Consider the following 57671-nt stretch of genomic DNA (forward strand, 5'->3'; position numbering starts at 1 on the left):
ACGCTGCGCAAAGAGTGACAGCGGCCCGGTGCGGCGACACGGCGCCGTCTGGGACTCTCGCGGACAGAATCCCATTCCTATTTCGGCCGCACCCGTGACGTAGTGGAGTCGTCCGAGGTACCTCCGTGCGTTGGTGCCGACCTGCGCGATACCGAATGTGTCTGCGGGCTTGACCACATCGAGAGACGTAACGTGGACCGATTCGCTCGCCTTGACGACGGCAGGCGCCGTCACCCCCCGGGTCGAAGTGTCGCGGGAATCGGCGTCGGCTAGCCGCTCCCACTGTATTCGCTCGGTGTTCTGTGTACTGTCGGTGCGTTCTGGGGTCGGCTGTCGGTCACTCGTGGTGGATTTCGAGGTACGTCGTGTACTCCTTTCGGAGGAGACCGCTCCGGTTCGTCTCGATTGCCAGAAGTTCGTGACCGGTCTGTGACGCCAGTTGAGGGTACTCCTGTTTCGCCCGCTTGTCCGTACTTTGAATTCGTAGTATCGCACCGTCTTCGAGGTCCTCCAGCGCGCGCTGGACGCGAGCAATTCCGCTCGCACAGCCGCGTCCCCGATTGTCGACAGTCGTGTCAGGTTCGACGTCCGGACCCGTCTCGGAGACTTCGGAGTCAGTCATCGGCTTCGCCCTCCGCTGAACCGCCCGACGGTCGTCCGTTCCCGAGGTCTTCGAGTTCGCAGACGCCGTCGATAGGCGAGCAGGCCCGCCACATCGGGCAGAGCTTGAAGATGACGACCAGTAGACCGATGCACCCGATCTTGGCGAGGACGGCAAGCCCCACCGGATTGCCGAGGTAGTTTCCCACGGAGACACCGAACGCGTCGACGGCCTGATACAGGCCCGTCAGGAACAGCGTCGGGATGATGAACCGAACCGCCCACCGGAAACGTTCGAGTTGCTCGCCCGCGGCCTGAACGACGTCCGTCGTCGGATGGCGCTGTCCCGTCGGGACGGCGACGAAGATGTTCCAGACCGCGCCACCGATCCACGCGGCGAACGCGAGGAGGTGCAACACCCGAACGGCCGCCGCCATCGGGTCGAATCCCCGAAGACTCACCTCCGCGAGCGCCGTCACGACGACGACTGCCAAAGCCAGAGCCATCGTGAGGAGGCCGCTCTGACTCCGAAACTGTTCGTCGACAGACGTCGAACGGCGAACCGTCACGACCGTCGTTCCGACCCAGAGCGAAGACAGCACGCCGAGAGTGACTACGAGTAGGCTGGTTCCGAGAGACGAGGCGTACTTGGCGAGGACGAACGGTCCGCTCGACGCGAGTACGACGACGGCGACGGTAGCCACGCTGTCGAATCGCGAGTACATCTCCGCACAGTACTCGCTCGCGTCCGTCCCGAGGTCCTGCGGGCGAACGAAGAGGTGCTTCCAGACGAGTCCGCCGGTGAGAACGCCGAGGGAAACCAAGTACGACCACTTAGCCAGCGTGACGACGACCGCCGTCTGGTCGGCGAGACGACCGGTCACCCACGTCCCGACGAGTGAGGCGGTCAGGATAACCGCGAGCGCAACTTTCGGAAGGACGTACTTGTCGAAGAGGTCGTTCGCGACGGTCGCACCAACCTCCGTCGGTGGGTCGGTCATTACGGAATCACCGTATGCGTGAATTAGGCTCACCGAAACTAAGTCTCCTCACGGATATGTTCGCGTCAATCTACGTCCTTCGTTCGAGTAGCTGGAGGTAACTCGTGTCAATCCGTGTCGGGGGCGGCGTGGCGCGATGGAATGAATCGATTAGCCAGTGAAATTCAACTCCGGGTAGCGGTCGATAGCTCCTGCTCGGCTCTGGAGAACAATATGTTATTCTCTCGATGGACGTGCATGTGGGTGTCTCGTTCGAGTTCTTCGAGACGGGCGAGCATGTTGCGGTAACTCGGACAGGCGTCGTCCGGGACCGCGTATCCGTCGGTCAACGCCTTGATTTGCTCGAGACGTGCCGCGGTCTCCTCGTGGTCGTCCTCGAAGTTATCTATCTCCTCCCGGAGCGTCGCCACTTCCGACTCTGTGAGTGGCTCGCCGCGGTCGAGTTTCTCGACGAGCAAAAACGCCTCGTCTTCTTCCTCGGAGATGTGCGTCTGCATCGCCTCGGCGAGGTCGGAGAACTCCTCGCCGACTCGCTGCAGTTCCGGGTGATTCTCCCCGTGGACGCTCACGACCTTCTGAACGAGGTCCTCCAGTGCTGGAAGCTCCTCACGGAGATACTCGTGGTGTTCGGAGACGATGTGGTCGACGAGGTCCGACATCGTTTCCCAGTCCTGTGTGCCGTCGCTGTCCGTCACTGCCGCCAGTTCGTCACGAACCGTGGATAGTTTGAGTCCCGCTTCTGCACACGCGGTTTCGAGGGAGGCGTCTCCCCCACAACAGAAATCGATGCCGTAGGACTCGAAAACGCGGGCGAATTCCGGGTTCTCTTCGACGAGGTCGGCGAGACTCCGTTCCGCATCAATTGTTGTCGTAGTCATTCGAATCACCTCTCGTGTACTCGTACTGTTCTCTCGGGGTGACATAGGAATTCACCCGAACAACTCCGAGACCGTCACGTCTCGCTCCGAATCCGTGGCTGGGGCATCCGGACCCGAACGTTCAAAACGGCGCTTTCGTGGTCTCGGATGCCGAGGAGTCGTTCTCGATACCGTCAGCCTTCCCGATCAGGACTCTGAATTCGTCGGGTTCTCGCTGCCGGTACTCCCATCGGAACTCGCTCCCGGTTTCCGCTTCGAACTGGTGATAGAGCGGTTTCGGGTCGTGGTCGTTCACTAGGACGAACGCCTCACCCGACTGAAGTTGCTCGTACGCCTCGAAAATCTGTTGGTGGCGCTGGGCGGGCGGCAGGTCCCGAACGTCCAGTTCCTCCGTCACGTCCATCGACTCGTCGGTTGACTGCGACGGAACTTCGTCGTCGGTACTCGACTGGCCGCCTTTCGTGATACGGACGCGACAGCGGCCCGGTTCTTTGTCTCGGACCTCCCACGAGAACGACTGTCCGTATCGCTGTCGGAACTCCCTGTGGAGCGGACGGGGTTCGTGCGGGGCGGTTATCTCCATCGCGTTGCCGTCTTCGAGGTTCCCGTACCGGTGATGAATCGTCGGATGTCGCTCCTGTTTCGGGATTTCACGAACGTCGAATTTCGCCTGTACCTCGTCGTCGTCTTCCGCCTCACCTTCGTCGGTCTTGCGTATCTCGACCTTCCACTCTTGGGAGTCGCGGTTCGTGTACTGCCACTCGAAGATGTCGCCACGGGTAGAGTGAAGTTCGTGGTAGAGCGGCTTCGGGTCGTGGTCGTTCACCAGGACGAACCCTTCTTCCGGGTCGAGTAGCTCGAAGGTTTCGAGGAGTACCGAGTGGCGCTTTCGCGGCGGCATCTCCCGCACGTCGAACTCGGTCAGGGCAGTTCCTCCCCCAGCGCGCTCCGATTTACTCACGCGAATCTCCCAGACCTCCGGTCCTGCATTCTCGTACTGCCAATCTAGCGTCTCGCCACGTTTGATTTGGTACTGGTACAGTGCCGCCTCGACATCGTGGTTGGCCACGATAGTCACCGTCTCACCGGTGGGGATGTCACGCAGGTCCTCCCGGATTTGCTCACGGCACTCGTCGGCCGTCCGCTCGCGAACGTCGATTTCGGATACCATCGTCTCTACTGAGGAGGTCGAACCGTCCGCCAATAGGTTCTCTCCCGAATGAATTCGGCCGATAGTCCAAGTATTCGCACCAATCACTCCGAAACGCATCCGGACCCTCGCTCGAACATATATGCGGATAGGGTTTCGTATCCGTAGTCCCATCTCCGACTTAATGGACGACACGGGGACAGAGGACGGTACGACCGAAATCAGCTGGGTACAATCGCCACGTGCCGATTTGTCGACTCCGATGGTCGAGTCGCTGCCGTACGTCGAACTCAAACTCGAACATCCGAATCTCGCTCCGACCAGTTACGGCGAGTCGTTTTTTCCGGACGCGGTTCCCTACGAGTTCGACGGTGACTATCGGGTCTTCTACTGGCGTCCGACTCTCGATACGGGGACGAGCGAGCAACCGGATTGGCAGGGCGTCTGTGCGACGACGGACACGCTATCGGTCGTCGAGAAAGGTCGTCCGTACACGCCCGAGTTCGTCTCCCGTCGTGCGGAGACGGAGGTCGTCGTGGAAGGGACCATCGGCGGAGACTCGACGACGGCGGTCGTCCGGTCGTACTCCGCTCCCGACGTTCGAATCCGGGAGGTGACGGCATCACGGCTCGAACTGCTGGCCGACGGGACCGAGTACACCGTTTCCAGCGGAACCCGACGGCGTATTTCGCTCTCGGAGCAGACGGTGGAACGCGCGGACGGCGACGGAACGATGGCTGTCACTCCCGAACTGGTCGTTCGATTCCCCGGAGAGCGAGAACTCCACCATCCCGCCCCCGGCGCGGAGTACCGGTTGTTCCCCTCGTTCGGTCTCGAACTCGACACCGTCTCGAATCCCGCTCCGGTTCCGACGACGAACGGCGAACTCGACCACGCCGCATTTGCAACGTCTCTGGGGGTCGACCTGTCCGACCGGCCCTATCCCGAGCGCGTCCTCTGGCAGGCGTTCGCCTATACAGCGTTCGACCCCCACACTGAGACTGTTCCCCGTCTTACGCAGTTCCGGACGGGTCACCTCGCACTCCTGAATAGTCCGCCAGAGTCGTGATGGCGTTCGACCGACGTGGCGGAATCGACACGAAAAATCACGGCACAGATTGAATAAAGAAACCGCATTTGCAACAACTGCTACGTCGACGTACCGCTGTTCTCACTTCCGCCAGCGGTTCGAAGGTCGAACTGTGTCCGCGGCCCACGTACCGAGTTGCTCCCGTTCTGCTGCTGTGAGATATAGGTAATCGGAGCGAGGGCCGTCCCGAAGTACCAGGGGGTCACCTCGCTCGTCACGACAACGGACGTAGTGTATGCCGTCTCCCCACGCGGCTTGCAACGCCTGGAGTATGTCCTGTGAGGCAGTGACCTCTCCGGAGACAACGATATCGTCTCGCGTCGCTCCTGCTAACTGTATCGCTTCCAGTGCATCGGGAGCCGTCTGTCGGAGTACCGCAGTAAGTCCACACAGTGAGACCGAGGACGGCGATCGATCCAGTCGCAAGAGATCGCCCCACAGCGAGGCGTCCGCCGAGACTTGGTCTGATTCCTTCCCATAGACAGCGTATTCCGTCAGCCCCGTCTCAGCTGCCGGGTTCGTCCCGTTCTCCGCACGAATCGTATCGCACTCACTACTGGCCGGGAACAGTCGGGCGAGCTGGTCGGGCGACACAGCGTCAGCGAGGTGTTGATACTCCGGGACGTCAAGGTAAACCGAGTCGGCGTCGCTGTCCGCTCGTGCAAACACTGGGTTCCCTTTTTTGTCTCGGAACTCCGCGACCAGCAACGAGTCAGACAATAGTGCCACAACGGCATCCTGCACCGCTGGCGTCGCAGTGAGTTCACCTTGGAGCGTGTCATCGTCAACCGTTGCGCCCGCTTCGACGAGGACGTCTACCGCCTCAGCGTCGACGTACTCAGAGAGCAGCGAGTAGATCCCCATAACCTCTACCGTTTCTACCTCGCGCTGTGTCGTCCTCAGTACATTCTGCACGACTATTCTAACGTCGCAATGGGGTTCGGTGCCGTAGTGGCGGATCGTGAACTGTCGCATGTTATGTTGAAAAAGTTAAAGGAACAGTCTCTTTAGACGGTTTTGTGATTGTGGGTCTATATTTTAAGCTATTGATGTATATAATCTGGGTCACGTGTTCCAGATACACCCGAGTCGGGTGGAAGTGAGAAAGGCCACGAGAAGGGCATGACGGCCGACGGAGAAACCTACTACCGGACAAAAAGGGATTGGTGGGTGAATCCTTGGCCGAGTCCGAGACGTACTCTCGGCAATCTTCTAACTCCTGCCAGAACCCCTGTTCGGGGAACGTGGAGAAGCTGGATCCCCAATAGACGCCGCTACTTTGGTCGATATACCACCACCCGGAGTCGGTGTTTACGCCCGGAGGATCGGCGAGACTTTCGATTACCTTGTCATTGAGGTTGTGCGGGAAGAAGTACATCACTGAGATCCTGGTTAGGACCTTCGCAGTTAGGCCATCCCGTGTAAACGGTTCCGGAGCAGAACCCCGCTGTTCCAGTGCTTTCGATGGATGCAGAAAGGAGGGTGCTTGGAAGGAGGGCGCAGGTCCGTACCAGCTAGCGGGAGGCTGACAGAGAGGATTAGCCTTCGGACAGGTCCGTTACTGCCATTCCGATTCCGTATGTCAGTGAGACTAACGCGACACCGAACATGAGAAGCCACAAGATAAGGATGAGGTTAAACGGAACGGTCCTCACTCCCTCGGGGAGGACGCGCTTTACTGCGATCTTATCTGTGACGATCGGGTGGTAGACCAACTGTGCGACCATCATAACGAGTCCGGTGGTGGCACCGAAGGCAATGGTCCACCAACTCCCGCCATCGTAGGGGGTCTGTCGGAGGATACTGACGTAGTCGATCATGAGCGTAACCCCGATGAAGTACAGGAGACAGATGGTGATAGAGACTACAGAATAATCCAGTATCAGAAAATGCGAACAGAGACCGAGACATATCCCGACAACCCCACCAACGAGTGCTGCTCGCTTCGTTGGCGGATTTCGAGTTGCCTTCTTGGATGCTGAAGACGGAGTGGAGTGGTTTGATTGATCGGGGGTCATCTGATACTCACCAGCTATTGTCGCGGAAATCGGTTCGGGAGACACCGTTCAATATGTAGAAAAATAAATGTGATTGTGATAAAAGAACCGATCTTCTATAGCGTCACGAGAGACTACATCTCTCGAACGACTACATCTTGGGAGGATTAACTATTAAGCCCCCGGTCGGCCTTCCTGTCTACTAGATATCTTGACCCAGTACCAACCCACTCACACTCTCGTCGTGAGCTATCCAATAGAGGGTACACCACGTCATGAGGAGGTACTGTTCGAGGTCATCCAAGCAGCGTCGTCCTTCGCGGACCGAATCGTCCTATCGATCGAGACGGGAACAGTAGCCGACGACTACCCTTCGATTATCCAGGAGTTGGACGACACCTTCACACAAACCGGTGGCAGTGATGCTGTACGGTACGACGCTCACGTGTCTGAGAGGTCACTAGAAATGATCAAATCACTTCTGGAGATGACTGGGGGTGCCCGCATCTTTGGCATACGGAAAATTGAACTCGTACGCGACTCCGAACCGTGTCTTCGGTATGTTCCTGATCACGAAGCTTTCACGATGAATGGCGATTCGTCCGATGAAATCATTGATGCAGTCCAAAATGCGATTGACGTCGAACCGGCAGTGGTTCTCCCAAACCACCTACTGGTGGAATGGGAAGTCACCGGTACGGAATATAGTATTTCTCCACCATCTCTCTGTGTTGGGAACGTCTGCTATGGCCTCTCTCGACTCGCATCGGTCGAAGCGCGTCCAGAGCAGTTGGAAATCGAACTCCGATGGTACGAGCCAGAACAAGGCCAACTCGGGCAGGCAATCAGTTGGGCCGCTTCAAAGATCGGTTTGACACGACCAGACACGCTCCGCTTTGAATCGACAGCGGAACTCTCTGACGCTGTAGAGATACTGCAAACAGTGACAGCAGCAACCGGGAAAGACGTACTCTAACTGGAATCCCTTCTCGGATACGATGCACATGGTCTGCTTGGACGAAGCGATTTCCTCGCGGCGCGGAAAACCGTGTACAATCATGAGTGCGGACCGCGACGAAGATTCGCCTCGACAAGTACCAGTACGGCGAACTCGTGGACATCATTCGCGGCCACGTCGAGGCGGGACTGCGGCATGGCGCGGCCGACGACACGACGATAGCGCGCATCGCGGACCTCGCGGCCGGGGACGCGCGGTTCGCCATCGCGTTGCTTCACCGGGCCGCCGAGCGCGGAGATTGAGGTTCGTGACCCATTGAGTCCGAAGTTGGTCGAGGATATAGCCGACGACACCGAGACAGAGGTCCACGAGCGCAACGTCTATCGGTTGTCCACCAATCAGCGGATTCTGCTCGAAATCGTCCGGGAGTCGGGGGAGATTGCGGCGGGCGAGTTGTACGACGAGTACGAGCAGCGTGTGGGGAATCCGAAGTCGAAGCCCACGCGACGGCGGTATCTCCAGTCGTTAGAGCGGTACGAGTTGGTCGAGCAGTTCGGGCGGACGCGAGGGACGTGCTATCGGTACCCATCGCTTCAAGGACGAGATATTAGTATTGCTGGTACCACGCCTAAGTTATGATAAAAAACAGACGATGGACTTTGCTTATCGTCGGCTCTATCGTGATTATCGGACTTTCTCTCGCAATATATCTTTCTTACGAGCAATTCGGGAGAGCAGGTTTGGAGGCGAGTTCTATTTTGACGTCTTCACTCCTCACAATTGCTTTAGTTGTATTATACCGAGAGCAGCATCTTGCTTTACGGTATCAACAAGAACCGCACCTTGAGATTAGTGACATAGAAATCAAGGAAGATCTCCAGGTAATTAGATTGAGAGTTTCCAACTTCGGCGGAGGTCCCGCAACTTCGATGAAGCTAAGGATTGGATTGTACGAATTAAGTGGAGAAGGTCCAATAGAGACAGTACAAGGTTCTTTACGGAGAATCGAGTCTATCGGAGATGCAGAGGAGGAAAAGACCCGAGCATCGTCAATAAGACCATCTGAATTAAATATCTGTTTTGAGGCTACGTCTCGGTCAGTGATATCGCTGGGAGGGACAGGACCAAATCAGGACTCTCTTGCTCGGATACTGGATTCCGAGTTTGAAGGGAATCGAGACGTAATTTATGGAAAGGTCTCAGTCTACTACAGTACAAAATTCTCAAAGGACAACAGACATATCTCCGACTTTTCGCTTCAGTTCAACAATCATGATGATATCGACTACATACCTATGGATTTCCTACCGTGGGAAGATGAGAATATGAGAAGAGAACTTGGAAGTTAGAAATCGCAGGACGTTACTGGAATTCGTTCACTTTCGCTCATCGCTTCTACCGACCACTCACAGACCATTCTGTGACTCTACCGCCAGAATCAGGATTTATTCGTTCACGCTCGCCAGACACTCTTTTAGTCGGTATATCTCGCACCGAGTATGCCACCGAATCGTGGCCCGAACGCGGGCAGATCGAGCCAGAACCGAACCACGCGACGACCGACGAGATTACGCTACACCAGTGAGGTCATCCAGATCACGAAGCCGTCGCTCGCGGCGATGAAACCGACGAGGGACATGAGCAAAAGTCGCGTTCAGTGATGGACTGACGGACCAACTATCAAGCTACTCTTCGTTGTTTTCCAGTTCTTCTGCGTCGAGATCGCCCGCGAGATACGCGCGACCCTTGTCGGTGATTTGGTAGTATCCTTGTTGGCCGAGTATTCGCTCGACGTAGCCGTGGTCTTCAAGTAATTTGAGTCGGCGTTTTACGGTTCGCTGTGAGAAGGTTGCTCCCTCAAGCCGCAGATTTTCATAGAGTGGCGTTGGAGGGAGTGCAATCTCTTTCTCCGCGAGAAATTTGAGAATAGCCTCATCACGGAGATTCGGTTCCATCAGGCGATTTTTTCACACCAATGCACATAACCACACCGAAAAATCCAGTATTTCACCAATTGATTCCGTAGGTCCCTAAATAGTGCCGTCTGTCGCTATATAGCGACAATATTTATTACCAGTGGGTAATACGTTCAAGCTAAGGACAACCGGAGGTGCTAGCTCAGGAAAACTGGGCCGGTGTCGCCGCACCGGCCTTCGGTGGTCCTCCACAGGAGAACCATGCACGCATTCGCCCAGACGGGACTTGAATGTCCCGCACGACCAGCGGATAGTCTATCAATCGCCCAGACGACGGGAGGTGCCCAGCGATGAGCGCGGATTCCTCTCGGTCGGTCGAGAACCTCCGAGCGTTCGAGCGCGACCTGTTATACGCAGTCCGCGCGCTCGAACGCGACAGCGACAACCCGCCGAAGGGTCTTGTGGTCAAGGCGTATCTCGATGAACGGTACGGCGATGACATCAATCATTCTCGGCTATACCAGAATCTGGACCGGTTAGCCGAGCGCGGCCTGCTAGAGAAGGCCGAGAGGGATGGCAGGACCAACGAGTACGCCACCACCGACACTGCCGAGCAACTGCTCGTCCAGCACGCCAAGCGCCGCGCCGACGCAGTCGGCCTGAACGGAGGTGACTCGAAGTGACCCAAGCCATCGAGGAGTTCGGACCGGACCTCACTGAGGCAATCCCCGAAACCTTCGATGTGTGCGACGACTGCGGAACACCGACGATTCAACTCTCGTCACATACGTGTCCGGACCCAGACACTGTAGACGACCCGACGCGCGCCGACCTTGATGCCCGGATCAACAATGACCCGTACCCGGCACAGGAGACGGTCCTCGTCATCCAGACCACCGGCCAACGGTCGTACGCCTACCACGAGACCGACCACGACGAGAACCCGCTCTGCCCGGTTGACCACGACGGACTTACGCAACTCGCCCGTACGGAAGCACAATCACAGCGGTACGCGCCCTGCCAGTTCTGTCACCGTATCCGCCGCGCGAACGAGGAGGTGACCGGCCAATGAGTGCGTGTTGGGCGCTGGAGGATGGCGAGTGTCCGGCGTGCAAGACACCGATTCATGCCATCGCCGCCAACAGTCCCACCGAGTGTACGGTCCAGCCGTGTGGCTGTACCATCCCCAAGGGTATCACTTCTAGTTACGGAGGTGGGGGTCGATGAAGCAGTCTCGCTCGGTCAATCAGACGGCGGCCGACCTCACCAGCTATAAGCGCGATCTCTTGCTGGCGGTGTACCGCGCAAACCAAGCCACCGAGACACCTGTCGGCGCGGATGTCAAGCGAGAACTGGAAGCGCTCGGCCAGACCAACACCGCGGGCGGCCAGTTCTACCCCCGCCTCAATGAACTAGTCGAGCGAGGATTCCTCACCAAGAGCGACCACCCTGACGACGCACGCGGATTCACCTGCGACCTCACCGGCGAAGGCAAAACCGTACTCACGCAGTTGTTCGTGCGGAACGCCATCTCGCTCGACATCGACGTTCCCGAGTCCGATCTGCCTGCGGACCCGCCGCGGCCCGGCCGCCGACTCTGCGGGCGACCTCGCGGATAGCCCGGACACCTTTCGTTCGTCCGTTTCGCGCCCACGAACGCCTAGCAGACGGTATCGCTCACCAGCCACTCCTGCCGACAACCCAGAGAACTGATGACCACCGACACCCCCACCGACGACGAACTCCTTCCCGAACCGCTCGCCGAACTCGTCGAACAGCGAATCCAACAAGCAACCGCCGACCTCCGAGACCAAATCGGCGACCTCGAAGCCGAGGTAGACACGCTCCGCGACGAACTCGTCGAGGAACGCGACGCCCGCCGCGAGGCTGAAGCCCGACTTGCAGAGTTAGAGGAGACGGTCGAAGGCGAACACGATGCCAGACTCAGCGCCCTCGAAGCAAAAGCGAACGGCACCCGATCAATGATCGCCGAACTGCAATCACGAGAACTCGAAAAAGGCGCGCATTTCGCCTACGAGAACGTCGAGGCGAACATCATGGATGAACTGCTGGACGTGGATGGTGACCGCGTCGAACGCATCACCAAAGACGACGGCAACCAGTACGCCCGGCTTCCCGGCGAAGAAGACGCCCTCGAACGCGGCGGCACCGTCGCTCACTCAACTGCGGATCTCCTACCTATCCAGCGACTCGCTCGCTACGACGACGAAATGCTCGCAAGTGTCACCAACCGCAAGCCGGACGAACTCGCGGCGAAGGCGTGGCGGGAACGCGACAACCCCGGCCGCTACCAGTTGTGGACCAGCGGGAGCAGTAGATGGCGCGTCTACCTGAAGTCGTCAGACCTCGCCGATTGGATTCGCGCTCACGAAGAAGGCGTCTCGAAAAACTACGCCCAAGAACTCGCCCGGCGGACGCTCGACGCGATGCGTGAACTCAGCAAGCATCGACTCATCACCACCCAGAAAGAACGCACCGCGGACGGTCTCTCCTACAAGGAGAACGTCGTGGTCCTGAAAGACGACGTGGATTTACCGGGTGACCCGTCTCTCAGTAACTCGGACGGTCCGGCAACAAACGAGGTGGCCGGATAGCAAGGTTGCCGGACCAGATTAGGCTCCGAGAGGACTACGTCTCTCCCACGAACAACCGTAATCGACCGCGGTCGTGAAAACGCCACGACGTGTAGACCGCCATGATGGCGGCTCCTCGTGGTGTGGATGCCGGACGACTACCTGTCGGTTTGTCTCGTTCATCGGCTATCATCGGCGTCACCGAGACCCCTCTCCCGGAGAGTTCACGGACAACAGCATCTGTGGTCGGACTGCGTTTCGACCGTCGGCGTTCTCTTCGGGTTCGTGAGGAGCCGGATGGTGGGTTCGGTTACTCTGAGGGTGGTTGAAACTGATATTCTTGCTGGTTGGCAGGTGCGTCTTCTGGGACCTCGTGGTGGTTGAGGAGCTGGGTAGGGTAGGTTTCGTAGGCTAACCCAATCAACAGTCCCTCCACTTCGGCTAGATACGCTGGGTAGCCGTACGGACCTGTATATTTTTCTGGGTCCCAGGCTCGTATCCAGAGGTATGTTTGTTCTTTGAGTTGGTGGGTTCCTTGTTTGAATAGCTCGCTGGCCCAGCTGCGTTTCTTTGAATCTTCACCGAACACGGTGTCGGATAGCTCTCCGACGTGCCAGTAGCTTCCATCACCCCAGCGAGCGAAGCTCCGCGTTCCAGTTCGATTCTTTGCGATTTCCTTGAAGTTCGCACTCAATTCGTTCTTTTTCCCGTATGCTTCTGCTTTGCCGATATATCGTGGGATGATCTCGGCAGGTGATGGATTATCGGACGTAAGCTGGTACATGACGTATAACAGCCCGTTCGGGCCGTCTTTCACCCCGTTGCTGTGAACACAGCGTTTTCCTTCTTCGCGGATCCGAGTATCAATTGCGTCACTCCGTTTCAGTACCGTTGACGAGCCGACATCCGTGAGTTCTACGACGAGGTTTTCGTCTGTCTCGAAGAGCGGAATCGGATCCGCCTCTTCGGGGTCATGAATCTCTTTATGGATTGTCTGTTCCACCCAGTTGTGCCAGAGATTTGCTTTGTGTTTGCCGTTTAGGTCGTGGCCTGTATTGCCAGCGGCCGTCCTTGCTTCTTCATTCGGGGTCTCGTTCTCTAGGTCAACCCATTCGGGACCCACCTTCCCCATCTCGTGTGGAACCCTGTTTGGAACGAAATCTCGGTTTGCGAAAACCCGATTAAATTGCCGATTAGAGTGGACGAGACCGACAGTCTTTGCTTCGAGTTCTTGTCGATACGTGGGATACCCATATGGGCCAGTCTCAACCTCGCTCACATCAACTAGCCATGCGTAAAGCGGTGAATCTGCACGCTCGTAGACCGTTGCAATGTGATCATATTTCCCGTAACTACCCCACGACCCATCGTCTTCCCATTCCGAGATTGGGAGGGCATCGCGCACCTTCCTGAAATGGTTCATAAGTCGGCTTGCAATATTGCTGGTCTCGCCAATGTAGACAGGGATGATATCAGACGGCCCCTGAACAGGGTCGTCAAGGAGATACAACAGATACAGATAATCGCCAGACCCCCGTCCTAGACGGTACGAGTCGTATGCAGCAGTCATCTCCAACGCTGTCCCGGAATCGTCAATCATTGGGACAGGGTCCGGCGTATCAGCTGTATTGATATCTTTGAGTACGGTCTGTGACACCCACTGGTCCCACAACTCGCTTTTTGTCTGATTTTTCACCATCGGTCAGTTAACAGAGTGTGAAAAGAACGGCTACCTCAAAGCATCGGTTTCACCGACTGCTACGGATACTCGCTGTCTCTAATACGTGGTTTGGAGGCGGGAGTTACGTCGACCGTCGAGTCCCCATTTGAACGACGAGACGTGCATCAGTCGCCGTTCATACTGCACAGGTCGGTGGCAAAACGGCGGGGTTCGCGCTCCTCACCATTTAAGATAGCTTCCCAGGTACACTGTGGCAAGACATGCGTGACGCGACTCTCTGTTACGTCTTTGATGGCAACGACGTCCTGTTCATAGAGAAGAAACGTGGCCATGGAGAAGGCCGATACGTTGGTCCTGGAGGAAAGGTTGAGAACGGCGAATCCATCGCGGAAGGCGCAATTCGTGAGACACGCGAGGAGACATCTATCATTGTGGATTCTGTTGAGAAGAAGGGTGAGTTAGAGTTCTACTTTGCCGAGGAGCCATTCATGCAGGTGCATGTTTTCCGGTCGGACTCATACTCCGGTAAACCAGCTGAATCCGAGGAGGCAATACCAGTCTGGCTTGATGCTACTGACCTTCCGTACGACGAGATGTGGAAAGCCGACAAGCATTGGCTTCCCCACCTCATCGAGGGAACCACCTTCACGGGCACATTCTGGTATGACGAAGACGGCGACGACCTCCACGAATACTCACTCGAAACGGACAGTAAACTGTAGTTCAACCGCGAGAGGCGTAGTCTCTCGTGTTCGCAAACCGAAGAGAGGCGGAATGAAAGGAACCTGCTGTTACTGTAAGTGCGATTTGTATGTCGGGCATCGTGGTACCGGGGATGCGTATCGAACCGCTGGCCACGACGCGTGGAACCTCCTGTGGGTGTACGTCGAGACTGTAACGGTGGTGAGATCGAGACGCCCACGCTCGGCACAACCGAGGTCGTCGCGGCCGCCTTGCACGTCGTCATGCAAGTGGCCGCTTCGCAGACGAGCCGGTTGGCATTGACGAGGGTTAAGTTGGAAGCGTGAGGTTCTGCCGACGAAAGGTGATTTGATGCTCTCGTCTCTAGAATTTGGTCCGGAGGTACTGTGGTGACAGAAGAGAGTTCTGAGTCTCGCGGATATGTTCGAGCGTATCGTAATCCTGTGTGAATCCGAATTCGTGAAAGTTTATATCGTAACACTACTCGGATCAATTTGCTCATGGATGCCGTCGAAATCGTCGTCGAAGCTCGCAATTGACTATGTGCGATTGTTGTGGCGTCCGTGAAGCTGAGTTTGTGGTCGTCGTACGTGGTGAAGCACTCGAACGCGGCTTCGAAGATATCAGGGGTGACGTGGTCGAAGGTGTTCACGTCCGGGTAGGGGTTGTTTCCGAGAATCCGGTCGGCAATCGTGGTCGCTGCGGTGACGTCGTTTGTCCGTCTCCGCGTGAGTGTTACCGCCTCGTCGAGAATATAGTCGTTCGTGTACGGTTGACCGAATTCACCGTCAAGGACGCGGTCGAAGAAAGACTGCGCTGTCTCGTGTCTCGCGGCATCTTCGTCATGATAGGCTTAGTACACACCCGTATCGATGAAGATGCTCATTCGTAGATGATGTCGCCGATATCAGTAGTTAGTAATACAGCTTCTTTATTCAGTTTATATGGTGTAAGTTATTCGGTGTTGCTTGGTTCGTTGTGCGAACTCATCACTGGTTCCATCGGCTAGCTCCACCGCTGATTGGTGACGGATATGCCTCCAAAAATGTTTCACCAACAGGCCATCTATCATCAACTGAATGTCCTCGTTGATGCGTCGAGAAATCCTTCAGCTTGGTGGAGTAGCCCTCGCTGGCGGACTAGCCGGGTGCAACGCACTCGGCCAACAATCCTCAAAAACACCACGACTCGGCAAACTCACGGTCACAAATTACCACCCTCGTCCGCACACTGTTCACGTTCTCCTTCTTGATGATGGGACTCCGGTCTATTGGGACTCAAAAGAGGTGACCCCTGCCGAAGAAGACGGTACGCCCGGAGGAGCTATCTTTGAGGGTTTTCCGACTGAGTCAAGAAATTACGTACTTCATGTTCGCGTCGATAACCAGCCGAAGTCCAAGTGGGAACGTTTCGATTTTAGCAAGTATTCCGTTTCGTGTCTCGGTATCAATATTGCTATCGGCGATGTTGACCGTTCTAAAACTGATGACGTGTCCATCTGGAAAACTAACAATTCCCACGTGTGCGAGGAAGAGAGGGAGAGAACCACGAGTTAATAGACTTTCGCTCTAGATTCCGCGACAGGTACACCGACAATTCTGAATAAAGAAACCGTGCTACCAACTACTGATATCGTCTTTTGTCGTTTCCGGACCGGATGCAACGGTCCCCTCGTGGAAGGCCTTGTGAGCGTTATCGTCGACGGGAACCCGCGAGTCGCGGAACGAATCAATGACCTCATCTTTTGACTCGGCCGCATCGTTGACGAGTCGCTCTAGAATCTCTTGCTGAGTAACCTGTTTTCCAGTTTTTAGGCGGATTTCAGCTTGTAACTGTTCGAGACGAGACTTCGTTTCCTCGTCCATCTTTACTGAGGTCGCTATACTACTAGTAGCATCCTCTACTGAATAACTGTTTCTACCAAAGCGACGATTCGCTGCTGGAGGCGTATCCCCGGCTTCTTACGGCTAATGCTGCTCGTGCTGTACTGGTCATTCCCTTTTCCCGGAGCGTGGCCGCCAGAATGGTCGGCACGGCAATCATGACGTGGCGGCAAGGTGCTTTTCTGTGATTTAACTTTCACGATACTTATTTCCCTCCCCTAACATTAGGTGAGTATCAGGACGATGTCCGGATCTGTTATTCTCCGGCGGCCATCGGACCTTGACACTGACACGGTGGTGAGCGACGACGGTGTGACGATCGTCGTCGGAGCACCACACATCGGCAAGACCGAACGGTTCGATCATCTCGCCGACGAGACCGAGCTTACTTGCGTCGACTCACTGTCTGCCGCCGACGAACCCACTGGACCTGTGGTTGTCGACGACTTCTATACTGCCTACCAACACGCCACTCTTGATGACCGCCGGGAGTTCCTCGATACGCTTGCGGACGCCAGTCACCTCTGTCTATCCACTCGACCACGTGACCTCGACTGGCTCTGTACCACCGATCTTGATACCGACGCTAACGGTGAGACGGACGCCGACTCTACTACTGATTCCAGCTCTACAGCCGATCCTAATATCGACGTTGCTGCTGAAGCGAGTGCCGACCGTGACCTCGCTGGGGTACTCCGCGAAGCGCTCGATGCTGTCGTCGTTCTCAGTTACGCGCTCGACGATCCGCAGGACTGGGAGGGGGTCGACGGGTCAGTTTCTGCCGACACGCTCGAAACGTATGCTGACCGTCTTTCCTACGATTACGCCCTTGACGCCGACGGTGTACTCGCTAACCACCTCGGCGACGCGACGTACGGTCCGACGCTCGTCCCATCGGTCACACTCACACTCGCGGCCGACACCGACACGGCCACACAGGGATGGCTCACAGAGTCACTCCGTGAGTACGTCGGCGCAACTGGCCTGTCGATGGCGACCACGCCGTTCAAAACGCTCGGCAAGAAAGCCGCTGAGTACGGGCAGGCGATCACGTCCGGCGAGGTCGCGCTCGACGCAGATATCGACCGTGAGACAGTCGCTGCCCTCGCTGGAAGCGCAGCGCCAACTGCCATATCCGCACTCTCCGGGTCGCTGCCGTTCGTCGTCGCATTCGGCCTCCTATTGTGGCGTGCCAACCCCGGCAACGACATGGCCGATCTCGCCGACGACCTCTTCGACCACTTGCTCGACGACCGCCTCACACCTCTCGACAAAGCCCGGCTCGAAACCGGTCTTGGCCTTCCCCCGCGAACGCTTGACGCGCTCGACAGCATCGACGACCACGTCGAAAGCCAGTTCATCGACGCGTTCGCCAGCCTGCCCGCACTCCAGTCCGACGTTGAAGCGATGCAGGCAGAGCTTCGAGACCACCGTGACCGACTCGAAGCTGTCGAGGATGGACTCGCCAACCTCGCTGAGGAAATATACAGAGGCCGCGAGAAAGCGACTGAGGGTCTTGCCCATCTCGAAACTCGCCTCCAGAACGAAGAGGAGGTCCTGCTCGGTGAGCGCGTCCACCCCGACGATGTCGAGTATTTGCCCGACGAAGACGGCAACAAAGTCGATCAACTCCGCGACCGACTCGAAGACGATACAACGGATGTCGTGGTTCTCCGCGGCCCGCACGGGTCGGGCAAGACTACCGCCGCCTACAAAGCCTGCCGGGACCTCACAGACGGCGACGATAATAACTACGAAGTACGACTTCCCCGGTTCGGTGAAGCGACCTCAGTTGAGCAAGTTATCGAGTCGAGTGACAAGCACACGATTCTGTACGCGAACTTTCAGACAGAGGTCGGTCTCGGCGCGGCCGGTGACAACGAGCGACAAGTCGAAGTCGGAACGGTAGCGAGTGGGCAACAACTCCGCGAACTCCAAAGTTGGTCGTGTGACCACGGCACCGTCATCATCGAGTGCCGCGACGAACTCCATAACTCGTTCACCGACAAAGCCCCGAAAAAATTCGCCCAAGCGGAGCGCGATACCCGTGAAGACGCGACGAGCATCACGTTCGAACGATTCGACAAAAAAGCCGACGCCGTCCGCGAAACCACTCGATGGGCGTTGGACGTTCTCGATTACGAGGGCGAGTACGAGACGGTCGTTGACGAGGTAGTCGACCTCGCTAACGGGAACATCGAGATAGCGAAACTCGCCGCTCGCTACGCCGCCACAGAAGGCGAGCAACTGTCGGCGTTCGGCTCCGCGATGGAACTCGTCCACCACGACGTTCAGCCTGTTCTCGACGCTGACGCCGACCATGGCGACGTCGGCGAGATATACGAACAGGTGTGTGTCACGCCCGGCGTTCAGACACGTGAACTCGTGGACCTGTTCGAGGGGAATATCACGAAGTGTGCGAAGACGCTCGCGGGCTACCTCGGTGGTGACATCACCGACGCCGAAAACACGACCGACGATGTGGGCGACGGTGAGACCGCCGCAGGGTGGCACGATTACGGACCGTCGGATACCACCATGTCTGTGAACCCGGATGACTCGTGGCGGCCGCGACCGATTATCTACGGCCGGGCCGTCGTCGAATACGAAGTCTTCCGAACGACTGCTGGCAATGTCCAACCAGACCCCAATGAAATTCGGGAAGACCTCGACAAGTATCTCGGACGGTACGAAGCAACAGACGACCCCGAGTTTGCGCTTGTCAGACTAGCCCGGAGTCTCGGTGGTCTCTACGGGAGGGCGCGAAAACGCGACGACGACGACCTCGCCAGTGCCATCTACAAGGTTGGCGTCAAATGGCTCCTCACAGACGGCGTAAACGACCAGCTCGCCATCTCGGACGAGATGGATGACGACGAAGTCGCCCGCCGGACTGATTTGTTCGTTCGCACGATACGGACGCTCCTGTCTCACGACGTTCCCGTTCCGGCGACCATTTTCGAGCAAAACACTGCGCAATTCCTTCACGGTGCCCAAATTGAAGCCGACCGAGCAGAGACAACCCCGGTTACTGTCATCGAGAACTTGTTCGCGTACGCGCTAACGAACAGTCGAGACATAGGTCCCGAACAGTTAACGGCACTCCAGTCACTACTCCCGGAACTCGCCGCCGCGTGCAACAAGGGGTTTGACGCAAACCTCGGCCAGTTTCTGGAGAACGTGTATGCGATGGCGCTCTCGAAGCTTGCGAACAAGTCGGTGAATCCGAACGGGGAGGCGGTCGCAGAGTGGGTGGACGAACTGGAGGAGCGAGCGGAAGCGATGGCGGGCCACGATGACGCCCACAACGACCCGGCGGGGCAGTTTCTGGAGAACGTGTATGCGATGGCGCTCTCGAATCTCGTAGATAAGTCAGCGACCCCGGACGGGGAAGCGGTCACAGAGTGGGTGGACGAACTGGAGGAGCGAGCGGAAGCGATGGCGGGCCGCGACGACGCCCACAACGACCCGGCGGGGCAATTTCTGGCGAACCTGTACGCGATGGCACTCTCGAAGCTCGCGGACAAGTCGGCGAATCCGAACGAGGAGGCGGTCACAGAGTGGGTGGACGAACTGGAGGAGCGAGCGGAAGCGATGGCGGGCCGCGATGACGCCCACGACCTCCCGGCAAGGCAGCTTTTGGAAAACCTGTACGCGATGGCACTCTCGAAGCTCGCGGACAAGTCGGCGACCCCGGACGGGGAGGCTGTTACCGAGTGGGTGGACCACATCGCGGAACAGGTGGGCGAGGTGGCGGCCAGCGACACCCATTCCAAGCCGCAGGCAGAGTTCGTCGCGTGGACCTACGGGTTCGGTGTGGCACGAGTTCTCCCGGGCGATAGCGAGAGGCCGACGGTGTGGGGGCAGACACTCGCCGACCATACAGTCAATATACTACCCGACTCGGAACTCGACACCTTCTATGACGCGGCACGCATCGGACTGATGCAGGAACCAAACTTCGACGGGCTACCGTGGCTAGTTGGCGACGTTCTCGACCGGACGGTTGCGGCGGAGTCGCCGGTTGGTGAGTCCCGCGACCAGCGAGTAGAACTGGTCGGTGGACTTGTCGCGGACATCGCTGAAGGATTCTGGTCGTTGGGACAACACGACAGTTTCGAGTCGGACGTGTTCCGCGCTCTGACAGCGCGTGTCGGCGCGGTGGCGAGTACGAACGTCGAGTTTTTCCACGATTTGGCGAGTCGAGTGGCTGACAGTCTCGCAGACACCGATACCGACGACGCTGACACGGGTGTCGGGGCGTCTGGGGCGTGGCTGGCGCGAATCTACCCCGCGGCGCTCGTGGCCGTCGCCGACGCCGACTCGGCTACGTCAGATGACCTCAACACCGTCTACGAACAAGGCCGAGATGCACTCGCAGACGCGAGCAGGAAGGTAGTGGCGGAGTACCACGCGCGGGCACTTGGCAGGGTTCCACGGGATGCCGTGGCGGATTGGCACGACCGAGCGGCCACCCGTGCGTGCGACGACCTCGGCGCTGACGCGCCTACGGCTCTTTACCGAGTTGGTCTCCAGCACGTCCGCAACGGAAACGGCAGGACAGCGATGGCGTGTCTCGCGGGCGTCTGGCGTGCCCGAGACGCACTCGGCAACGAATCGGCCGTCACTGAGAGAATAGGCGTCGGCTATGCTGCACACCTCGCACTCGATATCAGTGACGCTGATGTGGACGAAGCCGTTCTCGACGCGCTTCCGGACGAGACGAACGACCACCCTGCGGCAGTTCAGGCGGTCGCCGCCGTTCTCGACGACCGCGACCCAGTTGTAACGCCCGACGAACTACGCGCGGACATCAACCCCGATGCCGACAGTCATTCGCTCGCTGACCTCGAAACGCTCGCCTACAGCGACCTGCTGGAAGCACTTACCCGGACGCCGCGCGACGACTACGAAACCGCCCTTGAACTTATCGCCCACGACGGTGACGCTGAGACCGTTGTTTCGAGACTCCGTAGCGTTTGGGAGGCACGCGATGAGGTTGAGGAGGACAGTGACGACTATGTGGCGGTTCTCTCGGGTGGTGTCTTGCTCGCCGCTCATGCGCTGGTTGTTGGCCCGGACGTAATCGACGCTGACCCAGACGTTATTCGCGAGACTGTCGCTCCGCACCGTGACCGGCTCTCGAACTCGGTTCGGACGCTCTTCGCGTACCTTGCTGACGACGCGCCGGACGCCGACCCTGAAGCGATGGCAGAGCGAGCCGATACCGACAACCCCGAGGTCGAGGATCTCGAAACATTCGCTGTCGCGGCTGTGCTCGGTTTGGCGATGCGTCACGATGAGGAAGCGCAGGGCGACGAAACAGAAGGCTCGGACGCGACCGCCGAGACGGATTCGACCGTCCGCGACGATTCTAGGGATTGACGTTGCCGATTGTCCGGAATGCGGTGGCGAGACGAGTGGGGAGGGCGTCGTCTGTTGGCGGTGCCACTAAATGGCGTTCGCCGACCCCGACGCGGAGACCGTGCGCGTCAAGACTGACGTGGAGCAGGCCCTCACGGGCCTGTAGGTTGGTCTCGCTGGTTCGAGAGGCACCTGCTGTTGGCGTGGTCGGGAGTTGCACGACAGCCATTGTGTCACCGTCTACACGCATCGCACCGCCGGGTACGACCAGTGGAACCTCCCACGGGTCTACTGTCGAGACTCTAACGGTGGTGAGATCGAGACGCCCACGCTCGGGACGGTTGAGGTTGTCGTGACTGCCTTCCTTGGGGTGATGCAAATGGCGACTTCCCAGACGACTCGGTTGGCATTGACGGGTGTCGAACTAGAGGAGTACAGCGGTTCGGACGACGGAAGCGAGAGGTAGTGGACGAAGGCTCAGAACTGCTACTCTATCGCTGTTCTTTTTCGTTCGGTATTTAACCTCGGTGGAACCGGCCGAGATATCTCGCTAACCAATGAATCGAGTACTTTTATATCGTACACAAGCGACCGTCATAGACCCCGCCTTTCTGCTTCAGTTGCTCAATTCTGATGTCGACTTCTGAAGCAGCCATCCAGAGCTTCGTCGCATAGCCTCGGACCAGTTTGACCGGAACACCATCCTCGTTCTTCTGCTCAAACTTGGACATACGCTTCTTGAGCTTCAACCCCACAAGGGTACGTCTGGAACCCCTGACATAAAGCGTCCCACATCTCGGGGAGTTCGCTTCAACCACATAAGGGTACATCTGGAACTCGGGTCCTGGGCGCTGATACGCACGATATTCGGCTTGCTTCAACCCCATAAGGGTGCATCTGGAACACGCGTCCGTTCGAGGCTGACGAGGACACGCTCCGCGGCGGGCTTCAACCCCACAAGGGTGCATCTGGAACGGCGGAGGTCCTCGAACACGTCGAGGAACTGGAGCTTCAACCCCACAAGGGTGCATCTGGAACTCCCCGAGTCGATTTCGACCTGAAGGCCGATGCTGCTTCAACCCCACAAGGGTGCATCTGGAACCGCGTCAGAACCGAGGGCAAAGGAACTCGTCGGCGCTTCAACCCCACAAGGGTGCATCTGGAACCCGGGAGGACGCCGAGAATGGACCCGAGCGCCGCGCTTCAACCCCACAAGGGTGCATCTGGAACGGGTTGACGGTGCTGCCGTCGTTCGGGTTCTCTATCTGCTTCAACCCCACAAGGGTGCATCTGGAACGCTCGTCCGCCGCGTCGTGATCGAGGCTCACGCGCTCGCTTCAACCCCACAAGGGTGCATCTGGAACCGTTCTTCCTCCTGATAGCATTAAGTACTGGCGTGTGCTTCAACCCCACAAGGGTGCATCTGGAACACAGTGTTTATAAACGGGAGTGCGACGGACCCGACGCTTCAACCCCACAAGGGTGCATCTGGAACGGTGTGGGTCCACGCAGAGACGCCAGCAGTCAGCGCTTCAACCCCACAAGGGTGCATCTGGAACCCCGCAACTCGTCGGCGTCACAACGCTACTCATGCTTCAACCCCACAAGGGTGCATCTGGAACCGTGAAACGCGACGGAAGTCAGTACGCGCTCGACGCTTCAACCCTACAAGGGTGCATCTGGAACCAAGCTGCTCACTTGTTTGCCCCGGTTTGTTCACGGCGCTTCAACCCCACAAGGGTGCATCTGGAACCAGACTCCTCGTAGGCGGCGTCGATTCGGGATTGCTTCAACCCCACAAGGGTGCATCTGGAACAGCAAGGTCGAACTCGCGTCGTGGCACTCGGATTCGCTTCAACCCCACAAGGGTGCATCTGGAACAGCAAGGTCGAACTCGCGTCGTGGCACTCGGATTCGCTTCAACCCCACAAGGGTGCATCTGGAACGGTGATAATCTGGGTGATTCCGTGGCTATGATAGATGCTTCAACCCCACAAGGGTGCATCTGGAACCGCGGTCCGGTTCACCGTGGCATTGAGAGCCTGAGCTTCAACCCCACAAGGGTGTATCTGGAACGACACCACTCAGGGTTTCGGGGTTCAGGACCAGCTGGACGCTTCAACCCCACAAGGGTGCATCTGGAACCGACTGGATAATCGACCTATGAGCGGGGCGATGTGGCTTCAACCCCACAAGGGTGCATCTGGAACTCGGCTTCGCGGCTTCCGTCTCACGTTCGCCGACGCCGCTTCAACCCCACAAGGGTGCATCTGGAACCGGGCCTCAGCCACCATGTCGCGGTTCTCGGCTTCGCTTCAACCCCACAAGGGTGCATCTGGAACCGGGCCTCAGCCACCATGTCGCGGTTCTCGGCTTCGCTTCAACCCCACAAGGGTGCATCTGGAACCGGTTCACCTCGGTATGAAGTGGCACGTTCCATGAAGCTTCAACCCCACAAGGGTGCATCTGGAACACCGTCACCGATCAAGATACCGTCGTCCGTTATCTCGCTTCAACCCCACAAGGGTGCATCTGGAACAATTAGAAAACGGTGAGCGAAAACCGTGTGAGCAATGCTTCAACCCCACAAGGGTGCGTCTGGAACGACGCCGCTTTCTGGCCAACCCGTTCGCCGTCCATGCTTCAACCCCACAAGGGTGCGTCTGGAACGCGAACCCCGCACCGGAGACAAAGCCGAGTTATTCCGCTTCAACCCCACAAGGGTGCGTCTGGAACCGGAGATAATCGCCCCGTTCACCGGGCTGGCCGCTGCTTCAACCCCACAAGGGTGCGTCTGGAACAAGATGTAGTTCGGGGACCAGAGCAAATTCACGATGCTTCAACCCCACAAGGGTGCGTCTGGAACGAAACACCAACGACACTCCCTCCGGTTCTCCCCGGAGCTTCAACCCCACAAGGGTGCGTCTGGAACGAAACACCAACGACACTCCCTCCGGTTCTCCCCGGAGCTTCAACCCCACAAGGGTGCGTCTGGAACTACCTGACGTTGGTTGGCCTTGGTGCGTTCCTCATGCTTCAACCCCACAAGGGTGCGTCTGGAACCTTCGGTGCTGATGGGTCGTTCCCGACTCAAATTCTGCTTCAACCCCACAAGGGTGCGTCTGGAACACGTCCGTGATCTCGTAGCCCCACCACTCGCCCGTGCTTCAACCCCACAAGGGTGCGTCTGGAACTCCCCGAGGACGAAATCGTGGACGCTGCCGAGAAGCTTCAACCCCACAAGGGTGCGTCTGGAACCGGAGTGACGGTAACACCCCGGCGAAAGTGAAAGGGGCTTCAACCCCACAAGGGTGCGTCTGGAACTCCACCTCTGTCTCGAACCCCTCGATGGCCTGTTCGCTTCAACCCCACAAGGGTGCGTCTGGAACGGGATTCCTCCCACTTGGGTAGATGCACTACCCACGCTTCAACCCCACAAGGGTGCGTCTGGAACGAGGCCGTCGTTCGGGTCGACGCCGTCGACGCGCAGGCTTCAACCCCACAAGGGTGCGTCTGGAACACGTTGATAGAAGACTACTCAGTCGTCCTGCGCGCTTCAACCCCACAAGGGTGCGTCTGGAACCCGGCAGACCGACGAGGTGGTCGCGGTGGTCGAGGCTTCAACCCCACAAGGGTGCGTCTGGAACCGTAGGTCTGCTCCTGCTCGTAGAGCGTCTGTTCGCTTCAACCCCACAAGGGTGCGTCTGGAACGGCCAGGAACGGCGTCGCGCTGGCCCAGGAATCGAAGCTTCAACCCCACAAGGGTGCGTCTGGAACACGGTGACCGGCGTGACCTTCGGGGACCTCGGAATTGCTTCAACCCCACAAGGGTGCGTCTGGAACGAGCGGGCGGACGGCGAACGAATCGAGGTGCTATCGCTTCAACCCCACAAGGGTGCGTCTGGAACCCCACCTCGACGCCGGGTGTCGCCGAAGGCTTGGAGCTTCAACCCCACAAGGGTGCGTCTGGAACACGGGGTAACGCCTAACCCCTCGCGGCCGGAACTCCGCTTCAACCCCACAAGGGTGCGTCTGGAACCGAGCGCGTTCACGGGTTCCTGCGCGGCGTCGTAGTCGCTTCAACCCCACAAGGGTGCGTCTGGAACCGCGCGTAGAAGTCCGAGGGAGCGAACGCGACCACGCTTCAACCCCACAAGGGTGCGTCTGGAACCATGCCGGAATCACCGGCTACACGTGTTCTCGTTGGCGAACCCATACAAGTGTTTCCGTCGACCTCCAATTCCCCCTGAACCCCCAGGGGGTCGACGGAGTGACAGCCGGATAGTTATCGATGGATTCGACTCGATGGGCCACCGCCATCGTCAGCGACGAATCCGCCGCCGTCGAGTTTGTACGCGCCGTATCCTTCCGTTCCGTAGTGAACGAATACGTCGATACCGTCACTATCGGTCCGTGCGGAACGGTCGGCAGTAACGTGAGTCGGCAGGGACTCTTCGAGATCTCGAACCGGAATGGACACGCGAAGATCCGCGAGGTCAGCGAGTTGACTGAAGCCCTCGCTTGCGTGCTGTTGGAATGCATCGCCGAGGTCGTCTAGACGCTGTTCGTCTGTTTCGGTGACTGCGACGAGAAGGTCGACGGTTTCGTAGCTGTCGTCGATGAGCGACCGTCGGCCGAGTTCTTCCGCGTTGCTCGCGTCAATGCATTCGACTAGTTTCTCGGTTGATAACGAGTGGCTTTCGATGGCTTCGAAGTAGCGCGGAATCGCCTCGTGTTCGAGCGTTACGCTGGAGAGCGTCACGCCCTCGCTTTCGCGGCAGTCAAAGAGTATCTCGGCGGCGTCCTGTAGAAGATTTCCGTCGTAGACGTATTCGGACGGCGGCTTCCGGTCTTGTGCATCGTCTTCGGACTCGTCGTCCTCGACGGGATCGAGCATCCAGACTGTTACTTTGCCGTTCTCTGGCCCCCACTCGAATGACCGATTGCATCGACCGGCGGTCTGGACGACGCTGTCGAGCGGTGCGATGTCTCGGTACGCTCGCGCGAAACTGATGTCCACGCCTGCTTCGATGGCTTGCGTCGAGACGAACGCGAACGGGACGTTAGCGGTCGAGAGTACGTCGGCGACCGCGATGAGGACGCGTCGGTCAAGCGGGCGGTATCGGGAGTTGAATGTCGCAACGTATCGCCTTCCCGAACAATCGCTGGTGGAGTACCACTCGTCGCTATCGATGTTCCTCTCGAAGCCGAGTTCGCGGAGCGTCCGAGCGGCGAGTGCCTCGTGGTCGGGGAGTTCGTCCGTATCCATATCCACCTCGCGGAGAACGTTCTCGTAGGTCTCGCCGACGTGGGTCGCAGGATGACCGTTCGACAAGAATTCGTTTTCGATGCAGTCGGTTAGTTCCCGCGAGCTGCCGATGGTGTTGCAGACCGCGAGAACCGAACGTCCGTTGGCTGGCTCGCCAGAAGACGACCGTGTCGCGTCCACGATTTCTGACGCCGCCGCTTCGTGAGAGAGTGGCGTTCCACCGGAGTTCGATGTGGCTGTCTCGACGGACTCATGGATATCGTAGCGGACGCGTGCGACGGCCTCCGACGCCTGCCGCTCAAACGACCTCCCATCGCCGAGGGCGTGCGCGGACGGTGCTGTCTCGGACTTGTCCGCATTCGATGCTAACAATGACCGTGTATCGAAGTCTCCTTCGGTGAACAGGGTCGGTTGAGTCGCGGTCATCGAGATGACGCGAGCGTCGTATTCGTCGATGAGTAGCCGAGTAAGTCGGCGGATCGCATCCCACCAGCGCTTCGGAAGTGCCTGTGGTTCGTCAAGGACGATAACGGCGTCGCGGAGCGCAGGAAGTTTCAGTCCTTGTCCGTTCGTCGGTCCGGCGAGACTCTCGAAAAGTTGGACGAACGTCGTGAGAACGACGCCCGACCGCCAACTCTCGCCGAGCAGTTCGGCCTTCGACCAGTTCACGTCCTTCTCGCCGTTGCCGGACTCCGGGTCCGTTTCGGCGTCGGTGTACGTCACTGTCTCTACGAGGTAGTGGTGGACGGTGAACGCGTTGCTCCGCGGGTCGGCGTCGAAGATGTCTTCATCCTCGAAGATATCGCGTGTTTGTTCGATAATGGACGTGTAGGGGAGTGCGTACACGACCGTCGGTTTCGTGTCTCGGTCGTGCTGGTCTGCGAGCGTGTCGCGGAGTTCAGAATGCGCCCGTGATTCCGGTGAACGTCTTGCCGAGTCCGGTGGGGAGCGTGAGCGTTCCGACTTCGCTATCAGCTAACTCCGGCGCGTTCGCTCGGACGCGCTGCCGGGCCGCCTCACGGAGGACGTTGAGCGACGCCTCGTCAGTCGGGTCGATGTCGCCCACGTCGATATCGCGGTTGTCATCGCCCTCGTCCTCGTAGTCCGAGCCGTCCTGAAGCGATTCGATATGGCTCTCCAATCGGTCGAGTTCCAACGTCCGCGGTTCAAGTTTCGCTCGCTCGACCTCGCCCGCGGCAGTCTTGTCGGCGAACGTCAGCGAACTCCAGAGCCGGGTAATTCGGTCGTAGAGGTCGGTAGGGGCTGTTCGGAACCGGGTTTCAACGCCTTCGATCCTGTGCTGACTTCCCGGCGGAGTTCTTCGAGTAGTGTTCCGCTCTCGAACGCGTCGACGAACCCGTCCCACGAGACGATTCCGCCGGACGCCTTCTCAAGGAGCGTCGCCGCCACGTCACGACTCGGACCGTACGCTTGGACCTGCTCGATTTGCGGTCCGGCCCAATGCCCCTCTTGGTTCTGCTCGCCGTTCACCGCTTGGAACGTCGCCTCGGCGAAGTCGGGGAGCCGACCGTGGTGGCGGAGAATCGCACCCCACGCGGCGAGTCGGTCGCGCTCGCTAGCCCCCATCTTGCCGAGGGCGTAGTACGCCGCGAACGCGCCGAGTCGGGCGTGGTAAGTGTAACGCTGTCGGCCATTCTGCGGATACTCGTCTCGCACATACAACTGGAACGCAGGTGCGACCTTACCGAAGTCGTGCAACCAGCCCACACACCGCGCGATGTCGGCTTGAAAAAGCTCTTTATTTTCTCCAGTACTGTTTTTATTACCATTCGATATCTCCGCATTTCTTCCAGAGTTGGCTCGCTGGCTCGCCCCTGTCTCGAACCGACCGAGCCAGACCGTTCGGTCGGCAACCTCCACGGCGTGGTCTACCAGCAGTTCGTCACCGCGATCCTCGTCCTCGCGCCGCCGAGAGATTATTTCGTCGGAAAGACGGTCAGCGTTCATCAGTAGTCAGTAGAACGCTATTGTACGCCCATCAACTTCGCCGAGTGAGAGACCGTCGCCCGAGGTTTTCAGCGCGTCGCCGTCGGTGAACGCGTAGTCGGTGAACTCGGTCGTCCGGCGGTTTCGCCCGTCTGCTTCCATCGCGGCGGGAAGCCGCTCGACGTGGTGTGACGCCCCCGCGCTCGGGATGATGGTCTCGTCAGCCTCCGGAATCGCGGAATCGACCGTGACGGTCGCATCGTCCGTGGAAACAGCAGTTACGTCGTGTTCGACACCGGACTCGGGTGTCTCGACGCGAGCGAGTAGTTCCGAGAGTCCGAGTGACGGCGGATAGTGCGACGTCCCGCGTTCGAGATGGTGCTTGAGCGCGGTGTGAAACGCCTCGTCCTCGACCGCAATGTAGAGTCGGTACGCTGGGTCTACGACGTACTCGTAGCTGTGAATCTGACGGTTGTCGGTAGTGTCCGGGAACGACACTTTGACCGTCTTCTTCCCACTACCGCCAGCGCTGTCAAAGGTCTCTCCGGGATTCGTTCCAACGCCGAGACTCGGCTGGGTCATCGTACGGAGGTCGCCGACCGCTTCGATGCCGACCGCCGAGACCGCCGGGTCAAACACGTCGTAGTACTCGTCGCGGCCGACACCGACGATAGCAGCGAGCAGTCCCGCGACGGTCGTTCGCGGTGGAAGGCGATACGTCTGCTTAGTGACCGTCCGGTCGATGCGGCGGAAGTGCGCCCAGTCCCCGCGCACCGTGCAGACGAGACACGAGTCTGGGACGCCGTCGGTGAGTTCCGGCGGCGTCTCGCTCCGGTCCGGGGCCGGGTCCATCGCCCCGGCGTTCGCGTTAGTCACGTTCGATCCTCACTCATCCGCAGGGAGCGTCTGCTCGAATTCATCGTACACCTCGATTTCGCGCGTCGGAACGCCGTGGTCTTCGAGAAGCGTGTCGAGGTCGGCCGCCGTGCCGTACTGTTCGCCGTTATAGCTCACGTCGAGGTACTCGTCGCCGACGAAGTGAACCGTCTCGACATGATCGTTTACGGACGCGAGCCGGTTCACGAACTTCGTCACGTCGAGCGTCGCGTCGGTGACGTTCCGGAGTTCCGGCTCGGGCTTCGACCGTTCGGCATCGAGGTCGAATCCGTTGTGGAGGTCGCCGACGTGGTAGCCGTCGGTCGCGTACTCGACACGGACATAGAGCCGTGGCTCCTGTCCCATCTTGCTTCGCGAGATGGTCTGATTCTTCATCGCTCGCCAACAGAGCGTGTCGAGACGCTCCACGTCAGTTCGGGTGAGCTTCGTGTCGCTCGCACCGTTCTCGTCCACCAGTCCGTGGAACGGGAAGATAGCGTACTTCAGTCGGTTGTCGTCAAGGTCGAAGCCACCCGTCTTCTTGTCGTCCTGCGTGGCGATGACGCTGGTAAGCGTGTTCGACTCTTCGTTCTCTTCGACCGCGTTGAGCGACCGCGCGGGCGAGAACTGGACTGGCCCGGTGTAGTTACCGCCGTCGAAGGCGTCAGCCACGGCGTCGAGCAGGTCGTTGTCGGTATCGGCGTTGAAACTCAGGGTCGCGCCGAAGTACCGCACGTCAGTCGCCGCGTCGAGAAAGTCGTCGCGGATGTCCTCGATTTCTTCGATGGCATCCGCATCGTCGATGTCGCCGAGTACGTCAAGCGCGAGTCGTGCACGAACCTCGCTCTCGTCGCCGGTTTTCTTGATGAATACGCCGTGATCGTCGGCGTCGAGTTGGTCGCGGAGGTAGCGTTTCAGTCGCACGTCGGTCACGACTGCTTGGTCCGTGATAGGGTCCTTCCGCGGTCGATTCTCGCCGAGCGGGTTACCGTTCGGGTTGCAGTCCTGTGCGTCGGTGATGAAGACGATTTCGGAGCGGTTTTCGACGGTGTTGTCAGTCATGGTTGGAGTCGAAGTGTTGGAGTCGGTCAGTCGTCAGTCGATTCCTCGTCGTCGTCGCGGACGCCGAGAGCGTCCATGAGGTTGAATGCTTGATTCCGGGCGTCCGAACCGTACGCGAGACCGAGAGCGTAGAAGAACCGCAGGTCCTCAACCGGAAGGTTCCACGTCTTCGGTGGCGCGTCAGCGAACGCGTCCGTTAGCAACCGCTCGGTCTCCGGAAACAGTTGTCCGGACATCCCGAGTTCGCCTGCGTAGACCCCTGAGCGTTGTGTGAGGTCAGAGTACACTCGCTGTATCCGGTCAGTTGTCAGCCGGTCGGCAGGATGCTGGTTTCGAAGCGTCCGACTCATGTCTCGCTCTCGCGACTGATGGTCGGCCAACTGACTGAGAAGAACGCCAAAGAGGAACGCTCCACGTCGTTCGTCGTTGTCCTGAAGCGCGTCCCGTTCTTCGAGAAACCGCTCTAGCCGGTACTTTCGCGCGTGATGGTGTTTCACGTTCCCGTCCGGCGCGAGGTCGGTCGGGTCCGGAAGCGAGTCGCCGAAGTCCAATGCGTCGGGTGTCTCGTTCATCGTCGTTCGTGGTGTAGCTTCGAGTTCGGGTCGGTCGGCGGGTGCGGAGAGCAGGTCTGCGCGAGCAAGTGCTTCGAGTTGGGCGTACTGGGTGAGAACCAGATACGTCGGAAAGTTCTCTTCGTCGGGATCCATGACAGACCCGATTCGCTCGACGTACTGCGAGAGCAGTTTATCCACGGGGACCGACTCACCGGTCAACAGCGCCGTCACGAGCCACTCACGGGGGTCGTTGCTCGTCGGATCGTCAGCGTCGGAGAACGCCAGCGTGTCCCGGGCGTAACTTCCGCTGGTAATCGCTTTGACTACGTCCTCCGTCTGAGTCGCCTCGGCGATGTGCCGCCAACCGTCGGGATCAGGTCGGCGGAATCCCGCGGCCGAACCGAACAGACTACTTTCCAGTACGTCGAGATGGGCTTTCCCAACCTCGCGCGGCCAGTAGATATCGACGTTCGGCACCTCGTGGAGGACGTTGATGTCGCCGCTGTCGTTACGGACGCCGATGACGTAGAACCGAAGCGCCTCGGCGAACGATTCGTCGACGTTTTCAGCGTGTTGCTGAATTCGGTGGATGCTCGTCTCGTCGGCGTCCTCGATAGCGCCGTAGAGCCACTCGGCGGACTCGTGATCGCAATCGACGACGTACGGGAGCGTATACACCCGGAGACCATCGCGAGTGCGACTGCAGTTCTCGACCAGCGAGGTACCGGACTGAAGCAGTAATGCGGCCTCCGAAGAAACCGGGTGGGACCGCCACGACTCGACCTTCTTGAGGTTCGCAAACTTCTCGGAGTGCTGGACGGTGAAGAACGCAAGCGGGTCCTCGGCGGTCCCGAACACCTCGCCGCGTTCGCCAGTCACCATGCAAGTCCCCTCGCCTTTCGAAGGCGAAGGGACGTTCTTCGTGGCGAGTTTGTGGTTTTTACGCGCAACCATCCCGTCGTTCAGGATGGGGAGTTGACCGGGGTAGTAGTAGCCGTTCTCGGGCGTTCCCTCCGGCGGCGCTTCGAGCGAATCGGGGTCGAGCTTGATTGCGACGGTCGCTACGACCCTCGGGGAGTCGGCGCTCGGGAACGCCGGGCGCAGGTGTTGTTCGATTTCGTCCGCAATGTCGTCGCGGGAGCTAAGCGTCTGGAGGTCGCGGATAACCCAGCCGTCCGGGTTCTCGTCGGCGACGCGACCAACCGCTTCTTCCTTTCCGCTGGCATTCGACCACTTTTCGAGTTTCTCACTACTGTACCGGACCGTCTTATCGAGGTCCCAACCGCCTTTCGCGCCGCGCTCGGTGAGACTGTGGTCGATTCCCCGCCCCCACGGATACCGCGCATATCCGAGTTTGTCTACGTCGCTCGGCTGAAGCGGGTCGGCGCTAATTCCGTTGAGTTCCGGGCTATCGCCAGTCACGTCTACTTCGAGCGTGACGAGATACCGATCCTCGTCGTCCTGTACTACGAACTCGTCCAGTTCGCCGGGCGTGTAGTACAGGTCGTATTTGCTGTCGATTTTACCCTCAGCGGCTTCCGTTATCGCACCGTACAAGACTTCGAGCCGTCGGAGCGACGAGATTGGCCCGCCTGGATGGTACTCCTCGAACGTCTCGGGGTGCAGGTCCGTCATCGCTGGCCACCATCCGTCGCCGCACTCGATGACGCACCCGGCAGTTGCTTCGAGTCTTTCTCGATGTTCAGGAAGCCGAGACCGAGGGCGTTCCGCTCGCCGATTCCCGCGTCGAGTGCAAGGTTGAGGTGGCGACGGTGATGGTCGTCGCGGACTCGATAGCCGAATCGCCACTTGCTCAAAACGTAGGTCATCTCGACACCCTGCGTCACCTCGACCGGGACGGCGAAGGTCTTAATGAGATTGTACTCGTCGAAGAGGTCGCCGTCTCGCTCGCTTGGACCGGGGAGATGGTCGTCACAGAACAGCCTGTGCTTCTTGTCGAGATTATTCTCGATTTGGGTCTTGAATGGCTCCAGCGAGTGTTCCGGTTGCCAGAACGTTGCCTCGTCGCCCTCATTTTCGATACCGTACTCGTCGGCCTGCCACGGCGGAATGCGGACAAGGACGCCCGTCCCGGTTTCGAGAGTGCCCCGCGTTCCGGGTTCTCCGACGTCCGGAGCGACGGTCGTCACCTCTTCAACGCGAAACGGCATCTCGCCGACGTTGAACTCTCGGTCGGTAATAACGCTCTCTGCGATAGCCTGAAGGACATCTTGGTCTGTCGCGGCGACAAGTACCGTTCGTTCGTCGCCCTCCTCGATGTCGCCCCACGGAAAGACGTTCGAGAACGAGAGACCAACCGGTCGCTCAGCGTCGTGCAACTCGTCGTACTCGGTTCCGCAAAGTCCTTTCCACAGCCGCCCACGCAGTTCGTGGAAGTGGGAATTATCGTACGCCGCGTCGGCCTGCGCATGGAGGCGAATTAGGAGCCGCACTCTCTCCACCTCCGAGGACGTTCATTCAACCTAACCATTGCATACGACCACCCCTCTGAAGGGACACCAAATGAATGTTGTGCTCGAGGAACAGATCACCGGGGTAATAGTACACTCCCAGCGAGGGAAACTGCTCGACAAAATCGTATTCCACTGGCCGTGATTCTCCGTCGACCCCCCAGGGGTTTGGGGTGAATTGAGGGTCGACGGAAACACTTGTATGCGTTCGCCCACGACAACACGTGTAGCCGGTGATTCCGGCATGGTTCCAGACGCACCCTTGTGGGGTTGAAGCCCAGACTGCGTTGGTCGGGGTCTCCTCGGCGGCGGTTCCAGACGCACCCTTGTGGGGTTGAAGCACCGCCGTCATCGAACATGTGACGCCGTCGCCGGTGTTCCAGACGCACCCTTGTGGGGTTGAAGCTCTGACGCAGGCCGGTGTCGAAGCGGTTGTTCCGCGGTTCCAGACGCACCCTTGTGGGGTTGAAGCGGAGGGACGGGCGATGTCTGACGCCGACCTGAAAGTGTTCCAGACGCACCCTTGTGGGGTTGAAGCACTCATTCGTTGACCTTCTGTCGAGCGCGCCGGGTTCCAGACGCACCCTTGTGGGGTTGAAGCACTACGGTAGTAGGCCCGCTATGAAAAGTATGCCGGTTCCAGACGCACCCTTGTGGGGTTGAAGCGATAGCGTCCGAGCGGTCGCGGGTCATAGTCCGTCAAGTTCCAGACGCACCCTTGTGGGGTTGAAGCACTACGGTAGTAGGCCCGCTATGAAAAGTATGCCGGTTCCAGACGCACCCTTGTGGGGTTGAAGCGATAGCGTCCGAGCGGTCGCGGGTCATAGTCCGTCAAGTTCCAGACGCACCCTTGTGGGGTTGAAGCGTCAAACCCGTGTACGAACTCTCGAAAGAGGAGTGTTCCAGACGCACCCTTGTGGGGTTGAAGCGCGCGGCCCAGCGTCGACGCCGACAGACACGTCCGAGTTCCAGACGCACCCTTGTGGGGTTGAAGCTCATATATCTTCCCCGGCGCGAAGAAAGGGCCAGGGGTTCCAGACGCACCCTTGTGGGGTTGAAGCTCATATATCTTCCCCGGCGCGAAGAAAGGGCCAGGGGTTCCAGACGCACCCTTGTGGGGTTGAAGCGACCTCGGGGACGCTTCGAGCGCCAGCGACCCGGGTTCCAGACGCACCCTTGTGGGGTTGAAGCGTCGGGGCCCGGCTTGCCAACCGTTCGCCCGACGCGTTCCAGACGCACCCTTGTGGGGTTGAAGCGTGCTGTCGCTGGCGGGCAAGGACGTCGGCGACTCGCGTTCCAGACGCACCCTTGTGGGGTTGAAGCGACGTCGTCATCTGTGATCCGCCCGCGACGAGCGGCGTTCCAGACGCACCCTTGTGGGGTTGAAGCGTCGAACGGTACGCCGACGAGTTGAGCGTCCAACGTTCCAGACGCACCCTTGTGGGGTTGAAGCGCGCCTGAGGGCGAGACGCTGCGACTCCCCGGAGTTGTTCCAGACGCACCCTTGTGGGGTTGAAGCACGAGTTTCGGATATCTGGCGGCGTTGGCGATTGTGTTCCAGACGCACCCTTGTGGGGTTGAAGCTGGAACTTCAGGACGATTCCGCCTAGGATGAAGGTTCCAGACGCACCCTTGTGGGGTTGAAGCGTGAGACTCGCCGCCGTTGATACCGTCAAAAAACTGTTCCAGACGCACCCTTGTGGGGTTGAAGCTCAGCGCGCTGAACTTTCCGGCGATGGTCCTGATGTGTTCCAGACGCACCCTTGTGGGGTTGAAGCTCCGGCAAGCGCGTGGTCGGCCCGGACGCTGGCGAGTTCCAGACGCACCCTTGTGGGGTTGAAGCGTCGGTGGCCTCCGTCCGGGCGGAGCGTTAGCGTCCCGTTCCAGACGCACCCTTGTGGGGTTGAAGCAACCCGATTATCCGGTAAAAGCGTTTCCGGCTTATGTTCCAGACGCACCCTTGTGGGGTTGAAGCGGCCGTTTACCATCCCGGCCGCGGACCTCAACCGTGTTCCAGACGCACCCTTGTGGGGTTGAAGCGTCGGTGGCCTCCGTCCGGGCGGAGCGTTAGCGTCCCGTTCCAGACGCACCCTTGTGGGGTTGAAGCAACCCGATTATCCGGTAAAAGCGTTTCCGGCTTATGTTCCAGACGCACCCTTGTGGGGTTGAAGCGGCCGTTTACCATCCCGGCCGCGGACCTCAACCGTGTTCCAGACGCACCCTTGTGGGGTTGAAGCTCGACCCTCTGAGCGACGAGGTCATCGAGCGGCCGAGTTCCAGACGCACCCTTGTGGGGTTGAAGCCAGCGTCTCGACATCTCAGACGGCCGAACGGAGGTGTTCCAGACGCACCCTTGTGGGGTTGAAGCGACGGCTCGATCTCCTACAACCTGAAGGCAAACGGCGTTCCAGACGCACCCTTGTGGGGTTAAAGCATCACCGCCGACACCATGTCGCTGTTGTCGTAGAGCGGTTCCAGACGCACCCTTGTGGGGTTGAAGCGTCGCGGGCGTCACTACGGCCCAGTTCGCGCTCGGGGTTCCAGACGCACCCTTGTGGGGTTGAAGCGCGGAGATTTGCCGCGTGACCATGAAGCTCTGGTTCCAGACGCACCCTTGTGGGGTTGAAGCGTCGGATAATCGCTCCGAGCGCGAGCTTCACGAGTGCGTTGGTTCCAGACGCACCCTTGTGGGGTTGAAGCAGCCAGCGACTCCTGCGCGCCGTAGGAGAGGCGACCGTTCCAGACGCACCCTTGTGGGGTTGAAGCTGGGACACCAAAGCCGGTACGGCGGCCATGCTCAGTTCCAGACGTACCCTTGTGGGGTTGAAGCGTGTTTCCCTCGTATTCCCTCGAAGGAACAAGGTTGTTCCAGATGTAGTATCTCACGAAAGAACTTTAACTGAACAACATTTCTTCCAGATCTAATGGCTGAGGATGACAAAAGTAGCGTAGACCGTTATCTCGCCGCTGAGCGCGACCCCCACCGTGAACCGAAGATCCGGATAACAGGTCTGATGGTTCAGTACTATCACGTTTGTGAGCGCGAACTCTGGTTCATGTCTCGTGGGTTAGACATCGACCGTGGAACCACGAACATTCAGCGAGGAAGCTACGTCGACGAAAACAGTTACGACGACCGCCGGAAGTCGTACCAGATTAACGGCCGGATTCAACTCGACGTGCTCGACTCCGGCGACGTAATGGAGGTGAAGGTCTCTTCGACGCTGGAGAAGCCCGCTCGGATGCAACTGCTGTACTACCTCTGGTATCTCGAAGAAGTTCTCGAAATCGAGAAAGACGGCGTTCTCGCATATCCGAAGGAACGGAAACGCGAAAGCGTCGAACTAAACGACGAAACACGGTCAGAAATCGAAGACACCATCCGCGGGATCATCAGGGTGGTCGAACGCGACGCACCGCCAGCGTTAGAGAAGAAACCATACTGCGACGCTTGTCTCTACCAGGACATCTGTTGGGTATAACGATGCCAAAGGACAATCACCACATCTTCGCCGACGGCGAGTTGTCTCGAAACGAAGGCACCCTCCGAATTGATACCTTGGATGGTGAGACGAAATATCTCCCGGTCGAGAGCGTGGATACGCTGTATCTCCACGGCCAAATCGACTTCAACACGCGGGCACTCGGCCTGCTCAACGAACACGGCGTTCCGGTTCACGTGTTCGGGTGGAAAGACTACTACCGGGGGTCGTACCTTCCGAAGCGCGAGCAAGTCTCCGGAAACACGGTCGTCGAACAAGTTCGGGCGTACGACGACCACGACCGCCGACTCCGTATCGCTCACGACATCATCGCCGCTAGCATTCACAACATGCGGGCGAACATCCAGTACTACGACGGACGGAAAGAAGACTTCACAAGCGCAGTAGACCGCCTCAAAGAGCAGAAAGCGCGTGTCGAAGACACAACCGAAATCGACGAACTTCACGGTCTCGAAGCGACCGCACGGAAGATTTATTATCGGTGTTTCGACCGTATTCTCCGAGACCCCTTCGAGTTGACGAAGCGAGAATACAATCCGCCGACGAACGAAGCGAACGCCTTAATCTCGTTTCTGAACTCCATGGTGTACACAACGTGCGTGTCGGCGATTCGGAAGACGGCTCTCGACCCGACGATTGGGTTCGTCCATGAACCGGGCGAGCGTCGGTTCACGCTCTCGCTCGACATCGCGGATATCTTCAAGCCGATTCTCGCAGATAGGGTTTTGTTCCGACTCGTCAATCGCCAGCAGATTAGTATCGAAGACTTCGAAAGCGAGCTTGAAGGGTGTCTGCTTACTGAGGATGGCCGCGTGGCGGTTCTTGAGGCGTTCGAGGAAACGCTCGACCGGACGGTTGAACATCCACGACTTGAACGGAACGTGAGTTACAAGACGCTCGTTCGAACTGACGTGTATAGCTTGAAGAAACACATCCTGACGGGTGAACCGTATCGGCCAACGGAGCGGTGGTGGTAACGTGATGGTGATCGTCGTCTACGACGTTCCGGCAGAGCGAACTCGGATTTACCGAAAACTCCTGCGTCGGCGACTCGAACACCTCCAGCAATCCGTCTTCTATGGTGATCTCACCCAAGGACAAATAACCGAGATGAAAAACGAAATCCGAACAAAGTTAGATTCAGATGATTCGGTTATCGTGTTTGAAGCGGGGTCGTCAGCAATCGTCGATTACACGACGTTCGGAGACACCGACGAACCCGGAAGTCGGTTTACCTAATCTCCGTCGACCCCCCGGGGGTTTGGGGTGAATTGAGGGTCGACGGAAACACTTGTATGTGTTCGCCCACGAGAGCCTATCAAGCCGGGAAATCCGGCATGGTTCCAGATGCACCCTTGTGGGGTTGAAGCTCGCGCAGTTCGCGGAACGACGCGACCACGTCGTCGTGTTCCAGATGCACCCTTGTGGGGTTGAAGCCCGGATGGCGCAGTTCACATGCAGTGGCGGAATGCGGGTTCCAGATGCACCCTTGTGGGGTTGAAGCCACTTCACGAGGACACGGTCGAGAAGTATCTTCGTCGTTCCAGATGCACCCTTGTGGGGTTGAAGCATATCGTCCGTGGACTGGCCGCCGTCGGCGCGGGCGTTCCAGATGCACCCTTGTGGGGTTGAAGCGCGAACGCGAGCCCGGACGACCCGGGCGCGGTCGTGTTCCAGATGCACCCTTGTGGGGTTGAAGCGTTTGACTGGTGGTGTTCGCCCCGGGCGTCGTGTCGGTTCCAGATGCACCCTTGTGGGGTTGAAGCGACTTGATGTCGGTCCACGTCCCGCCGTCCCGACTGAGTTCCAGATGCACCCTTGTGGGGTTGAAGCAGATACCATCAGGCACGCACCTCCGTTCGGTCAAGTTCCAGATGCACCCTTGTGGGGTTGAAGCGCTGGTTCTATCCCTCACTGAAACTGAAAAGAAGTAGTTCCAGATGCACCCTTGTGGGGTTGAAGCTAATGGTATTCAGTCCCACAGCAATCGTCCCTGAAGTTCCAGATGCACCCTTGTGGGGTTGAAGCATCGTCGAGAAGTCGCGGGGGCGCTCGCCGTTGTTCCAGATGCACCCTTGTGGGGTTGAAGCTTGGGTTGAGAGAGGCGACGACAGTGTCGCCGCCGTGTTCCAGATGCACCCTTGTGGGGTTGAAGCACGTGGTCCCGCGTCACGACCGTCCGACGCGGATCGGTTCCAGATGCACCCTTGTGGGGTTGAAGCGACGGAAGGCCTCGCCGAACCAGTCGTCCACGAACTGTTCCAGATGCACCCTTGTGGGGTTGAAGCCTCCAGTGTCTCGCCCATAACGAAAAAGCACGCGAGAGTTCCAGATGCACCCTTGTGGGGTTGAAGCTGAATCAGGTAGCCGGAGAACAGTAACGTGATAACGGTTCCAGATGCACCCTTGTGGGGTTGAAGCCCGGATAGGCTTTCACACCCGTCAGACTCCCAACTTGTTCCAGATGCACCCTTGTGGGGTTGAAGCGTCACGAGGTCGAACCCCTCGCGGTCGTAGTACTCGCGTTCCAGATGCACCCTTGTGGGGTTGAAGCGAGGTAGACGACCGTTCCCTCAAGTCGGTGTTCCGAGTTCCAGATGCACCCTTGTGGGGTTGAAGCGTCGTTCCGGTTAGCGCAGGTGGCGACGAAGAATTTGTTCCAGATGCACCCTTGTGGGGTTGAAGCTTCTGGTAGACGAGACGGCCGCCACACTCCGGGCGTTCCAGATGCACCCTTGTGGGGTTGAAGCAACCGCTCACCCACTCCGAGCATAGCAAACTACACGCGGTTCCAGATGCACCCTTGTGGGGTTGAAGCGTGGCGCTTCGCCCGAATCACTCCGCTCGCCGTCTTGTTCCAGATGCACCCTTGTGGGGTTGAAGCCAGTTCCAAATTCCGCGAGACGACTGGAACTCATGGGTTCCAGATGCACCCTTGTGGGGTTGAAGCCCGGAGTCTGGTCGCCTGGCAAGGGCTGGACGGTGTTCCAGATGCACCCTTGTGGGGTTGAAGCTCAGGACCGCGTCGACTTCTGGGAAGAACATTTGACGGTTCCAGATGCACCCTTGTGGGGTTGAAGCGTTCGTAATCGACCCGATTACGCGGGCCAGACGGGAGACAGAGTTCCAGATGCACCCTTGTGGGGTTGAAGCGCCCCGCTGCTGGTGCTAACCACCACCATCGCGGGCGTTCCAGATGCACCCTTGTGGGGTTGAAGCGCCGGTCGTTCGTCGATGTGTCGTGTCATGAGTCTGCGTTCCAGATGCACCCTTGTGGGGTTGAAGCTACTCAGGGGTCCTCGGCGTCGTCCGGTTCATCAACGGTTCCAGATGCACCCTTGTGGGGTTGAAGCAACAGCCGGTCCTGGTCACGGTCCAGCACGTCCAGGTTCCAGATGCACCCTTGTGGGGTTGAAGCGGTGGTGGTTTCGTCGCTCATCTCGGATTCGTCGGGTTCCAGATGCACCCTTGTGGGGTTGAAGCACTCCGTCGGACCTCAACGACGGCGAACTGACCGCGGTTCCAGATGCACCCTTGTGGGGTTGAAGCCGACGTGGAACTGCTCACGTCGGTCTCGGCCTCGGGTTCCAGATGCACCCTTGTGGGGTTGAAGCCCGAGCGAGACCTTGCCCGCCGGACCGAGCGAATCGGTTCCAGATGCACCCTTGTGGGGTTGAAGCGCGCTGTCGCTCGACGGCGTCGCGGTGATGCTGGTGTTCCAGATGCACCCTTGTGGGGTTGAAGCTGGGCGGGGGCGCGAGGGCGGCCATGCGTGCGCAGGTTCCAGATGCACCCTTGTGGGGTTGAAGCATCTACGAGTGCGATGGCTTCTGCGACGAGGGCCCGGTTCCAGATGCACCCTTGTGGGGTTGAAGCTTTCTCCGCGAGTCCCTCGGCTACCCGAGCGGCGTTGTTCCAGATGCACCCTTGTGGGGTTGAAGCGACTCCACGGGCCTGCAAGACGTCGAGTAGATGTGGTTCCAGATGCACCCTTGTGGGGTTGAAGCCGATTCGGAGAGTCTATTTGTCGACTAGAGTACCCGGTTCCAGATGCACCCTTGTGGGGTTGAAGCGCCCCAGATGGGTCTCTCTGTCGAGATAGGTATTAGTTCCAGATGCACCCTTGTGGGGTTGAAGCGCGCTCCAAGACTTATTTTCACTCGCTACAGACTGCCGTTCCAGATGCACCCTTGTGGGGTTGAAGCGACTTCGCGCACCGCGCCGAGGTCGTTCACACGTTGTTCCAGATGCACCCTTGTGGGGTTGAAGCATGTGCGCGACACCGGTCGGAAGCTCTTCGAGGCCGTGTTCCAGATGCACCCTTGTGGGGTTGAAGCGGTCCACATCGAGAGCGAAGGCGCATCGACCACCGCGTTCCAGATGCACCCTTGTGGGGTTGAAGCGGCGCACGCACTCGCGCACGGCCTCACTCCACGAGTTCCAGATGCACCCTTGTGGGGTTGAAGCGACGAAGGCGACCCGCGGCGGGAGCGCGTGACTCGTGGTTCCAGATGCACCCTTGTGGGGTTGAAGCAGTTTGTTCTCGCGGGGGTCGTACCCAGCGGCCTCGTTCCAGATGCACCCTTGTGGGGTTGAAGCATAAAATGCCTATTCACTAATCCTCAATTCTATTCTGTTCCAGATGCACCCTTGTGGGGTTGAAGCAGTTGCCAGCAGCGACGAAGCCGACGACGAGGGAGTTCCAGACGCACCCTTGTGGGGTTGAAGCCCCGACGACACGCCGCCCTCAGAAGCCCTCGACCAGTTCCAGACGCACCCTTGTGGGGTTGAAGCTCGTGATCGGCCTGCTCGTCGTCGGCGCGAACCGCGGTTCCAGACGCACCCTTGTGGGGTTGAAGCACGTTCCGGTGGGAGGACCCGAACGGCGACGGTGCCGAACCGACGAAGTTCCAGACGCACCCTTGTGGGGTTGAAGCAAGATATCAAGTAGGATGGCTCAGAAAAACGACTCGTTCCAGACGCACCCTTGTGGGGTTGAAGCTGATGTAGAACGCGAGGCCGACACTCCCGGCGTAGTTCCAGACGCACCCTTGTGGGGTTGAAGCACCTTGCTGTCCGTGAATCGCCGGAGCCCGAGCGCCGTTCCAGACGCACCCTTGTGGGGTTGAAGCGCGAACCGCTACTCCGACATGAGCTGTCGGACGCTCGTTCCAGACGCACCTTGTGGGGTTGAAGCAAAAATGGTGGCTATCAGAACGCAGAGACCTACCAGAGTTCCAGACGCACCCATGTGGGGTTGAAGCGCGAAGGGCGTGCCTGCGTAGTCGTAGGCGGTTGGTTCCAGACGCACCCTTGTGGGGTTGAAGCACGCCATCGTTCGGGAAGTCGATGCCGATGCCGGTCGTTCCAGACGCACCCTTGTGGGGTTGAAGCTCGCCAGCATCCTGATTTATGTTGAGGATAGTGCCCTGTTCCAGACGCACCCTTGTGGGGTTGAAGCAGTGTCCCGCCGATCCAGTAGTCCTTGATCAGTGCGTTCCAGACGCACCCTTGTGGGGTTGAAGCTCTGGTCGTAGTGGTGGCGTTCTCGGGTCGCAACTAGTTCCAGATGCACCCTTGTGAGGTTGAAGCGGCGTCGACGTGATCTTCACTCTCCTAGAGTCCGCGGAGTTCCGGATGCACGGTGACCTACGTGACCTCGCCCTTGATTAGGGAGACGAGGCATAACTGCCCCGGCCTTGGATTCTCCTCGCGGATGCGACTTGGAGACTGAACTGGTCTGGCCGCCGACCGAACACGATGGCTTCTGGTGAGTCATCCGCGGACTCCATCGTGGTTTCAGCAGTTGCTATTTGGAGTGTCGAGAGCCACTTATCGAGGACCGGCCATGCGTCCTGTAACTCGTCGATATCGACCGGGTGCTGGAGCGCCGCTGAAACTGTTTGGATTGTCTCGCTATCCGGCGCGAGTTCATCCAGTAGTTCGAGAACAACCCCTCCGACAGACGCTATCCGGACGTCGTCGCGACACGTATCGCGGCGGGTGAACCACGGCCGGACGTCGGACTCTCCACTCTCCCGGAACGGAAGCGCAAGCCGAACTCCAGCACTGGTTTTCCGGACGAGGTCGAGTGCAACGAGACGGTCGCGGTGGTCGTACCAGGTTGCTCGGTCGACGCTTGCTCGGTCAGTCATCTCGGTCACGGACAGCGGGTCCTCAGCAGTCAGGAGCGTCGTGACGAGGGCTTGGACGCCCGGTGTTTCCCACGGGAGTATTCGGGCGTCATCGACGACTGCGAGTCCGTACCGGATTTCGTCGAGTCGGATATCGCGTTGGCGACTCTCGGGTTCGAGTCCGCAGATTGCGGCCGCGGCGTCGAACGGCGTGGCAGTAAAGAGTCGCAGGACTGAGACTGCACTCCGCGTCGGGGAGAGGTTTTTCGCTACACACATCCGTTCGACCGCCGCTGCGAATGCCGTCCGGTCAAGGTCGTCCGTCGCGACAACCGGCACTCGCACTTGGATTTCGGGCGCATCCTCGTGGAGTTCCTGTGGTGCCCGCAGACGGTTGCGGAGGTCCTCGACGAGTGCGACTTCTTTGTCGCCGAGGTTGCCGACGATGCAGACCGACCCAATCAGTTCGCCGAATGGGTCGTCGTAGTCGACGGACGGAGTAATCGCCGCGTCACGTTTCTTGTCGCGGGTTTCGGAACAGTTGGCGGTAGATGGCAGCGTGACCGTATTTCGACTGGATAGCGATGCCGGTCGCGAGCGATTGGACGAGTATTTGACGCCGGTCGTCTCGGAGGATGTCGTTTCGGCCGGAGTTCTGGGTGGGGAGACGGACCTGCCGGACGACCTCAACGTCAACGAGGTCAAGGAGATGGACCATGGTGCTAGCGAGGCCGAGTGCTTCGCGGGTGATCGTCGAACGGAACTCGGCTTCGGAGCCTTCGAAGTCGCCGAGGGCGAGGGTGCGCGTCAACTCGCAGAGCTGCTCTTCTGCGGTTTGGAGTTCATCGAGATAGTCTGCGCCGTCCTCGACCGCGTCGGGGAGATGTGCGAGGCACCGCGAATCACGGAGAATATGGCGGTGGTCCGTAAGGAACGTTGAGAAGGTGTCGTGTTCGTCGAGGCGGTCGCCATCATCGAGGACGGCGGCGAACGTCCGCGGACTTGCTAACGCTCGGGCAATACACACCCAGTACTGGAGTGGCCCGTCGAATTCTGCACCGACAGTGAGGCGGTCCTGTTGGTAGTCGTAGTACCACCGGGGACTGCCGCGGTCGGCTTGTGGTTCAAGAGGGTAGTCCACGATGGCAACGCCGTTTTCGGGGGTTGAGGCGGCAGATGCGGTGGCGTTCCAACGGGGGAGCGGTTGGACGGTGTGGAGATGGGGCAGGCGGGTTCGGTCGGCGGTCTCCTCCGTCCCCCCGTCGTGTGTGCGCGGGGTTACACGGCTATCGTCGGAGGAATCCAACACGTTGCTAACGGACTCTTCGAGGGTTTGCTGGCGTGCGAGTTGCTCGTCCCTCCAGTCGAGATACGTGCGGCCCGCGGGCAGGAGTTCGACGTGTTTGTTGGTTCGTGGACCGAAGGTATCAACGAGGCCAAGGTCGCGGAGATGGCCCACGAGTTGGCGTCGGCGACTATCCGAGACGGTCAGCTTGCTATCTAGCGCAGAGTAGCTAAGCGTCTCGCTATCGTGGTTCGCTAGCCAGCGTAGGACTTGTTCTTCCGGACTGTCCCGGCCGAGGGTTTGTCGTGCCGCCTCGATGGTTTCGGTCCGGTGGCTACCAGCGGATGTGATGTCTTCTCGGCTAACGGGGAGGCGTGCGCCTTGGTCATCGTGCAGGTTGCGGAGTGTGAGTCGGGGACCGACAAGAACGAGGTCCGTGCCAGCGGACAGGGCGGTGAGGTAGTCCGCGACAGTCCGGCGCTGGCTTGCCCGCAGTTCCCAGAAATCGTCGGTGACCGTCGCCGCGATAGTTGGTGTCTCGTTGCTGAGCGCGAGCAGTCGGGGGATGATATGAGCGTCGTCGGTACTGGACCGCCCGGTCGCGACGTGCTGGAGTCGGTCGATAATCGTGAGTGCGGCGCGCTCACTCCCCTTGTGGAGTTGGGTGGCGAGCGCGGCAAGGTCGGTCTCGGAGAGGTCGAGGTCGTTCTCCTCCAGGACGGTCCGGAGTTCGTGGGATGGGTAGTCTGCGGCAAGGTCCTCAAGGACGGTGAGGATAGCCTGCTGAATACAGTCGTTGTCTATGACGACTCGCGAAAGCCGAGAGATTGGTTTATCTACTGTGACTGGGACGGCGTCAACTGGCGGCGTCTCCTGTTTGACCTGTATCGACCCGTCGGTTCCACGGTCCAACTCTGTGTCCACATCGGAGTCCTCGGAGAGAACGCGCTCAACTTCGGCAGCGTACCGGTCGTGATAGTCGGCGAAAGCATCTCTGGCTTCGTCGGCGTACAGGTCGTGATATCCGGCGAAAACCTCTGTGGCTTCGTCGGCGTACCGGTTGTGGTACTCGGCGAAAATTTCTGTGGCTTCGCCGGCGAACAGGTTGTAATACTTGGCTAAGACATTCTCTGCTTTGTCGGAGAGGAAGTCGGTGCGCCACTCTACGAGGTCGAATCGGGATTCGACTTCTTGTTCTTGCTCGGCGTACGGGCCGTGGGTGTCCTTGAAGTCTTGGTAGGCGTCGTTGTGGTCGGCGGCTCGTGCAACCAGTTGTGCGCGGGCTTCCGCGGCGACCGCGCGGTCGTCGCCTTCGTACTTGCTGTCTAACTTTGCTGTCTCGTGAGTCGTTCCGCAGTACGGGCAGTCGGCGGTGGCCTGCCCGCGGATATTTTCGGCGAGCCAGTAGTCGGTGCAGGTGCTACAGCCGACGACATGATAGGTCATCGACCCACCTCCCTGCAGCTAGAGCCAGTCACGCCGTCCGCTGACGTGTCCCCGGAGAGACGCGGTCGGTCTCGATGGCCGCCGGACTCTCGGACCCTCGGGACGACGTGTGGACGGCCGATGGACGTAGAGTGGACTCTGCGCGTGGGGGTGAGCTTGTCGCTGGGCATGGGGTGTGCGAGTGACGGCCTACGCGCTGCTGGACGTCGTGCCGTCGTCGATACCCCCGAGAAGTCGCCGTGGCGTGGCCCACAGCGCTCTCGTCGCAAGCATCAGGTCTCACCTCGCGTTCGTGGACGCACGTCGGAGCTAGGGAGCGCACACTCAGGAACGTCCATGTCGAGCGACTCGGCAGTCCGCAGGACCAACTCACTCAAAATGGCCTTCCCGTCCTCGGTCAACTCCACGGTGAAGCCGCGAGCGTCGTTCGGATGGTCGTCCTTCGTGGCGAGACCACTATCGACGAGTTCGTTGAGACGGGGATAGAACTGGCCGCCCTCAGTATTCGTTTGGCCGAGCGCTTCGAGTTCTCGTTTGACGTCTGCCCCGACGGGAGTTTCCTCTTCTTCGGTGTGGTTCGCCCGGTGGACAGCCCAGAGGAGGTCGCGTTTGTAACTCGTCAGGTCGCTCGCAATCCGTCTCCGGCGGCTCAACATCACTGGCCACCTCCGTTGTCCGCGTTGGCACGGCGGATGCGGTGACAGAACTGGCAGGGCGCGTACCGCTTGTTTTGGGCTTCGATTCGGGTGAGTTGCTGAAGTCCGTTGTCGGTGGTCGCCGGACAGAGCGGTTGGTTGTTCGCGTCGGTTTCGTGGTAGGCGTAACTCGTCGCTCGACGCGCCTGCTGGATGAGGACGGTCTCGGAGTCCGGGAAGGGGTCTTGTTCGGTGCGCCGGTCGAGTTCCTCCCGTGACGGGTCCGCGACTGTGTCCGGGTCAGGACAGGTGTGCGAGGAGAGTTGGACGGTGGGCGTGCCACAGTCCTCGCAGACATCGAACGTCTCCGGAATGGCCTCGTCTAAGTCCGGACCGAACCCAATGGGTTGTGTCATTCGGAGTCACCTCCGGTTAGCCCGACAGCGTTGGCGCGGCGTTTGGCGTGTTCGACGAGAAGCTGTCGGGCGTGGTCGGTCGTCGCGTACTCGTTGGTCCGGTCGTCCTTCCGGCCTTTCGTGATGAGGTTGCGCTCGACCAGTCGGTCGAGATTCTGATAGAGCCGACTATGGTTGAGGTCCTCGCCGTACACGCTGTCGAGACGCGCTTTGATAGTGAGACCTTTCGGCGGCTCACCGTCTTCGAGCGCGCAGACAGCGTACAGCAGGTCGCGCTCGAACGCCCGCAAGTCAGTGAGCGAGACTGTCTCGGCCGTCACGCCGCCACACCTCCCTGACCGCCGGTGAGTGCGATTGACGGACTATCCGCTCGTCGTGCGGGGGATTCAAGTCCCGCGTCGGTGAATGCGTACATGCTTCCGTAGTCTGGGTACGGGAGCGAACCGCGGACCCCGATGGTTCCAGCATCGGGTCCGCATCGTTTCTGCGATGCGTCAAACCGAGAGCGTCGAATCCGCGTCTCGTTCCCGTTGTTTCTCAGTTCATAACTAACGCAACTTAAATCTATACACTCATCTAAATGCCTAGGAACCCAAGTAAGTGTCTGAAGAATTGAATCACGCAAATTAAATTCTGGGCTTAAGAATGTCTCTCCATGGCTTTGGAAGAGAATGGGCCGACTGACGCACATCGAGCCATTCTCGAACTCTTGGCGCTTGACACCCCGCCTTCTTCGCGCTCCGATAAAATGCGGCTCTCTCCGAAATGTCTCACCCAGAGTGCTGGATACAAAGACTCTGCCACATCGGCGTTACCTGCCGAGAGTTGCACGATGCGGAGTTGGTCGAGCGGGAGGACCCCGGCTACTATTCGATTACGTGGCGTGGCCGGGCGTACCTTGAGGGTGAGTTGACGCTCGACTGATTGGGAAGCGATACGCTCTTGCGGTGGAACTGGGGAGTGTTGCATGGTCCTGTGGCGATAGCTGTTGCTAGTCGGTGCTGGACTACTCGCGGAGCCTGTGCCAACGAAGGCCCGCGAACTCGGCCGCGATGCTGGACCCATCGCGATTCGTCTTCCTGCGAACCGTTACATCAGAAATGGAGCTGCTTGGTATTTTTAACTGTTCTGACTCTGTAATTTTGCCTTGTATTGAACCGAGGGGTATCTTGGATTGAGACAAGACAAATGCTATACCTTATGTATGCTGATCAACGTTGACCTAATTTGGTGGTCAATAAAACCTGTGATGGAAACTGTGCGGTTTAGAAGGAATATTATTAGTGGAATACCTGATTATGATAGTCACCCTAAGAATACCAATTTTACAGTTGACTTTTGTTTTTCATTTCCTCATATTACCATTGTTCTATAACAAACTCCCAGCCACAAGTGAAGGAATTAATATAGAATGATTAATTGTTATGGCTAGTGTTTAGGTGTCTTGTTATGGAAGGGGAAGTATACCTCATAGAGGAGGCTGTTGAAAAATTAGAACAAGAACACGAGTTTGGAGGCGTGAGGATTCATTGGTATTGGGAGGTCAAAGAGGACCCAGATGTATTCAAGCACGCCTCTTCTTTCATTAGCGAATCCCTTGACGAAGAATATGGTGAACTTGTTTTTACTACTAAGGAAAATCCTTGTCATGAGTCTTGTATATCTCCCGATCAGGGAAGTAGGACCGACGAAGTCCCTTTTGAGCCGATAGAAAAGGTCGAACTCCCGGTAAATGATCTCAAAGCGGCGATTGATGGTCGGAGGGAAGGTGCGATTTTGCGTGATCATCTCTTAGCGGACGGCGGGAATAATAATGATTTTATACCTAATAATACTTGGAGCAAAACTGAAGAGCATATTGAATCATATGAAGAAGCAAAGATTTTACCAGTGAGTTAGTACAGGATCTTTTGTCAGGAGATCTACAATCTCTTTGGATAGCCTCCCTTACTGATCGATCTACTTTTGGTACCGTAGAAGAGTTCTGGGAAATTGAGGATATAATACATTCAGCAGAGTTGTCTGACAATCCAAAAGACAATGCGTATAGCGGACCTCTATTTGTATACAGTAGAAAAAGTCCCTCGTTGTTTGATGTGGAGGAATGGAGAAAAAGATTAGAGCCAAAGCAGGAGTCTGAAAATAGGGAAGAGCTTGTCCACCTTCGGTCCGAGATTAATGCGTTTTGGTCATATGATCGTCAGCTACGAAAGGCAGACGATGTGGTTGAGAAGATGAATGGAAATGGGTGGGAGAAAACGTGGCCCTCAAATTCGAGATACATTATAGCCCATGATGATGGAGGGATGGGGCCCCGTAAAGACAAAAAAGATACTGCAGTCCCTCATCCAAAGGCAGTCGCGCCTGCTGCTCACTTAACTACTGACCAGTGGCACATCCGAGTATTCAAAATCGGAAATTCTGTGGATAGTGGTTTTAGTGCAGCTGGTCAAATTCATTTTGACCCGTGGCACCATGGATACATTAACCCCAACAATACAAATTGGCAAATCAGTACCGGTAGAGATTTCATTAAACAGGAATGGACTGGGTATAATTTCAACACTCAGCTAGTTAAGGTTGGTAATTCAAGAGGGCCGAGCTATTTTGATGGGATGCCCGTTATGATTGAAAATTAATGTGGCCTTCAACGGACTTCATCAAAATGTGATTTACTACCCGTTTTTGGCCGGTTTAATCCACCTGCTACTTATATTATTATTATTTATTTTATTTGAGTATGATTCCAATGTCAGTACTAAAGTTAAGATTTGGATTGGTATTGGAATGATAGCTACTGGGATAGTTCCCACATTCTTATTCTCCTTATTCGGCCTTATTTCGCCTGTTATTTTCCTCCTGTTAGCTTTCTTACTAATGTTACGTGCAGAACTTGGTTCCGGTCTCGGTGAACCTTTAGGAGCAGTATATATCGGCCTATGGCCATTATTTTTATTAGTTTACATTTTAGTTGGTGTTATAGAGTATATTATATAATATATATTATAATATAAATAATTACAATTTATTTTTATAAGGTAGACGGTTGTGAAAGAAGTTTTTTGGAAGATCAAAATGGCGTCTTACGCTTGGATTAGCCAACGAAGTCCTCGCGAGTGTCAGCTATGAGGCGACCGCTACCGACGCTATCAACGACGCTGTCCCCGCCTCCGGTGGTCTCTTCGACTGTTAGTGGGAGAACTCAAGGTTTAGTCGCGGTGAGTGAAACAGACATGATTGGCGACGTTGGACCGCTCACGAAGGCCTACGGCCATCTAGCACGACTCAAAATGTGTACAATTCTGGGATTGATTCCTGTGGTTTTACGACCCGTGTTGGTGAATCAATCAGATATAATTAACTGCCGTAGAACGAGATCATACAGAGTCGTTTTCACTCAGTGAGTGAATACCTAAGCGAATTCAAGGAAGGAATGAGATAGCTCTTTACTGGTGCTGATATAGGTCATAAAGTCTGATATGTGATTGGTTATATTATAGCGGATATGGATGTACCAGACGGAGGGAGTTCACGGCGGAATGTCCTCAAACTCACGGTTTCCCTTGGTACTAGTGGGCTTACGGCCCTCGCGGGTTGTTCTTCGCTTCAGTCAAGTATCGACTCTGGTTCGATGACAACGGCGCAATCGAATACACAGATAGACTCAACGACCGCCGGTGATTCGTCGAGTCAATCTCAACCCCCCTTCTCCCACCAATTTCTCCAGTCTATTCAGAATCTAAGCTCTGAAGACGGTAGTGGATTTGGAACGAGTATCGTTTCTGTAGATTTATCAGATATACGCGAGTATGAAGAGAAAGTTGGCGGTACAGTCCTCATACCGTCCAAAAGAGGCTGGGACGAAGGTGCGGTTAACTTCGACATTGAGAACATCAAGGCATACGGCAGTAGCTTCCCCAAAGCGGAGGTCGCTGTTATTCGCTTCAAGCAACAAGCTTTCCGTGAAGCACTTGCAACCCGTGCCGCAAAGCAAGAAGAATACAAGAATTGGGAAATTTGGTCTGCTACAGAGGCAAAGGATGTCTACGCCGTTCAGGAGGACACGGTTATTCGAATAGTAGGTGATGAATCCGTGAAACCTATACAGCGTGTAAAACGCCTACTTGTGGAGTATTCTGATGACAGCGATCAATTGTATACGAAAAATGTTGCATATGCAGACGTGGCTGACGCTGTTGCGGCCCCCTGGTCGATGGTAACCTCGGCCGTTCTCGACGACTTGTACCCGAAGGCTTCGTTCCTCGGCTCATCGTACCATTTTCCTGAACCGGGACGCATCAAAGTCGTGAGGGCACTTGGTTATCCGTCTGGCCAGAAGCCGGATAAAGAGAAAATCCGTAAAACGATGGCGGAGAACTCAGAACCCCTCAATGATCCCGTTGTGAAAGAAATGGGCGCGGCATTGGTAGCTTCCCAGACATTCGATGTGGAAGACCTCTTCAACGTAGATCGCTAATCAGACATCAAATATCCATAATCCGCCGAAATCGCATAACGGTATTCTCGACCATCAAGCGCACAGCGTAGATTGCCAGTTTCGTATCGGTCAAGGTAGGCGAGTATCTCATCGGTCGTCTCGGGTTAGACAGCAACTCCTTCCCGTGACCGTCGTTCAGCCACGCGATTTTTGCCTCGGCGAACTGCATGCGGTGGGACTCCCCGTGAGTGTCGGCTACGAAGTGGCGGCCACCACCGACACGATTAACGACGCTATCCCCGACTCCGCTAGTCGCTTCGACCACTAATAGGAGAACCCAAGGGTTAGTCCTGAAGAGTGACCAGAAACGGACCTGACTGGCGACGTTGGCCCGCTGACGAAGACCTACGGCCATCCAGCACGACTCAGAATCGTTGAGACGGCGCTCGCCCATCCCGACCAAGCTTTCAACGTCCGTGAACTCGCCACTGAGTCCGACCTCGCTGTCTTAGATGCTCCCGCACTCTGGATGCGGGCAAGCGTATTCTCCGCAACTGCAAGCGAATCTACAGCTTCCATTTCGGGTCGCTCGCCTCAGGAAGGGAACAGTCTGCTTGAGATAAGAGAGCATCCGTTTCTATAGTCCCGTCCAATGCAGTCAGTGAAACCATGGTTCGGTGTAACCACTTGGTCAGGCGTCAACGCCAGCGCTTGCCGAGAATTGCACACGTCTTGCGAACCCCTGTGTGTACAATGGTCTCGACTGAGTGCGAACTGACCCGCCGACCGGCCTGATTGAGTCGGATCTTCGACCCTTCTTTAAATACTCATCCTGTTCCAGCAGGTCGAAAAGAACTAGGATTCCGAGTGGGCGTGTGTACAAATATGCGGCTTAGGATGAACGACCGACGCGACCGGCGGGCGGTGATTTTTCACTCAGGCGACCGTCGGCTCATTCGTGGAGACCCATCGAATCCCACCGAAGAGCGGGAGTGCGTTCGGGGTCACCGCCGGGGAGACGTTTGAGGTCGTCACGCCGGAATCGCGACAGGTCGCCGACCTCGTGGCGTTCGTCCGCGACGACCCCGCGGAGAGGTTCGCCCAGTCGTACACCCGCGACTGCAACGGTAAACTCCGCATCTCGACCGGAGACGCGCTCTACACGACGGCGGGCGAGAAGTTGCTTACCATCACCGAAGACGACTGCGGCGTCCACGACATCATGTTCGGCCCCTGCACCGACTGGATGCTCACCGACCGCCCGACCAGCGAGGGGTATCAGAACGAACCCGGCGGCTGTCGGGAAAACCTCTCGCTGGCGCTCGACGCCTACGGCCTCGACACATCGGTCCCCGATACGATGAACCTCTTCCAGCACTCGACGGTCACCGATCAAGTGTATTTCGACGTGCGCGAGAGTCCCGCCGAGGCTGGCGACGCGGTGACGTTCCAAGCAGAGCGGGACGCGATAGTCGCGGTCTCGGCGTGTTCGGCGAAGGGCGTCGCCAGCGGAACCACGCTCACGCCCATCGACCTACGAACCCCCGACGGAACCGTTGTCGACCTCGCTTCCGTCCACGACGACCGGCCGTAAGCCATCGTCCTCGCGGCCCGGTTCGACGGGCAGGAGTTTAATCAGTCGCCTACTCTAGTACGGTTGTGAGCAGTCTTCAGACGAAATTTCAGATCGAGTCCGCCATCGACGACGGACTCGCGGAGTGGAAGACCCACCGCTACCGCGCGTTTCACGAGACGATGACCGACGAGGAGATGCCGTATCCCTGCTACTTCGCAGTCGACGCCCACCAAGAAGGCGACCTCCGGTACCTGTTCGCGCCCGCCGCGACCACGGAGGCCGGGAAGAAAACGGTCGCCGACGGACTCGCGGACTACCTCGACGAAGCGCCGGACATCGCCGACGTCACCGCGCTAGCCATCTTCTTCGAACCGCAGGAGGAAGAACACTCGGTCGCGGAGTACCGAGACGAGGTTTGGGAGCTTCTCGCGTACCTCCACCGTCACGACCCGGAGCCGTGGCCCGAGGACGTACCGAGCGACCCCACCGACACCAAATGGGAGTTCTGTTACGCTGGCGAACCGATGTTCGTGGTGGCCCGCACGCCAGCCTACGAGCGTCGTCACAGCAGGTACACGCCCCACGGTCTCGAACTCACGGTGCAGCCGAGGTGGGTGTTCGACGGACTCGGGGGTGACACCGAGGCGGGTCAACGCGCCCGCCGAATCATCCGCGAGCAACTCGCCGACTACGACGACGTTCCTCGACACCCGGACATCGGCGACTACGGCGACCCGGACGTCCACGAGTGGGAGCAGTACGTGCTTCCGGACTCGAACGACGAGCGGTTTGACGAGTTTCCCGTCTCCGACTGGACCGCCTGACGTGCCTTTGGATGAGGGATTTGTATGCCCGTCCACTTTTGGTAGTGAACAATGGCTCTCGCCTGTACTCGTCCCCGAGGTGGCCGCTACCGACGCTATCTCCAACTCCAGCAGTCTCTTCGACCCTCGGTAGGAGAACCCAAGGTTTAGTCGCGGTGAGTGACCAGAAACGGATATGACTGGTGACGCTGGCCCGCTAACGAAGACCTACGGCCATCCAGCACGACTCAGAATCGTTGAGACCGCGCTCGCCCATCCCGACCAAGCGTTCAACGTCCGAGAACTCGCCACTGAGTCCGACCTCGACGAGTCAACCGTCCATCAACACAAAGACTTCCTCGTTGATCTCGGCATCCTTGACCGCGTTTCCCTCGGCCGCATCGACGGCTACCAATTAGCCGACTCGGAGCTTGCTCGGGTCGGTCAAGAATGGCGAAACCTCCATCACGACCGACTCAACGCCCTCGAGAACGACACCGAAACCGCCATCGAAGACTTCTACGGCGTTGCAAAACCATAGCGCGCAGTCCCTCCACTCAGTAAGGAAACACCCCAACCGAACAAGTACACCCAATACATCGTTCCAGACGTACCCGAGTAGGGTTGAAGCACGCGCCGGACGACGAACTGGTAGGTACTGTCGAGTTCCAGACGCACCCGAGTAGGGCTGAGGCCACATCATCGGCACGTGCCCGTGGGTTCTGGGCGGTCCCATCCAGTTTATACACGGTTCTGAGCCAACGGACTCGGTGTCGTTGGTTCCTGTATCGCTTATTTTTTCAAATTTGGGTTCAGAGCGTGTTTCGTCGAGCGCGCGGCCCATCCAACTGCTGGATGGGGGTCGCTTCTGTCGTGCCTTCTCTAATGGTCGACGGTGGAAAAGCAGAAAATCAATCGGCGATTGAGATTGAATAGTAATGTTGGAACTCTTTGAAGGAAGCTATCTCCGCTTGGAAGGTTTTTATATACAAGGGTGTGAAAAGCCATCAAATGCCCGACGACTATGCAGGACTGGTCATTGAACGCCTTTCCGATACAGAGCTTCTCGTAGTAAGGCGGATGGGTAGCGAAGTGCGAGTGGCGAATTTCGTCCCTCACGAATCAGAATACGACTCGGTTCAACTGGGCGATGTCGTTGAGATAGAAGCGCAACAAACCGGTGATGACCGCGCTATCGATATAGATTCTCGAAACGGATTTTCTTCTGGTAACATCGCAGCTGTCGTTGAGGATACATTTGATGGAATAGCTATCGTTCGACATAATCAAGGCCTCTCAACGGTAACCCGTGTTCCTGAAGACGTCAACGAGGGCGAAACGATAGCCGTCACTGGCGCATGGACGTATCATGACACCCTTTCACCCAGCCCACCTAATATAGACGATCTTACTTCTGAATCAGATACTGACACTGACGACTATGAATGGCGATATGACGGTGACATTACCGTTACGTTAGACGATCTCGGTGGTCTTGACCATGTCAAGCGTACACTCAGAGAACAGGTTATTCGGCCGCTTTCCGACGAAAACGACGGGCTACGGAATACTCTTAATATCACGCTCTCTCAAGGGCTACTCTTTCATGGACCTGCGGGAACGGGGAAAACTCGAACTGCAAAGGCGGTAACTAACCATGTTGACGGTGATCTCTTTATCGTTGACGGTCCAGAACTTGTTAGTAAGTACTACGGTGAGACCGAACGCCAAATCCGGGATGTGTTTCAGGAAGCCGAGCAAGCTGCAGACGATACTGGGAACGTGAGTATTATTTTCTTTGATGAACTTGATAGCATGGCTCCATCCCGCGGACAGGCGGACGAGACTGAGCGTCGAATAGTCGCCCAATTGCTCTCCGAACTAGACGGATTCGACGAACGCGGTGATATCATTGTTATCGGTGCAACCAATCTCGTCGATGAGATTGACCAAGCAATACTTCGCCCTGGACGGTTCGATACTCGCTGAAGTTCTCTAAACCTGAATTGGAAGCCCGTAAAGATATCCTCCAGATTAGCCTCAATGAGACACCTATCTCTGATGACGTAAATATCTCTGATATCGCTAAGAAAACTGATGACTTCTCGGGTGCTGATTTGGCTGCTGTCGTCAAGCAAGCAAAATATCTAGCACTTCGAGACGGAACAGATACCGTCCGAATGGAACACTTTAGCATAAGTGTAGCCCGCCGAGCGGAGGCACAAACATGAATCTCTCTGGACTCCGGAACTATTGGCGACAATGGTGGTTCGGACAAGCATCGGGCGACCCTTCAAGCGAAGATGGCCATCAGTTCCCGCAACTTCGTGAATTCGTCTATATTGATCAACGAAGTGTTCAGAGCCTCCTGGCGTCGACGGATTCTGGGCGAGTTGCAGCCGAACAGACAAACCGTGAGAGCAACGTCAACACGAGCAAACACAATGCAAACGCTGGCGCAGGTGCTGGCCTGTAAACGTTAGTGCAGGGACGAAACGCATCTCAAAGGAGAGTACTGAGACAGAGAACGTGTACTCGTTTGATTTAATTCAGTCGAAGTTCACACGTCTCTACGAACATGAGAAGATTGTGCCAAAGATTTCGCTTGCTCAAGACAATACATATGACTTACAGAATAGCCTTGGGCTATCGGAGTTAAATCGTGGGGCTGTTCTAGAAATTCGCGGGATTATCCGACTTCACCCCTTGTACAGAGTGTACCGAGCTATCGAGTACATCAACACTGCTGCTCCCGAGGAAAGTATCATAGCTCAGGAAGACTTACAAGTCATTGAAGAAAGCCTTGGTGACAAGATTCCTGTTGAGATTGAAGTTGATGGCCTCTCGTTGGACGACGGTGGAAATATTCGCAGGGATTCTGAGGGAGATACATTCAATATTGTGACGTTACTTGATGAAACAGAGTTATGGACTGAGCCCATCCAGACATTGGCATCCAGTAAGCAGTTCCGGGTATTCTGTCGCGTTGAAGCTGTCCAGTCCAATTGGTATCCGATGAAGCTGGTTCGGGTGTTAGAGAGTATTTCGGACGATCTTGCTGAAGAATACAATACAGAACTTGAAGGTCGGTTGCAGGCGGCAATAGATGCCTTTGAAGCAAGTGTTGAGGCGTCGAGTAAGACATCGGAAGTTGACGAGCAGAAAGTTCAGAATTTCGTGGAGTTCCTTGTTGAGAAAGCCAATACCTCTGTCAATGATGACCAAGTAGATGAAGTCGTAGATAGGGCAATCAATGCGTACTCACCAGAAGCGATAGTCGCATTTGAGCAGGAGGTTGAACTCCTGAAAGAGACGTATAAAGCATTTACGGAGGTTTTGTCTGAGAATTTTTCTCGGATAATCCTTCTTCTCTACGGTCGGAATTCCATCAAAACCAAACCTCTCAGCCACAGTCTACTGACTATTCAGAACGGGACTTCAC

Annotated in this window: 49 protein-coding genes, 3 pseudogenes and 4 CRISPR repeat arrays (2 of these 56 only partly in view); of the genes and pseudogenes, 29 read left to right on the forward strand and 23 right to left on the reverse strand. The window is 57.7% G+C overall.

Going from position 1 to position 57671, the window contains the following annotated elements:
- On the forward strand, positions 1-18 hold the 3' end of the coding sequence (locus tag NGM06_RS22165; protein ID WP_254270563.1) for a DUF2249 domain-containing protein. 216 nt of this gene lie to the left of the window's left edge; the window shows 18 of its 234 coding nt (coding positions 217-234); its start codon lies off the left edge, out of view; the stop codon is at positions 16-18.
- A gap of 319 nt (positions 19-337) precedes the next feature.
- On the opposite strand, the gene NGM06_RS22170 is transcribed toward NGM06_RS22165, so the two are convergent.
- From NGM06_RS22170 to NGM06_RS22185, 4 genes are all read right to left on the reverse strand, one after another.
- A complete protein-coding gene (locus tag NGM06_RS22170; protein ID WP_254270564.1) occupies positions 338-622 on the reverse strand; it encodes a sulfurtransferase TusA family protein in 285 nt (94 codons plus the stop codon).
- Positions 615-1601 (reverse strand): CopD family protein, encoded by a 987-nt coding sequence (locus NGM06_RS22175; RefSeq protein ID WP_254270565.1) that lies wholly within the window; start codon positions 1599-1601, stop codon positions 615-617. The genes NGM06_RS22170 and NGM06_RS22175 overlap by 8 nt, the downstream gene beginning before the upstream one ends.
- A 164-nt stretch (positions 1602-1765) precedes the next feature.
- Positions 1766-2479 carry an iron-sulfur cluster repair di-iron protein gene (gene ric / locus NGM06_RS22180; protein ID WP_254270566.1) on the reverse strand — a complete coding sequence of 238 codons (714 nt, stop codon included), beginning with the start codon at positions 2477-2479 and terminating at the stop codon, positions 1766-1768.
- A 121-nt stretch (positions 2480-2600) separates the two neighbouring features.
- The gene (locus tag NGM06_RS22185) at positions 2601-3650 is read right to left on the reverse strand and encodes a DUF2249 domain-containing protein (RefSeq protein ID WP_254270567.1); all 1050 of its coding nucleotides are present in this window, start codon (positions 3648-3650) and stop codon (positions 2601-2603) included.
- 241 nt (positions 3651-3891) lie between these two features.
- Between NGM06_RS22185 and NGM06_RS22190 the strand changes: the two genes are divergently transcribed.
- Positions 3892-4698: a hypothetical protein gene (locus tag NGM06_RS22190; protein ID WP_254270568.1), complete on the forward strand. Its 807-nt coding sequence runs from the start codon at positions 3892-3894 to the stop codon at positions 4696-4698.
- Between the two features lie 102 nt (positions 4699-4800).
- Here NGM06_RS22190 and NGM06_RS22195 read toward each other — a convergent pair whose 3' ends face one another.
- Both NGM06_RS22195 and NGM06_RS22200 read right to left on the reverse strand, forming a co-directional pair.
- Positions 4801-5694 (reverse strand): hypothetical protein, encoded by an 894-nt coding sequence (locus NGM06_RS22195; RefSeq protein WP_254270569.1) that lies wholly within the window; start codon positions 5692-5694, stop codon positions 4801-4803.
- A gap of 563 nt (positions 5695-6257) precedes the next feature.
- Positions 6258-6737 (reverse strand): hypothetical protein, encoded by a 480-nt coding sequence (locus NGM06_RS22200; protein WP_254270570.1) that lies wholly within the window; start codon positions 6735-6737, stop codon positions 6258-6260.
- A 223-nt stretch (positions 6738-6960) separates the two neighbouring features.
- Here NGM06_RS22200 and NGM06_RS22205 point away from each other — a divergent pair, with 223 nt between their 5' ends.
- The 4 genes from NGM06_RS22205 to NGM06_RS22220 all read left to right on the forward strand — a co-directional run bounded on the left by NGM06_RS22205 (position 6961) and on the right by NGM06_RS22220 (position 9023).
- Positions 6961-7692 (forward strand): hypothetical protein, encoded by a 732-nt coding sequence (locus NGM06_RS22205; RefSeq protein WP_254270571.1) that lies wholly within the window; start codon positions 6961-6963, stop codon positions 7690-7692.
- A gap of 86 nt (positions 7693-7778) precedes the next feature.
- The gene (locus tag NGM06_RS22210; RefSeq protein ID WP_254270572.1) at positions 7779-7976 is read left to right on the forward strand and encodes a hypothetical protein; all 198 of its coding nucleotides are present in this window, start codon (positions 7779-7781) and stop codon (positions 7974-7976) included.
- A gap of 13 nt (positions 7977-7989) precedes the next feature.
- The gene (locus NGM06_RS22215; protein ID WP_254270573.1) at positions 7990-8313 is read left to right on the forward strand and encodes a Cdc6/Cdc18 family protein; all 324 of its coding nucleotides are present in this window, start codon (positions 7990-7992) and stop codon (positions 8311-8313) included.
- A complete protein-coding gene (locus NGM06_RS22220) occupies positions 8310-9023 on the forward strand; it encodes a hypothetical protein (RefSeq protein WP_254270574.1) in 714 nt (237 codons plus the stop codon). Before NGM06_RS22215 ends, NGM06_RS22220 begins: the two co-directional genes overlap by 4 nt.
- 336 nt (positions 9024-9359) lie before the next feature.
- Here the strand turns inward: NGM06_RS22220 and NGM06_RS22225 are convergent, their stop codons facing one another.
- Complete coding sequence (locus tag NGM06_RS22225; RefSeq protein ID WP_254270575.1) at positions 9360-9629, reverse strand: winged helix-turn-helix domain-containing protein; 270 nt, start codon at positions 9627-9629, stop codon at positions 9360-9362.
- 311 nt (positions 9630-9940) lie between these two features.
- Here NGM06_RS22225 and NGM06_RS22230 point away from each other — a divergent pair, with 311 nt between their 5' ends.
- The 4 genes from NGM06_RS22230 to NGM06_RS22245 all read left to right on the forward strand — a co-directional run bounded on the left by NGM06_RS22230 (position 9941) and on the right by NGM06_RS22245 (position 12205).
- The gene (locus NGM06_RS22230; protein WP_254270576.1) at positions 9941-10273 is read left to right on the forward strand and encodes a helix-turn-helix transcriptional regulator; all 333 of its coding nucleotides are present in this window, start codon (positions 9941-9943) and stop codon (positions 10271-10273) included.
- Complete coding sequence (locus NGM06_RS22235; RefSeq protein ID WP_254270577.1) at positions 10270-10662, forward strand: hypothetical protein; 393 nt, start codon at positions 10270-10272, stop codon at positions 10660-10662. Before NGM06_RS22230 ends, NGM06_RS22235 begins: the two co-directional genes overlap by 4 nt.
- Positions 10663-10813: 151 nt before the next feature.
- The gene (locus NGM06_RS22240) at positions 10814-11209 is read left to right on the forward strand and encodes a hypothetical protein (protein ID WP_254270578.1); all 396 of its coding nucleotides are present in this window, start codon (positions 10814-10816) and stop codon (positions 11207-11209) included.
- 93 nt (positions 11210-11302) lie between these two features.
- A complete protein-coding gene (locus NGM06_RS22245; RefSeq protein WP_254270579.1) occupies positions 11303-12205 on the forward strand; it encodes a DUF8008 family protein in 903 nt (300 codons plus the stop codon).
- 289 nt (positions 12206-12494) lie between these two features.
- On the opposite strand, the gene NGM06_RS22250 is transcribed toward NGM06_RS22245, so the two are convergent.
- Entirely contained in the window at positions 12495-13784 is a 1290-nt protein-coding gene (locus NGM06_RS22250) for a GIY-YIG nuclease family protein (RefSeq protein ID WP_254270580.1), read from the reverse strand.
- A gap of 341 nt (positions 13785-14125) precedes the next feature.
- On the opposite strand from NGM06_RS22250, the gene NGM06_RS22255 reads away from it, so the two are divergent.
- On the forward strand, positions 14126-14587 hold the full coding sequence (locus tag NGM06_RS22255) for an 8-oxo-dGTP diphosphatase (protein ID WP_254270581.1): 462 nt from the start codon (positions 14126-14128) through the stop codon (positions 14585-14587).
- A gap of 447 nt (positions 14588-15034) precedes the next feature.
- Here the strand turns inward: NGM06_RS22255 and NGM06_RS22260 are convergent.
- Together NGM06_RS22260 and NGM06_RS22265 are read right to left on the reverse strand one after the other, a co-directional pair.
- Positions 15035-15321 (reverse strand): annotated as a pseudogene (locus tag NGM06_RS22260) (type II toxin-antitoxin system VapC family toxin).
- Positions 15322-16183: 862 nt separating this feature from the next.
- Positions 16184-16450, reverse strand: coding sequence for a hypothetical protein (locus NGM06_RS22265; protein WP_254270743.1), 267 nt, complete (start codon positions 16448-16450; stop codon positions 16184-16186).
- A 228-nt stretch (positions 16451-16678) separates the two neighbouring features.
- Here NGM06_RS22265 and NGM06_RS22270 point away from each other — a divergent pair, with 228 nt between their 5' ends.
- Positions 16679-21835: an MSCRAMM family adhesin SdrC gene (locus NGM06_RS22270; protein WP_254270582.1), complete on the forward strand. Its 5157-nt coding sequence runs from the start codon at positions 16679-16681 to the stop codon at positions 21833-21835.
- Here the strand turns inward: NGM06_RS22270 and NGM06_RS22275 are convergent.
- Positions 21825-22043 (reverse strand): hypothetical protein, encoded by a 219-nt coding sequence (locus tag NGM06_RS22275; protein ID WP_254270583.1) that lies wholly within the window; start codon positions 22041-22043, stop codon positions 21825-21827. The two genes, NGM06_RS22270 and NGM06_RS22275, sit on opposite strands and share 11 nt — an antisense overlap.
- Here NGM06_RS22275 and NGM06_RS24550 point away from each other — a divergent pair.
- Positions 22029-22280, forward strand: a complete 252-nt coding sequence (locus tag NGM06_RS24550; protein ID WP_465260992.1) for a DUF8112 family protein — start codon at positions 22029-22031, stop codon at positions 22278-22280. The two genes, NGM06_RS22275 and NGM06_RS24550, sit on opposite strands and share 15 nt — an antisense overlap.
- 276 nt (positions 22281-22556) lie before the next feature.
- A CRISPR array of direct repeats spans positions 22557-25985; the repeat unit is 30 nt; unit sequence GCTTCAACCCCACAAGGGTGCGTCTGGAAC.
- A gap of 114 nt (positions 25986-26099) precedes the next feature.
- Here NGM06_RS24550 and NGM06_RS22280 read toward each other — a convergent pair.
- The 7 genes from NGM06_RS22280 to cas6 form a co-directional block, all read right to left on the reverse strand.
- The gene (locus NGM06_RS22280) at positions 26100-27929 is read right to left on the reverse strand and encodes a CRISPR-associated helicase/endonuclease Cas3 (protein WP_254270584.1); all 1830 of its coding nucleotides are present in this window, start codon (positions 27927-27929) and stop codon (positions 26100-26102) included.
- A gap of 52 nt (positions 27930-27981) precedes the next feature.
- Positions 27982-28224 (reverse strand): hypothetical protein, encoded by a 243-nt coding sequence (locus tag NGM06_RS22285; RefSeq protein WP_254270585.1) that lies wholly within the window; start codon positions 28222-28224, stop codon positions 27982-27984.
- A gap of 74 nt (positions 28225-28298) precedes the next feature.
- Positions 28299-29051 carry a CRISPR-associated endonuclease Cas3'' gene (locus tag NGM06_RS22290; RefSeq protein ID WP_254270586.1) on the reverse strand — a complete coding sequence of 251 codons (753 nt, stop codon included), beginning with the start codon at positions 29049-29051 and terminating at the stop codon, positions 28299-28301.
- 6 nt (positions 29052-29057) lie between these two features.
- Complete coding sequence (cas5b, locus tag NGM06_RS22295; RefSeq protein WP_254270587.1) at positions 29058-29906, reverse strand: type I-B CRISPR-associated protein Cas5b; 849 nt, start codon at positions 29904-29906, stop codon at positions 29058-29060.
- 9 nt (positions 29907-29915) lie between these two features.
- On the reverse strand, positions 29916-30968 hold the full coding sequence (gene cas7b / locus NGM06_RS22300) for a type I-B CRISPR-associated protein Cas7/Csh2 (protein ID WP_254270588.1): 1053 nt from the start codon (positions 30966-30968) through the stop codon (positions 29916-29918).
- Positions 30969-30994: 26 nt separating this feature from the next.
- Positions 30995-33157, reverse strand: coding sequence for a type I-B CRISPR-associated protein Cas8b/Csh1 (gene cas8b, locus NGM06_RS22305; RefSeq protein ID WP_254270589.1), 2163 nt, complete (start codon positions 33155-33157; stop codon positions 30995-30997).
- Positions 33154-33975, reverse strand: coding sequence for a CRISPR-associated endoribonuclease Cas6 (gene cas6 / locus NGM06_RS22310; protein WP_254270590.1), 822 nt, complete (start codon positions 33973-33975; stop codon positions 33154-33156). The genes cas8b and cas6 overlap by 4 nt, the downstream gene beginning before the upstream one ends.
- Positions 33976-34240: 265 nt before the next feature.
- A CRISPR array of direct repeats spans positions 34241-36823; the repeat unit is 30 nt; unit sequence GTTCCAGACGCACCCTTGTGGGGTTGAAGC.
- 94 nt (positions 36824-36917) lie between these two features.
- Here cas6 and cas4 point away from each other — a divergent pair.
- From cas4 to cas2, 3 genes are read left to right on the forward strand one after another with little or no spacing between them, the layout of a single operon-like run.
- Complete coding sequence (gene cas4, locus NGM06_RS22315; protein ID WP_379793596.1) at positions 36918-37475, forward strand: CRISPR-associated protein Cas4; 558 nt, start codon at positions 36918-36920, stop codon at positions 37473-37475.
- A 2-nt stretch (positions 37476-37477) separates the two neighbouring features.
- Positions 37478-38473, forward strand: coding sequence for a type I-B CRISPR-associated endonuclease Cas1b (gene cas1b / locus NGM06_RS22320; protein ID WP_254270592.1), 996 nt, complete (start codon positions 37478-37480; stop codon positions 38471-38473).
- Positions 38474-38477: 4 nt separating this feature from the next.
- Entirely contained in the window at positions 38478-38735 is a 258-nt protein-coding gene (gene cas2, locus NGM06_RS22325) for a CRISPR-associated endonuclease Cas2 (protein ID WP_254270593.1), read from the forward strand.
- 101 nt (positions 38736-38836) lie between these two features.
- Positions 38837-42629: direct repeats of the CRISPR family, unit length 30 nt; unit sequence GTTCCAGACGCACCCTTGTGGGGTTGAAGC.
- A 101-nt stretch (positions 42630-42730) separates the two neighbouring features.
- Positions 42731-43088: direct repeats of the CRISPR family, unit length 30 nt; unit sequence GTTCCAGACGCACCCTTGTGGGGTTGAAGC.
- A 77-nt stretch (positions 43089-43165) separates the two neighbouring features.
- Here cas2 and NGM06_RS22330 read toward each other — a convergent pair.
- From NGM06_RS22330 to NGM06_RS22350, 5 genes are all read right to left on the reverse strand, one after another.
- A complete protein-coding gene (locus NGM06_RS22330; protein ID WP_254270594.1) occupies positions 43166-43660 on the reverse strand; it encodes a hypothetical protein in 495 nt (164 codons plus the stop codon).
- Between the two features lie 481 nt (positions 43661-44141).
- On the reverse strand, positions 44142-46361 hold the full coding sequence (locus tag NGM06_RS22335; RefSeq protein WP_254270595.1) for a DUF5817 domain-containing protein: 2220 nt from the start codon (positions 46359-46361) through the stop codon (positions 44142-44144).
- Positions 46362-46633: 272 nt separating this feature from the next.
- Positions 46634-47017, reverse strand: coding sequence for a helix-turn-helix domain-containing protein (locus NGM06_RS22340; RefSeq protein WP_254270596.1), 384 nt, complete (start codon positions 47015-47017; stop codon positions 46634-46636).
- Entirely contained in the window at positions 47017-47412 is a 396-nt protein-coding gene (locus NGM06_RS22345; protein ID WP_254270597.1) for a hypothetical protein, read from the reverse strand. Before NGM06_RS22345 ends, NGM06_RS22340 begins: the two co-directional genes overlap by 1 nt.
- Positions 47409-47732: a helix-turn-helix transcriptional regulator gene (locus NGM06_RS22350; RefSeq protein WP_254270598.1), complete on the reverse strand. Its 324-nt coding sequence runs from the start codon at positions 47730-47732 to the stop codon at positions 47409-47411. The genes NGM06_RS22345 and NGM06_RS22350 overlap by 4 nt, the downstream gene beginning before the upstream one ends.
- 445 nt (positions 47733-48177) lie before the next feature.
- Here NGM06_RS22350 and NGM06_RS24555 point away from each other — a divergent pair, with 445 nt between their 5' ends.
- From NGM06_RS24555 to NGM06_RS22400, 13 genes and pseudogenes are all read left to right on the forward strand, one after another.
- On the forward strand, positions 48178-48336 hold the full coding sequence (locus NGM06_RS24555; protein WP_497007249.1) for a winged helix-turn-helix domain-containing protein: 159 nt from the start codon (positions 48178-48180) through the stop codon (positions 48334-48336).
- 525 nt (positions 48337-48861) lie between these two features.
- The gene (locus NGM06_RS22355) at positions 48862-49311 is read left to right on the forward strand and encodes a hypothetical protein (RefSeq protein ID WP_254270599.1); all 450 of its coding nucleotides are present in this window, start codon (positions 48862-48864) and stop codon (positions 49309-49311) included.
- Positions 49312-49322: 11 nt separating this feature from the next.
- Positions 49323-50051 carry a hypothetical protein gene (locus NGM06_RS22360; RefSeq protein WP_254270600.1) on the forward strand — a complete coding sequence of 243 codons (729 nt, stop codon included), beginning with the start codon at positions 49323-49325 and terminating at the stop codon, positions 50049-50051.
- A 1-nt stretch (position 50052) separates the two neighbouring features.
- Positions 50053-50409, forward strand: coding sequence for a hypothetical protein (locus NGM06_RS22365; RefSeq protein ID WP_254270601.1), 357 nt, complete (start codon positions 50053-50055; stop codon positions 50407-50409).
- A gap of 97 nt (positions 50410-50506) precedes the next feature.
- A pseudogene (locus NGM06_RS22370) lies at positions 50507-50599 on the forward strand (ribonuclease H); the annotation flags it as partial.
- A 444-nt stretch (positions 50600-51043) separates the two neighbouring features.
- A complete protein-coding gene (locus NGM06_RS22375) occupies positions 51044-51889 on the forward strand; it encodes a hypothetical protein (RefSeq protein ID WP_254270602.1) in 846 nt (281 codons plus the stop codon).
- Between the two features lie 919 nt (positions 51890-52808).
- Entirely contained in the window at positions 52809-53444 is a 636-nt protein-coding gene (locus tag NGM06_RS22380) for a DUF1989 domain-containing protein (RefSeq protein ID WP_254270603.1), read from the forward strand.
- Positions 53445-53509: 65 nt separating this feature from the next.
- Positions 53510-54250 carry a YqcI/YcgG family protein gene (locus NGM06_RS22385; RefSeq protein WP_254270604.1) on the forward strand — a complete coding sequence of 247 codons (741 nt, stop codon included), beginning with the start codon at positions 53510-53512 and terminating at the stop codon, positions 54248-54250.
- Positions 54251-54425: 175 nt separating this feature from the next.
- A complete protein-coding gene (locus NGM06_RS22390; RefSeq protein WP_254270605.1) occupies positions 54426-54770 on the forward strand; it encodes a winged helix-turn-helix domain-containing protein in 345 nt (114 codons plus the stop codon).
- 470 nt (positions 54771-55240) lie between these two features.
- A complete protein-coding gene (locus NGM06_RS22395) occupies positions 55241-56218 on the forward strand; it encodes an AAA family ATPase (protein WP_254270606.1) in 978 nt (325 codons plus the stop codon).
- 17 nt (positions 56219-56235) lie between these two features.
- Complete coding sequence (locus NGM06_RS24395; protein WP_368410516.1) at positions 56236-56460, forward strand: ATP-binding protein; 225 nt, start codon at positions 56236-56238, stop codon at positions 56458-56460.
- Positions 56457-56705 (forward strand): DUF6414 family protein, encoded by a 249-nt coding sequence (locus tag NGM06_RS24500; protein ID WP_438267637.1) that lies wholly within the window; start codon positions 56457-56459, stop codon positions 56703-56705. The genes NGM06_RS24395 and NGM06_RS24500 overlap by 4 nt, the downstream gene beginning before the upstream one ends.
- Positions 56706-56713: 8 nt before the next feature.
- A pseudogene (locus NGM06_RS22400) lies at positions 56714-57671 on the forward strand (DUF6414 family protein); its annotated part runs 11 nt beyond the window's last position; the annotation flags it as partial.

It is taken from the genome of Halorussus aquaticus (assembly GCF_024218795.1).
Classification (GTDB): domain Archaea; phylum Halobacteriota; class Halobacteria; order Halobacteriales; family Haladaptataceae; genus Halorussus; species Halorussus aquaticus.

What these genes read in the sequence shown, in the direction of transcription:
- NGM06_RS22170 (WP_254270564.1), bottom strand. Translation starts at nt 622, where the DNA reads ATGACTGACTCCGAAGTCTCCGAGACGGGTCCGGACGTCGAACCTGAC.
- NGM06_RS22175 (WP_254270565.1), bottom strand. Translation starts at nt 1,601, where the DNA reads ATGACCGACCCACCGACGGAGGTTGGTGCGACCGTCGCGAACGACCTC.
- ric (WP_254270566.1), bottom strand. Translation starts at nt 2,479, where the DNA reads ATGACTACGACAACAATTGATGCGGAACGGAGTCTCGCCGACCTCGTC.
- NGM06_RS22185 (WP_254270567.1), bottom strand. Translation starts at nt 3,650, where the DNA reads ATGGTATCCGAAATCGACGTTCGCGAGCGGACGGCCGACGAGTGCCGT.
- NGM06_RS22190 (WP_254270568.1), top strand. Translation starts at nt 3,892, where the DNA reads ATGGTCGAGTCGCTGCCGTACGTCGAACTCAAACTCGAACATCCGAAT.
- NGM06_RS22195 (WP_254270569.1), bottom strand. Translation starts at nt 5,694, where the DNA reads ATGCGACAGTTCACGATCCGCCACTACGGCACCGAACCCCATTGCGAC.
- NGM06_RS22200 (WP_254270570.1), bottom strand. Translation starts at nt 6,737, where the DNA reads ATGACCCCCGATCAATCAAACCACTCCACTCCGTCTTCAGCATCCAAG.
- NGM06_RS22220 (WP_254270574.1), top strand. Translation starts at nt 8,310, where the DNA reads ATGATAAAAAACAGACGATGGACTTTGCTTATCGTCGGCTCTATCGTG.
- NGM06_RS22225 (WP_254270575.1), bottom strand. Translation starts at nt 9,629, where the DNA reads ATGGAACCGAATCTCCGTGATGAGGCTATTCTCAAATTTCTCGCGGAG.
- NGM06_RS22230 (WP_254270576.1), top strand. Translation starts at nt 9,941, where the DNA reads ATGAGCGCGGATTCCTCTCGGTCGGTCGAGAACCTCCGAGCGTTCGAG.
- NGM06_RS22240 (WP_254270578.1), top strand. Translation starts at nt 10,814, where the DNA reads ATGAAGCAGTCTCGCTCGGTCAATCAGACGGCGGCCGACCTCACCAGC.
- NGM06_RS22245 (WP_254270579.1), top strand. Translation starts at nt 11,303, where the DNA reads ATGACCACCGACACCCCCACCGACGACGAACTCCTTCCCGAACCGCTC.
- NGM06_RS22250 (WP_254270580.1), bottom strand. Translation starts at nt 13,784, where the DNA reads ATGATTGACGATTCCGGGACAGCGTTGGAGATGACTGCTGCATACGAC.
- NGM06_RS22255 (WP_254270581.1), top strand. Translation starts at nt 14,126, where the DNA reads ATGCGTGACGCGACTCTCTGTTACGTCTTTGATGGCAACGACGTCCTG.
- NGM06_RS22275 (WP_254270583.1), bottom strand. Translation starts at nt 22,043, where the DNA reads ATGGCTGTCGTGCAACTCCCGACCACGCCAACAGCAGGTGCCTCTCGA.
- NGM06_RS22290 (WP_254270586.1), bottom strand. Translation starts at nt 29,051, where the DNA reads ATGAACGCTGACCGTCTTTCCGACGAAATAATCTCTCGGCGGCGCGAG.
- cas7b (WP_254270588.1), bottom strand. Translation starts at nt 30,968, where the DNA reads ATGACTGACAACACCGTCGAAAACCGCTCCGAAATCGTCTTCATCACC.
- cas8b (WP_254270589.1), bottom strand. Translation starts at nt 33,157, where the DNA reads ATGACGGACCTGCACCCCGAGACGTTCGAGGAGTACCATCCAGGCGGG.
- cas4 (WP_379793596.1), top strand. Translation starts at nt 36,918, where the DNA reads ATGGCTGAGGATGACAAAAGTAGCGTAGACCGTTATCTCGCCGCTGAG.
- cas1b (WP_254270592.1), top strand. Translation starts at nt 37,478, where the DNA reads ATGCCAAAGGACAATCACCACATCTTCGCCGACGGCGAGTTGTCTCGA.
- cas2 (WP_254270593.1), top strand. Translation starts at nt 38,478, where the DNA reads ATGGTGATCGTCGTCTACGACGTTCCGGCAGAGCGAACTCGGATTTAC.
- NGM06_RS22335 (WP_254270595.1), bottom strand. Translation starts at nt 46,361, where the DNA reads ATGACCTATCATGTCGTCGGCTGTAGCACCTGCACCGACTACTGGCTC.
- NGM06_RS22340 (WP_254270596.1), bottom strand. Translation starts at nt 47,017, where the DNA reads ATGTTGAGCCGCCGGAGACGGATTGCGAGCGACCTGACGAGTTACAAA.
- NGM06_RS22345 (WP_254270597.1), bottom strand. Translation starts at nt 47,412, where the DNA reads ATGACACAACCCATTGGGTTCGGTCCGGACTTAGACGAGGCCATTCCG.
- NGM06_RS24555 (WP_497007249.1), top strand. Translation starts at nt 48,178, where the DNA reads ATGTCTCACCCAGAGTGCTGGATACAAAGACTCTGCCACATCGGCGTT.
- NGM06_RS22355 (WP_254270599.1), top strand. Translation starts at nt 48,862, where the DNA reads ATGGAAGGGGAAGTATACCTCATAGAGGAGGCTGTTGAAAAATTAGAA.
- NGM06_RS22375 (WP_254270602.1), top strand. Translation starts at nt 51,044, where the DNA reads ATGACAACGGCGCAATCGAATACACAGATAGACTCAACGACCGCCGGT.
- NGM06_RS22390 (WP_254270605.1), top strand. Translation starts at nt 54,426, where the DNA reads ATGACTGGTGACGCTGGCCCGCTAACGAAGACCTACGGCCATCCAGCA.
- NGM06_RS22395 (WP_254270606.1), top strand. Translation starts at nt 55,241, where the DNA reads ATGCCCGACGACTATGCAGGACTGGTCATTGAACGCCTTTCCGATACA.
- NGM06_RS24500 (WP_438267637.1), top strand. Translation starts at nt 56,457, where the DNA reads ATGAATCTCTCTGGACTCCGGAACTATTGGCGACAATGGTGGTTCGGA.